49 protein-coding genes and 1 pseudogene (2 of these 50 cut by a window edge) are annotated in these 57,008 nt (G+C 76.1%); 26 read left to right on the forward strand and 24 right to left on the reverse strand.

Annotation, left to right across the window (positions count from 1 at the left end):
- Positions 1 to 1,121: the 3' portion of a hypothetical protein gene (locus ACI781_RS06820; RefSeq protein ID WP_456565321.1), read on the forward strand. It extends 328 nt beyond the left edge of the window; the window shows 1,121 of its 1,449 coding nt (coding positions 329-1,449); the start codon falls outside the window, past its left edge; its stop codon occupies positions 1,119 to 1,121.
- 2 nt (positions 1,122 to 1,123) lie between these two features.
- Here ACI781_RS06820 and ACI781_RS06825 read toward each other — a convergent pair whose 3' ends face one another.
- Complete coding sequence (locus tag ACI781_RS06825) at positions 1,124 to 2,365, reverse strand: glycosyltransferase (RefSeq protein WP_456565322.1); 1,242 nt, start codon at positions 2,363 to 2,365, stop codon at positions 1,124 to 1,126.
- A 17-nt stretch (positions 2,366 to 2,382) separates the two neighbouring features.
- On the opposite strand from ACI781_RS06825, the gene ACI781_RS06830 reads away from it, so the two are divergent.
- Positions 2,383 to 3,489: a glycosyltransferase gene (locus tag ACI781_RS06830; RefSeq protein ID WP_456565323.1), complete on the forward strand. Its 1,107-nt coding sequence runs from the start codon at positions 2,383 to 2,385 to the stop codon at positions 3,487 to 3,489.
- Between the two features lie 15 nt (positions 3,490 to 3,504).
- On the opposite strand, the gene ACI781_RS06835 is transcribed toward ACI781_RS06830, so the two are convergent.
- Positions 3,505 to 4,395: a glycosyltransferase family 2 protein gene (locus ACI781_RS06835; protein ID WP_456565324.1), complete on the reverse strand. Its 891-nt coding sequence runs from the start codon at positions 4,393 to 4,395 to the stop codon at positions 3,505 to 3,507.
- A gap of 158 nt (positions 4,396 to 4,553) precedes the next feature.
- Between ACI781_RS06835 and ACI781_RS06840 the strand changes: the two genes are divergently transcribed.
- Positions 4,554 to 5,324 carry a glycosyltransferase family 2 protein gene (locus tag ACI781_RS06840; protein ID WP_456565325.1) on the forward strand — a complete coding sequence of 257 codons (771 nt, stop codon included), beginning with the start codon at positions 4,554 to 4,556 and terminating at the stop codon, positions 5,322 to 5,324.
- A gap of 24 nt (positions 5,325 to 5,348) precedes the next feature.
- Here the strand turns inward: ACI781_RS06840 and ACI781_RS06845 are convergent, their stop codons facing one another.
- From ACI781_RS06845 to ACI781_RS06855, 3 genes are read right to left on the reverse strand one after another with little or no spacing between them, the layout of a single operon-like run.
- On the reverse strand, positions 5,349 to 5,876 hold the full coding sequence (locus ACI781_RS06845) for a hypothetical protein (RefSeq protein WP_456565326.1): 528 nt from the start codon (positions 5,874 to 5,876) through the stop codon (positions 5,349 to 5,351).
- A gap of 22 nt (positions 5,877 to 5,898) precedes the next feature.
- Positions 5,899 to 7,218: an ABC transporter ATP-binding protein gene (locus tag ACI781_RS06850; protein WP_456565327.1), complete on the reverse strand. Its 1,320-nt coding sequence runs from the start codon at positions 7,216 to 7,218 to the stop codon at positions 5,899 to 5,901.
- Entirely contained in the window at positions 7,208 to 8,092 is an 885-nt protein-coding gene (locus ACI781_RS06855) for an ABC transporter permease (protein ID WP_456565328.1), read from the reverse strand. Before ACI781_RS06855 ends, ACI781_RS06850 begins: the two co-directional genes overlap by 11 nt.
- Positions 8,093 to 8,170: 78 nt before the next feature.
- Here ACI781_RS06855 and ACI781_RS06860 point away from each other — a divergent pair, with 78 nt between their 5' ends.
- The gene (locus ACI781_RS06860; protein WP_456565329.1) at positions 8,171 to 9,265 is read left to right on the forward strand and encodes a glycosyltransferase; all 1,095 of its coding nucleotides are present in this window, start codon (positions 8,171 to 8,173) and stop codon (positions 9,263 to 9,265) included.
- Here ACI781_RS06860 and ACI781_RS06865 read toward each other — a convergent pair.
- Positions 9,238 to 10,296, reverse strand: a complete 1,059-nt coding sequence (locus ACI781_RS06865) for a polysaccharide deacetylase family protein (RefSeq protein ID WP_456565330.1) — start codon at positions 10,294 to 10,296, stop codon at positions 9,238 to 9,240. The genes ACI781_RS06860 and ACI781_RS06865 overlap by 28 nt on opposite strands.
- A gap of 50 nt (positions 10,297 to 10,346) precedes the next feature.
- Between ACI781_RS06865 and ACI781_RS06870 the strand changes: the two genes are divergently transcribed.
- The gene (locus ACI781_RS06870; RefSeq protein ID WP_456565331.1) at positions 10,347 to 11,102 is read left to right on the forward strand and encodes a class I SAM-dependent methyltransferase; all 756 of its coding nucleotides are present in this window, start codon (positions 10,347 to 10,349) and stop codon (positions 11,100 to 11,102) included.
- Between the two features lie 16 nt (positions 11,103 to 11,118).
- On the opposite strand, the gene ACI781_RS06875 is transcribed toward ACI781_RS06870, so the two are convergent.
- Positions 11,119 to 12,123: a glycosyltransferase family 2 protein gene (locus tag ACI781_RS06875; RefSeq protein WP_456565332.1), complete on the reverse strand. Its 1,005-nt coding sequence runs from the start codon at positions 12,121 to 12,123 to the stop codon at positions 11,119 to 11,121.
- A gap of 111 nt (positions 12,124 to 12,234) precedes the next feature.
- Between ACI781_RS06875 and ACI781_RS06880 the strand changes: the two genes are divergently transcribed.
- On the forward strand, positions 12,235 to 14,019 hold the full coding sequence (locus ACI781_RS06880; RefSeq protein WP_456565333.1) for a glycosyltransferase: 1,785 nt from the start codon (positions 12,235 to 12,237) through the stop codon (positions 14,017 to 14,019).
- Between the two features lie 88 nt (positions 14,020 to 14,107).
- On the forward strand, positions 14,108 to 15,226 hold the full coding sequence (locus ACI781_RS06885; protein ID WP_456565334.1) for an acyltransferase family protein: 1,119 nt from the start codon (positions 14,108 to 14,110) through the stop codon (positions 15,224 to 15,226).
- On the opposite strand, the gene ACI781_RS06890 is transcribed toward ACI781_RS06885, so the two are convergent.
- Entirely contained in the window at positions 15,210 to 16,583 is a 1,374-nt protein-coding gene (locus ACI781_RS06890; protein ID WP_456565335.1) for a polysaccharide biosynthesis tyrosine autokinase, read from the reverse strand. The two genes, ACI781_RS06885 and ACI781_RS06890, sit on opposite strands and share 17 nt — an antisense overlap.
- A gap of 143 nt (positions 16,584 to 16,726) precedes the next feature.
- Positions 16,727 to 18,280, reverse strand: a complete 1,554-nt coding sequence (locus ACI781_RS06895; RefSeq protein ID WP_456565336.1) for a hypothetical protein — start codon at positions 18,278 to 18,280, stop codon at positions 16,727 to 16,729.
- A gap of 440 nt (positions 18,281 to 18,720) precedes the next feature.
- On the opposite strand from ACI781_RS06895, the gene ACI781_RS06900 reads away from it, so the two are divergent.
- From ACI781_RS06900 to ACI781_RS06925, 6 genes are all read left to right on the forward strand, one after another.
- Complete coding sequence (locus tag ACI781_RS06900; protein WP_456565337.1) at positions 18,721 to 19,791, forward strand: Gfo/Idh/MocA family protein; 1,071 nt, start codon at positions 18,721 to 18,723, stop codon at positions 19,789 to 19,791.
- An 8-nt stretch (positions 19,792 to 19,799) separates the two neighbouring features.
- Complete coding sequence (locus ACI781_RS06905; protein WP_456565338.1) at positions 19,800 to 20,936, forward strand: DegT/DnrJ/EryC1/StrS family aminotransferase; 1,137 nt, start codon at positions 19,800 to 19,802, stop codon at positions 20,934 to 20,936.
- Positions 20,926 to 21,573, forward strand: coding sequence for an acyltransferase (locus tag ACI781_RS06910; protein ID WP_456565339.1), 648 nt, complete (start codon positions 20,926 to 20,928; stop codon positions 21,571 to 21,573). Before ACI781_RS06905 ends, ACI781_RS06910 begins: the two co-directional genes overlap by 11 nt.
- Before the next feature lie 65 nt (positions 21,574 to 21,638).
- Positions 21,639 to 22,283 (forward strand): sugar transferase, encoded by a 645-nt coding sequence (locus tag ACI781_RS06915; RefSeq protein ID WP_456565340.1) that lies wholly within the window; start codon positions 21,639 to 21,641, stop codon positions 22,281 to 22,283.
- A gap of 78 nt (positions 22,284 to 22,361) precedes the next feature.
- Complete coding sequence (locus tag ACI781_RS06920) at positions 22,362 to 22,997, forward strand: sugar transferase (protein ID WP_456565416.1); 636 nt, start codon at positions 22,362 to 22,364, stop codon at positions 22,995 to 22,997.
- Entirely contained in the window at positions 22,994 to 24,052 is a 1,059-nt protein-coding gene (locus ACI781_RS06925; RefSeq protein ID WP_456565341.1) for a lipid II:glycine glycyltransferase FemX, read from the forward strand. Before ACI781_RS06920 ends, ACI781_RS06925 begins: the two co-directional genes overlap by 4 nt.
- Positions 24,053 to 24,380: 328 nt before the next feature.
- Here ACI781_RS06925 and ACI781_RS06930 read toward each other — a convergent pair whose 3' ends face one another.
- Positions 24,381 to 25,181: a metallophosphoesterase family protein gene (locus ACI781_RS06930; protein WP_456565342.1), complete on the reverse strand. Its 801-nt coding sequence runs from the start codon at positions 25,179 to 25,181 to the stop codon at positions 24,381 to 24,383.
- Complete coding sequence (locus ACI781_RS06935) at positions 25,181 to 26,305, reverse strand: carboxylate--amine ligase (protein WP_456565343.1); 1,125 nt, start codon at positions 26,303 to 26,305, stop codon at positions 25,181 to 25,183. Before ACI781_RS06935 ends, ACI781_RS06930 begins: the two co-directional genes overlap by 1 nt.
- A gap of 1,009 nt (positions 26,306 to 27,314) precedes the next feature.
- Between ACI781_RS06935 and ACI781_RS06940 the strand changes: the two genes are divergently transcribed.
- Positions 27,315 to 28,589 (forward strand): glycosyltransferase family 4 protein, encoded by a 1,275-nt coding sequence (locus ACI781_RS06940; protein ID WP_456565344.1) that lies wholly within the window; start codon positions 27,315 to 27,317, stop codon positions 28,587 to 28,589.
- A 19-nt stretch (positions 28,590 to 28,608) separates the two neighbouring features.
- Here the strand turns inward: ACI781_RS06940 and ACI781_RS06945 are convergent, their stop codons facing one another.
- The 4 genes from ACI781_RS06945 to ACI781_RS06960 form a co-directional block, all read right to left on the reverse strand.
- Positions 28,609 to 29,523 (reverse strand): sulfotransferase, encoded by a 915-nt coding sequence (locus ACI781_RS06945; protein ID WP_456565345.1) that lies wholly within the window; start codon positions 29,521 to 29,523, stop codon positions 28,609 to 28,611.
- Positions 29,520 to 30,413: a sulfotransferase family protein gene (locus tag ACI781_RS06950; protein ID WP_456565346.1), complete on the reverse strand. Its 894-nt coding sequence runs from the start codon at positions 30,411 to 30,413 to the stop codon at positions 29,520 to 29,522. Before ACI781_RS06950 ends, ACI781_RS06945 begins: the two co-directional genes overlap by 4 nt.
- Positions 30,414 to 30,529: 116 nt before the next feature.
- Positions 30,530 to 31,654: a glycosyltransferase family 4 protein gene (locus tag ACI781_RS06955; protein ID WP_456565347.1), complete on the reverse strand. Its 1,125-nt coding sequence runs from the start codon at positions 31,652 to 31,654 to the stop codon at positions 30,530 to 30,532.
- A gap of 43 nt (positions 31,655 to 31,697) precedes the next feature.
- Entirely contained in the window at positions 31,698 to 32,951 is a 1,254-nt protein-coding gene (locus ACI781_RS06960) for a lipopolysaccharide biosynthesis protein (RefSeq protein WP_456565348.1), read from the reverse strand.
- 258 nt (positions 32,952 to 33,209) lie between these two features.
- Here ACI781_RS06960 and ACI781_RS06965 point away from each other — a divergent pair, with 258 nt between their 5' ends.
- The 4 genes from ACI781_RS06965 to ACI781_RS06980 all read left to right on the forward strand — a co-directional run bounded on the left by ACI781_RS06965 (position 33,210) and on the right by ACI781_RS06980 (position 38,483).
- Entirely contained in the window at positions 33,210 to 34,046 is an 837-nt protein-coding gene (locus ACI781_RS06965) for a sulfotransferase family protein (protein WP_456565349.1), read from the forward strand.
- 506 nt (positions 34,047 to 34,552) lie between these two features.
- The gene (locus ACI781_RS06970) at positions 34,553 to 35,302 is read left to right on the forward strand and encodes a heparin lyase I family protein (RefSeq protein WP_456565350.1); all 750 of its coding nucleotides are present in this window, start codon (positions 34,553 to 34,555) and stop codon (positions 35,300 to 35,302) included.
- A 199-nt stretch (positions 35,303 to 35,501) separates the two neighbouring features.
- Positions 35,502 to 36,818: a CDP-glycerol glycerophosphotransferase family protein gene (locus ACI781_RS06975; protein ID WP_456565351.1), complete on the forward strand. Its 1,317-nt coding sequence runs from the start codon at positions 35,502 to 35,504 to the stop codon at positions 36,816 to 36,818.
- Positions 36,819 to 37,244: 426 nt separating this feature from the next.
- Entirely contained in the window at positions 37,245 to 38,483 is a 1,239-nt protein-coding gene (locus tag ACI781_RS06980; protein WP_456565352.1) for a glycoside hydrolase family 3 N-terminal domain-containing protein, read from the forward strand.
- 28 nt (positions 38,484 to 38,511) lie between these two features.
- Here the strand turns inward: ACI781_RS06980 and ACI781_RS06985 are convergent, their stop codons facing one another.
- A complete protein-coding gene (locus tag ACI781_RS06985) occupies positions 38,512 to 39,126 on the reverse strand; it encodes a hypothetical protein (protein ID WP_456565353.1) in 615 nt (204 codons plus the stop codon).
- Positions 39,127 to 39,287: 161 nt separating this feature from the next.
- On the opposite strand from ACI781_RS06985, the gene ACI781_RS06990 reads away from it, so the two are divergent.
- A complete protein-coding gene (locus ACI781_RS06990; RefSeq protein ID WP_456565354.1) occupies positions 39,288 to 39,758 on the forward strand; it encodes a hypothetical protein in 471 nt (156 codons plus the stop codon).
- Positions 39,759 to 39,818: 60 nt separating this feature from the next.
- Here ACI781_RS06990 and ACI781_RS06995 read toward each other — a convergent pair whose 3' ends face one another.
- The 6 genes and pseudogenes from ACI781_RS06995 to ACI781_RS07020 all read right to left on the reverse strand — a co-directional run bounded on the left by ACI781_RS06995 (position 39,819) and on the right by ACI781_RS07020 (position 48,796).
- Entirely contained in the window at positions 39,819 to 40,013 is a 195-nt protein-coding gene (locus tag ACI781_RS06995) for a hypothetical protein (protein WP_456565355.1), read from the reverse strand.
- A gap of 73 nt (positions 40,014 to 40,086) precedes the next feature.
- Positions 40,087 to 42,246, reverse strand: a complete 2,160-nt coding sequence (locus tag ACI781_RS07000; RefSeq protein WP_456565356.1) for an acyltransferase family protein — start codon at positions 42,244 to 42,246, stop codon at positions 40,087 to 40,089.
- Positions 42,247 to 42,373: 127 nt separating this feature from the next.
- Positions 42,374 to 43,294: an NrfD/PsrC family molybdoenzyme membrane anchor subunit gene (nrfD, locus tag ACI781_RS07005; protein WP_456565357.1), complete on the reverse strand. Its 921-nt coding sequence runs from the start codon at positions 43,292 to 43,294 to the stop codon at positions 42,374 to 42,376.
- A gap of 160 nt (positions 43,295 to 43,454) precedes the next feature.
- A complete protein-coding gene (locus tag ACI781_RS07010; RefSeq protein ID WP_456565358.1) occupies positions 43,455 to 44,522 on the reverse strand; it encodes a 4Fe-4S dicluster domain-containing protein in 1,068 nt (355 codons plus the stop codon).
- A gap of 13 nt (positions 44,523 to 44,535) precedes the next feature.
- A pseudogene (gene fdh / locus ACI781_RS07015) lies at positions 44,536 to 47,829 on the reverse strand (formate dehydrogenase).
- An 85-nt stretch (positions 47,830 to 47,914) separates the two neighbouring features.
- Positions 47,915 to 48,796 carry a hypothetical protein gene (locus ACI781_RS07020; protein WP_456565359.1) on the reverse strand — a complete coding sequence of 294 codons (882 nt, stop codon included), beginning with the start codon at positions 48,794 to 48,796 and terminating at the stop codon, positions 47,915 to 47,917.
- 269 nt (positions 48,797 to 49,065) lie between these two features.
- On the opposite strand from ACI781_RS07020, the gene ACI781_RS07025 reads away from it, so the two are divergent.
- Genes ACI781_RS07025 through ACI781_RS07045 form a run of 5 tightly spaced genes read left to right on the forward strand, consistent with a single transcriptional unit; the run spans position 49,066 to position 54,250 of the window.
- A complete protein-coding gene (locus tag ACI781_RS07025) occupies positions 49,066 to 49,500 on the forward strand; it encodes a VanZ family protein (RefSeq protein WP_456565360.1) in 435 nt (144 codons plus the stop codon).
- Between the two features lie 52 nt (positions 49,501 to 49,552).
- Positions 49,553 to 50,359, forward strand: a complete 807-nt coding sequence (locus ACI781_RS07030; protein WP_456565361.1) for an MBL fold metallo-hydrolase — start codon at positions 49,553 to 49,555, stop codon at positions 50,357 to 50,359.
- Positions 50,356 to 51,072 (forward strand): DedA family protein, encoded by a 717-nt coding sequence (locus ACI781_RS07035; protein WP_456565362.1) that lies wholly within the window; start codon positions 50,356 to 50,358, stop codon positions 51,070 to 51,072. The genes ACI781_RS07030 and ACI781_RS07035 overlap by 4 nt, the downstream gene beginning before the upstream one ends.
- Entirely contained in the window at positions 51,069 to 53,225 is a 2,157-nt protein-coding gene (locus ACI781_RS07040) for a phage holin family protein (protein WP_456565363.1), read from the forward strand. The genes ACI781_RS07035 and ACI781_RS07040 overlap by 4 nt, the downstream gene beginning before the upstream one ends.
- A gap of 53 nt (positions 53,226 to 53,278) precedes the next feature.
- Entirely contained in the window at positions 53,279 to 54,250 is a 972-nt protein-coding gene (locus ACI781_RS07045) for a glucosyl-3-phosphoglycerate synthase (RefSeq protein ID WP_456565364.1), read from the forward strand.
- Between the two features lie 4 nt (positions 54,251 to 54,254).
- Here the strand turns inward: ACI781_RS07045 and ACI781_RS07050 are convergent, their stop codons facing one another.
- Both ACI781_RS07050 and ACI781_RS07055 read right to left on the reverse strand, forming a co-directional pair.
- Positions 54,255 to 54,920 (reverse strand): HAD family hydrolase, encoded by a 666-nt coding sequence (locus ACI781_RS07050; protein WP_456565365.1) that lies wholly within the window; start codon positions 54,918 to 54,920, stop codon positions 54,255 to 54,257.
- A 135-nt stretch (positions 54,921 to 55,055) separates the two neighbouring features.
- The gene (locus ACI781_RS07055; RefSeq protein ID WP_456565366.1) at positions 55,056 to 56,171 is read right to left on the reverse strand and encodes an NDMA-dependent alcohol dehydrogenase; all 1,116 of its coding nucleotides are present in this window, start codon (positions 56,169 to 56,171) and stop codon (positions 55,056 to 55,058) included.
- Positions 56,172 to 56,342: 171 nt separating this feature from the next.
- On the opposite strand from ACI781_RS07055, the gene ACI781_RS07060 reads away from it, so the two are divergent.
- A complete protein-coding gene (locus ACI781_RS07060) occupies positions 56,343 to 56,810 on the forward strand; it encodes a DUF5946 family protein (RefSeq protein WP_456565367.1) in 468 nt (155 codons plus the stop codon).
- Between the two features lie 38 nt (positions 56,811 to 56,848).
- Positions 56,849 to 57,008: the 5' portion of a TetR/AcrR family transcriptional regulator gene (locus ACI781_RS07065; protein WP_456565368.1), read on the forward strand. Its footprint extends 503 nt past the window's final position; 160 of the gene's 663 nt are visible here — the first part of the coding sequence; the start codon lies at positions 56,849 to 56,851; the stop codon falls past the right edge of the window.

Here is a 57,008-nt window from a genome sequence, read left to right on the forward strand (position 1 = left end):
GCCCCGCCGGCCCCCTCGACTACCACCTCCGGACCATGGCCACCCCCGCGAGCCGGCTGACCCGCGCCCGCCTCCGGGGCGGGGCGGCGCTGGTCGGGCACCTCCCCCGGCCGTGGCCACTGATCCCGTCCGGTGCCCTCGTGACCGTGGTGTCGGACGGCGCCCCGGCCGACAGCGCACCCGCCGTCCTGCAGGCCGTCGCCCACCTCGGCGTCGCGACCGACGGCCGCTGGCTGCTCGCCCTGGGGACCGGCGACGAGCTGCAGCGGGCCGTCTTCCTCGTCCTCGACGGGCCCGACCCCGCGTGGGCGGTCAAGTTCAGCCGGGTCCCGGGGCACCGCGCCTCCTTCCTGCGGGACGAGGCCGGGCTGGCCCTGGCCCGCGCCGCCGGCGGCCCGGTGGCCGCGCACGCGCCGGCGCACCTGGGCCGGGTCGAGGTCGGGGGGCTCACCGCCTCCGTGGAGACGGCGGCCGTGGGGCGGCAGCTCGTCCACCTCCTGCCCCGGCAGCCGCTGCGCCTCCTCGACGCCGTCGCCGACTGGACCGTGCAGCTGGGCCGGAGCACCGCCCGGCCACCGGCCGCGCTCGAGCCGGAGCGCGCCCGGCTCTCCCGCCTGCTCGCGGACTCCGACCTGGACCCGGGCCTGCTCGACCGCCTCCCCCCGCTGCCGGCGGTGCTCCAGCACAACGACCTGGGCAGCTGGAACATCGTGTCCGACGGGGAGCGGTTCACGGTCCTGGACTGGGAGTCGGCCCGGGAGGCCGGCCTGCCGCTGTGGGACCTCCTCTACTTCGCGGCCGACGTCCTCGCCCGGCTGGACGGGCCGGCCGACGCCCCCACCCTGCTGCGCCGCGCCCTCGCCGTCCTCGCCGGCGAGTCGCCGCACTCTCCCCGGCTGTTCCGGTGGCTGCACGCCGCCGCCGAGGCCGCCGGCGTGCCGGACGCGGCGCTCGGGCCGCTGGCCACGCTGTGCTGGGCCCACCACGGCACCTCCGCGGCACGGCGCCAGGCGGACCTCCGCGGCGCGGCCCCGGCGCCCCTCGGTCACCTCGCCCTGCTGGCCCCGGCGTGGCTGGCGCACCCGGCGCTGGGGGTCGACTGGCCCGCCTCGCGGCGGTGACGTCAGCCGGCCCCCTCCCGGGCGGCCCCGACGATCTCCCCGACCGCGGGAGCGATCGCCGTCCACCGGTACCGGTCGGCCCACAGCGCGTGCGCCCGCGCGCTCAGCTCCGCCCGCCGGTCGTCCCGTTCCAGCAGCTCGAGGCAGGCGGCCGCCAGCGCCGGCGCGCCGTCGGCCACCCGCAGGTGGACGCCGTCGACGACGTCCAGGCCCTCGCAGCCGACCGTGGTGCTGACGACGGGCACCCCGTGCGCGAACGCCTCGAGGACCTTGATCCGGGTCCCGCCGCCGAACCTGATCGGGACCACGGACAGGTCCGCCGCCGCGAGCTCCGCGGCCATGTCGGCGGCCTCCCCGACCAGCTCCACCCCGGCCAGCCCGCGCAGTGCCTGGACCGCACCGGGGCCGTGGCGCCCGACCACGCGGAGGCGGGCGGCCGGGCGCTGCGCGCGGACCAGGGGCAGGACCTCCCGCGCGAAGAACGCCACCGCGTCCCGGTTGGGCGCGTACGTCAGCAGCCCCACGAACAGCAGGACGGGCTCCGCCGACGCCGGCGCGGCGCCGGTCGCCCGCACCCGGGGCCGCGCGGCGGCCGGCTGCGGCTCGTAGCCGTTGGGCAGCACCCTGACCCGGGGCCCGGGCAGCCGCCCGCGGTCGAGCTCGCTGCACACCACGGTGACCGCCGCGGTCCCGGCGATCCGCGCCTCCAGCCGCCGCCAGCGGCGCTCGTCGACCGCGTCGGCGCCCCGGCGGACCCGCGCCCGCGGTCCTCGACCGCCGTGCACCTCCCCCGCGTCCCGGTGCATCCTGCGGTGGCGCAGCAGCGAGGACTCGAGGTTGTCGAGGTCGACCACGTGGGGGGCGGGCAGCACACCGGAGAGCGCGAGGTAGAGCGGACTGTGCGAGAACCAGACGACGTCGTGGCCGTCGCGCGCCCACGTCGCGGCCAGGGCGCGCGCGGCCGACCAGTCCCGGCCCGTCAGCGACCGCGGCCGGGTGCCGGCCAGCCAGCGCAGCGTGCGCGGCAGCCGCGGCTGCGCCACCTGCCCCGCGGTCACGACCTCGAGACGGCGCAGCGGCACCTCCGGCGGGGGCGGCGCCGGGTCCAGCGGCGGGCGGGCCCGGGCCACCAGCAGGTCGACCTCGCCCTGCCCGGTCAGGCCGCGCAGGACCCAGTGCAGCCGCTGCCGGTAGCCCGAGCGCGCCGGCCAGGGGTACTCGTCGGCGACGACCAGGACCCGCATCAGACCGCGAGGCCCCGGTGACGCCGCGGCCCGCGCGGCTGCTGGTCTTCTGCGGGGCGACCGGGTGGGGCGGGGCGGAGGTCGTGCTGGGCCACCTGCTGGCGGCCCTGCCCGAGCGGTTCGACGTCCGGCTCCTCGGCGTCGACGCCACGGTGCTCACCCGGCTGGCACACCGGCGCCCCGGGGTCGTGCCGACGGTCCTGCCGCGCATCCGCGGCGGGCGGGACCTGCCCGCCATCGCGGCGCACCGGCGGGCGATGCGGGCCGTGCGCGCCGACCTCGTGCACGTGAACCTCCCCGTGCCCTTCTCGGACCCGTACACGGTCCTCGCGGCCACGACACTGTGGCACACACCGGTGATCGGCGTCGCCCACCTGCCGATGGCGCCGCCCCGGGCCCGCACCGACCGCCTGGTGCGCCGGACCGCCCCGCGGCTGCAGGCCGTCGTCGGGGTCAGCGCCCGCGCCGCGCGGCAGGTCGAGCAGCTCACCGGCCTGCCGGCCGGCCGCGTCCGCGTCGTCCCCAACGGGGTCCCGGAGCCCGCGCCCGCGGCGGCCCCGCTCCCCCGGCACCGGGACGGGTTCGTGGTCGGCGCCGTCGGCCGGCTGGTCGGGCACAAGGGGTTCGACGTGCTGCTGCGGGCCGCGGCCCGCGTCCCGGCGCTGCACGTCGTCCTCGTGGGCGAGGGACCGGAGCGGCCGGCGCTGGAGCGGCTCGCGGCCGAGCTCGGGATCGGCGGGCGGGTGCGCATGCCGGGCTGGTCGGAACCGGCCACCGGGCACCTGCGCTCGTTCGACGCCCTCGCCGTCCCGAGCCGCCAGGAGGGCCTGCCCCTCGTGCTGCTCGAGGCCATGCTGGCCGGGACGCCCGTCGTGGCCAGCGCGGTGGGCGGGATCCCCGACGCGGTCGCCGACGGCCACTCCGCGCTGCTCGTCCCGCCCGAGGCCCCGGACGCGCTGGCCGACGCGCTCCGGCGGCTGGTCGCCGATCCCGGCCTACGGGACCGGCTGGTGGCCGGAGCCGGCGCCCGGGCGCGCCGCGACTTCACGGTGTCGGCGATGGCCCGGCGCTACGAGGAGCTGTACGACGACGTCCTGCGGCCGCGCGGCCGGACCGACCGCTGAGGGGGTACCCCCGGGTCACAGCGCCCAGGTGCGGTGCCGCAGGCTCGCCTCCAGCCGCCCGACCCGCCAGCCCAGCCGCCGCATCCAGCGCAGCAGCCGGGGCCGGCTCGTCAGGGCGGGCAGGAGCCGGGCGGGCAGCAGCCCCCAGCTGAGCAGGCCCCGGACCGGCGAGGGGCGGGCCAGGCCGAGGTGGCGGTAGGCGAGCCACAGCTGCACGTGCCCCCGGGAGTAGCTGCGCGACTGCTGCATCACCGCCACCGGGCTCTCCCGGTAGCGGTACTGCACGACCGCCCCGGGCGCGACGCCGAGCGAGTACCCGCGCAGCTGCGCGCGGAAGCAGTAGTCGCAGTCCTCCGCCGCGTCCCGGAACGCCGGGTCGAAGCCCCCCAGGGCCTCGTGCACCGCCCGGCGCACGCCGAGCGCGCAGCTCATCGTGTACGGCAGGAACGGCGGCCGGCCCATCAGCAGCCCCGTCCCCCCGGGCCAGCGCCGCAGGTCCGGCCACCGGTTGAGGGCCTCGACGTCCAGCCGGGCGGCCACCAGGTCGTGCTGGTCCAACCCCTCCGCCATGGCCGCGAGCCAGCCGCCGTCCACGCGGTCGTCGGCGTCGCAGAAGAGGATGCGGTCGCCGGCGGCCGCCCGGACGCCGGCGTTGCGCGCGGCACCCGGCCCCGGCGTGGCCGCCGAGTCGACGACGACCAGGCGCGGGAACCGCCCGCGGAAGGTCTCGACGACCGCCACCGTCCCGTCGGTGGACCCGTTGTCGGAGACCACCAGCTCCCACGGACCCCACCGGCCGGGCCGCTGCCGGCTGAGCGCCTCGAGCTGCCCGGCCACGTGCCCGGCGGCGTTCCTGCAGGCCAGGACCACGCTCACGCGCACCGCCGGGTCCGCGCCCTGGTCCATCCGTGCACTGTAGGACCGGTCCGGCGCGGAGCCGGGGCCCGTCGCCGTCCCCAGTGCAGTACAAACCGTCCGTGGACGCACGCGCGCCCCGGCGCCCGCGGGGCCCCGTCGCCGGTGCAGCGGGCCTCCTGCGGGGGGCCCTGCAGCACCCGCGGGTCGTGCGCACGGCACGCGCCCTGGGATGGCGGGTCGTCGTCCCCCTGCTGCGCCGGCGGGCCCTGCGCCGCCTCGGCGACCTCGAGCCCGGTGCCGTCACGCTCGTCACGGTCAACTGGAACAGCTGGCCGTTCCTCGCCGACGTCCTCGACGTCGTCCGGCGGCGGAGCCCCCCGGACCTCCGCGTCCTCGTCGTCGACAACGGGTCCGTCGACGGGTCCCGGCGGCACCTCGCCGCGCGGCGCGACGTCCGGACCCTGCTGCTCCCGGTCAACCTGGGCCACGACCTCGCGCTCGACCTCGCCGTCCTGTCCTGCCGGACGGAGTTCGTCGTGACCCTGGACGTGGACGCCTTCCCTCTGCACGACCGGTGGCTGCCCGAGCTGCTCGCGCCCCTGGACCGGGGCGCGGAGATCTCCGGGGCCCGGCTGTGGCGCCCCTTCGTCCACCCCTGCTTCCTCGGCATGCGCACCGCGCGGTTCGTCCGCCGCGGCCACTCCTTCCGGGCGCGCTACCGGCCGCACGCGGCGGACCGGGTCGCCACCGGCGACGTCGGGGAGGAGATGTCCGCACGGGAGGCGCCGCGGCTGCACTTCTTCGACATCACCAGCCAGCGCGGCCCCGGGGACATCGGGACCGTCTTCGGCGACGTCGCCTACCACAACTTCTACGGCACCCGGTTCGGGACCGGGCAGCAGACCCTGGACGGGGGCATCACCCCGACCGACCCGCGCGCCGCCTGGGCCGAGGCGCTGCAGCGCTACGCGCGCTGACCGGTCCGTCGGCCCGCGCCCCGCTCAGGTGAGCGTGCCCCGGCCGCCGCCGGGCACGGTCCCGTCCAGCCAGCGGCGGGTCGCCCGGCGCGAGCGCAGGCGGACCACCGGCACGCCCGCCTCCCGGACCGCGGCCAGCTCGCGCGGCAGGGCGGACCGCAGCCGCCGCGCGTGCCGGAAGGACTTGCGCAGCTTGCGGCCCTGGTAGCGGCAGTAGCCCCACCGGCCGGCGGGGCCACCGGAGACCAGGGCCGGCAGGCAGTCCCCGAGGACCCGCCAGGCCACGGCCGGGCGCCGGTGGTCCAGCCAGACGAGGAGGTCGACGCCGCGCCACACCGCGACCACCGGCGGGCCGGTCTCCGCGCCCTCGACCACCCACCGCTGGTCGGGGCGGGTCTCGCGGGCCACCGCCGCGGCGAACTCGGCGTCCGACGCCGGCCCCGGCGCCCGGAAGCGGAGCCGGTCCAGCTCGACGTGCCGCAGGCCGAGCCGCTCCTCCAGCAGGCGCGCCAGGAGGGTCTTGCCCACCGCCGGGGCGCCGACGACGGCCACCCGGTCCCAGGCCCGGCCCGCCTCAGACCCGCGACCGGGCGTCGTCCTCACCCACCTCGCCGGCGGCGAGCACCGGCACCGTCCACCGGTGCCCGACGGCGACCACGCCGGCGGCCGTCATCGACACCGGCCGGCCGGCCAGGATCCCGGACTCCACGTCGAAGTACAGCGCCGACGTGACCCGGTCCTGCGTGTGGTGGGTGCCGCGGACCTCGACGTCGAGCCGGTAGCGCCCGGGGAGCAGGGGGAGCTCCGGCACGTCGCAGACGAAGACGGCAGGGTCGGCGGCGGCCCCCACCGGGTGGGCGACGTCGCCGCCGCCGACGTTCCCGCTCTCCAGCCGGCACACCGGCTGCCCGAGGTTGTCGACGATCGTCAGCGCGCACGTCGTCCGCCGCTGCAGGCCGGTCAGGGTGACGGCGAAGCGGGCCGGGCCCCCGGTGGCGACGGCCGCCCCCTCGGGCCCACTGACCTGCAGCGCGGCCACCATGATGTCGTGCCAGCCATCGCGGTCGGTCCGGTGCAGCAGGTCCACCTCGCCGGCCTGCTCCAGCCCGCGCAGGTAGTGCCCGACCGCGTCCGCCACCGGCCCGTCCATGACCACGCGGCCGGCCTCGAGGACCACGCCGCGCGTGCACAGCGCCTGGAGGACCGCCATGTTGTGGCTGACGAAGAGCACGGTGCGGCCCTCCTGCGCGACGGCGCCCATCCGCCCCAGGCTCTTGCGCTGGAAGGCCGCGTCCCCCACGGCGAGCACCTCGTCGACGATGAGCACCTCGGTCTGGAGGTGGGCGGCGACGGCGAAGGCCAGCCGCACGTACATGCCGCTGGAGTAGCGCTTGACCGGGGTGTCGAGGAACCGCTCGATCTCGGCGAAGGCGACGATCTCGTCGAACTGGCGGCGGATCTCCGCCCGGCGCATGCCCAGGATCGCGCCGTTGAGGTAGATGTTCTCCCGGCCGGTCAGCTCCGGGTGGAAGCCGGTCCCCACCTCCAGCAGCGACCCCACCCGCCCGTGGATCCGCCCCCAGCCCGACGTCGGCTCGGTGATCCTCGACAGCACCTTCAGCAGCGTGCTCTTGCCCGCGCCGTTGCTGCCGACGAAGCCGACGACCTCGCCCTGCCCGATCGTCAGCGAGACGTCGCACAGGGCGTCCAGGACGTCCGGCCCGTCGCGCGTCGGGCGACGCCCCAGCAGCCGGCCCGCCGGCACCGTGGCCAGCCGCGTCAGCTGCTCGCGGAGGGTCATCGACGCGTTCCCGCGCTCCCCCACCAGGTAGCGCTTGCTCAGCCGCTCGGTGCGCACGGCCTCGCCGGGCGCCCGCCGCGCGTCAGAGGACATCGGCCAGCGACCTCTCCATGCGCCGGAAGCAGAACGCGCCGGTGACCACCAGGACGCCGACCGAGACGGCGGACCCGAGCGCCAGCCCCCCGATGGGGACGTCGCTGCCGAGCAGGGACCACCGGAAGCCCTGCACGACACCGGCCATGGGGTTGAGCGAGTAGAGGGCCTGCCAGCCGTCCGGGACCAGGTCCGCCGAGTAGGCCACCGGGGTCACGAACAGCCACAGCTGCAGGAGGAACGGCACGACGTGCCGCACGTCCCGGTACCGGGCGGCGACGGCCGACAGCCACAGCCCCACCCCGAGGGCGGCTCCCACGGCCAGGAGCGCGAAGGGGACGACGAGCAGCGCCCGCCAGCTCGGGGCGACGTCGTAGACCACCATCGCGCCCACGAGCACGCCGCTGGCCACGAGCAGGTCGACGAAGGCCGCCAGGACGGTGGCCACCGGGACGCACAGCCGCGGGAACCAGACCTTGCTGATCAGGTTCGAGTTCCCGACCAGGCTCACGGCCGTGGTGGCCACGGCGGTGGCGAAGAACGTCCACGGCACCAGGCCGGTGAGCGCGAACAGCGGGTAGGGCACGCCCTCCGAGGGCAGCCGCGCCAGCCGTCCGAAGACCACGGTGAAGACCAGGGCGGTGGCCAGCGGCTGGAGGATGGCCCAGCCGGCGCCGAGCACCGTCTGCTTGTACCGGACCTTGATGTCGCGCAACGCCAGGAACCCGAGCAGCTCGCGGTACTCCCAGACGTCCCGCAGCCCCAGGGCCACCCATCCGCGGGTGGGCCGCAGCTCGGTCACCTTGCCCGCGGCCGCCTCCGTGCCCGGGGCGCCGGGCAGCTCGGGAGGGTCGACCGTGGGCTCACGGGACATTGGCGCAGAGTACAGTCCCCGGGCTCTCACACCATGGGAAAGTGCAGGTGGACCCGCTCGGAGGGCAGGGGGCTCAGCATGCTCGGTGCCGGCGACCTGGAGCCCTCCGCCGTCCCGCCCGGGGGGCCCTGGCCGGTCGTCGTCCCGGCGCCCGCGGCGCCGCTGCCGCCGGCGCCCGCGGAGCCCACGTTCTCCGTGGTCGTCGCCGCCCACCAGGCGGCGGCGACCGTCGGTGAGGCTCTCCGCTCGGCCCTGGCCCAGACGCGCCCGCCCCTGGAGGTCGTCGTCTGCGACGACGGGTCGACCGACGGGACGGCGGAGGTGCTGTCCTCCTTCGGCTCCGCCGTCCGGGTCGTCCGGCGCCCGAACGGCGGCGAGTCCGCGGCGAAGAACACCGCCGTCGCCGCCGCCTCCGGCGACTACGTCGTCGTGCTCGACGCCGACGACGTGTTCCACCCCCGGCGGCTCGAGGCCCTCGCCTGGCTGGCCCGCGAGCGGCCGGACCTGGACGTCCTCACCACCGACGCCGTCCTCGAGGCCGACGGGACACCCGTGCGGCGGGCCTACCACCCCGGCTGGGTCTTCCCGGCCGAGGACCAGCGCGGGGCCGTCCTCGACCGGAACTTCGTCTTCGGGCTGTGCGCCGTCCGCCGCCGGCGGTGGCTGGCGGCCGGCGGGTTCGACGAGGGCCTGCGCCTGACCGCGGACTGGGAGTTCTGGCAGCGGCTGGTGCTCGGCGGGTCGCGGATCGGGCTCGTCGCCGAGCCCCTCGCCCGCTACCGGCTCACCGCCGGGACCCTCAGCTCCGACCGCATCCCCCTCGTCCGCGCCCGCCTGCAGGTGCTGTCCCGGGCGGCCGCCCGCCCCGACCTCACCCCGCGCGAACGGGCGATCGTCCGCCGCGCCCGGCAGCGGGAGCTGCGGCAGCTGCGGCTGCGCTCGGCCGACGCGGCGCTGGCCGCCGGCGACCGGTCCGCGCGGCTGCGCGCCGCCGTGGTGGCGCTCGGGCCCGGCTTCGGGCTGCGCACCCGCCTGGGGGCGGCCCGGACGGTGGTCTCCCCGGCCGCCGCCCGGCGCCGCCGGGCGGCGCGCTCGGACGGGACCATCGAGATCGGCGCCGGCCTGCGCGTCCCCCGCCCGCCGGGTCAGGTCGAGGACGCGCCCCCGGGCTGAGCGGCCGTCGCCCGCCGGCGCTCCCAGCGCCGCACGAGCCGGCGCTCCCACCCGCGCGGCGGGGACTGGCCGACCAGCACCTTCCAGGCGAAGGAGGCGGTCGTGTCCCACGCCTTGGGCTCGATCCGGCGCAGCGTCCACCGGTCGGTGCCGGCACCGTTGCGGCCCTGCGCCGTGCCGTACGCCACGCCGTAGCCGGCGGCCCGGGCGGCGGCCCGCACCCGCTCGTCGTGCCGGCCGTGCGGATAGGCGAGCACCGGCAGCGGGACGTCCAACCGGCCGCGCAGGTCGCGCAGGGACCCGGCCAGCTCGTCCGCGACCTCGTCCGCCGGGAGCGTGTCCAGGGGCAGGTGCCGCCGCGCGTGGCTGCCCACCACCGCGCCGGCGCGCTGCAACCGCTCGAGCGCCGGCCAGTCGGCGAGCCGCGCACCCCCCAGCCACTCCCCCCGGCCGCCGACGGAACCGGTCACCACGAAGACCTGCGGCCGCGCGCCCGCGTGCCGAGTCATCGCCGCCACCGCGTCGACGTAGCCGTCGTCGGCGGTGACGACGAACCGGCGGCGGGGGAGGGTGGCGGTGGGGTCGGTGTGGAACCGGACCAGCTCCGCCGGGGCCAGCGGCCGCCACCCGCACCGGCGCAGCAGGCCGAGCTGCCGGTCGACGGCGGACGGGGCGACGTCCATCCGCTCCTGCCCGGGCAACGCCAGCCCGGCGGTGCGGTGGTAGCAGAGGACGACGTACGAGCTGCGCGTGAGCCGGTGCCACTCCGCCGCCGTCGCCGCCGCCCGGACCCCGGCCCAGAAGGCGACCTCCGCCCGGGTCCGCCCCGGCAGCAGGCGCGCGAGGCCGGGCACCGCGAGCGCCGCCCGGCGCACCGACCGCCGCCGCCACCCGACGTCCCACCACCGCCCCGCGGCCAGCTCGGGCAGCGCGCCGGGATCCCGCCGGGCGTCGAGCAGGGCCCGCACCCCCCGCTCCCGGGAGGCGGCCGCCGCGCGCCGTCGGACGCGCTGGGCGGCTGGAGGACCCACGGCCGCGAGGCTAGAGCGGCCGGGCCCGCCGCGCTGCCATACTCCGCGCCGTGGTCCGACCGGTGGCCGCCCTGCGGCGCGTGCTGCGCACCCGGCTCCGCCGGCAGCTGCGCGACGTGGCCCCGGGCCGGCGGCTCCGGCTGGCCCGGGCGCGGGCCGTGATCGAGCGGTACGGGGCCGGCCGGCCCCCGCTGCGCGTGCTCGACGCCGGCAGCGAGGAGGGGCTGCTGTCGCTCGGGCTCGCCCGCCGGCACCCCGGCTGGCTGCTGGTGGCCGTCGACCTCGCCGAGGAACCGCTCCGCCGCGGGCGCCGGTGGGCCCGGGAGGAGGGGCTGGCCGTCCACCACGTCCGCGGCGACCTCACCCGCTCCCTGGGGGTCGAGGTCTACGACGTGGTCGCGGCGATGGAGTCGCTGGTGGAGATCCCCGACGACCGCGCCGCGCTGCGCTCCCTGGTGGCGTCGCTGCGCCCCGGCGGGCTGTTCCTCGCGCAGGTGCCCACCGCGACCTGGACCCCCGTCCTCAGCGGCGCCGACCGCACGTGGCGGCGCGAGGTCCGGCACGGCTACGACGCCGCCGAGCTCGGCCGGCTGCTGGCCGGGCTGGGGCTGGACGTCCACGAGCTCGCGCCGACCTTCCGGCGGCTGACCGCGCTGGCGCAGGACGTGCGCGACCGCCTCAAGGACCGCGGACTGGTCGTCCAGCTGCTCCTGCTGCCCCTGATGGCCGCGGCCGTCCGGCTGGAGCGGGCGGGCATCGGCTGGGGGCCGGCGCGGGCCTGGTTCGTCGTCGCGACGAGACGCTGAGGTCCCCGCCGGACGTTCAGCTCCCGGCGCGCGGGTGCGCGCGGTCGGTGTGCGCCCGCCCGACCGCCGCGGCGTCGCGCCGCAGCCGGGCGCCGGCCAGCCCGGGGAGCGCCGCCGCGGCCGCGGCCAGCGCCCGCTGCCGGGCGGGCACCCCCGGGAGCCGCACGAGGTCCAGGCAGGCGCGGCGGCGATCGGGCTCCCCGTCCAGCAGCGCCCGCTCGGCCCGCGCGAGGGCCGCCCGCCGCCGGTGGCCCGCCCGGGCCGCCGACAGCACCCGGTGCTGCTCGGGGGTCAGGCCTCCGGCGGCCTCCGCCCGGTCCAGGACGTGCACCCGCGCCGCCAGGGACCGCCACCGGTCGGCCGAGACGCTGCCGCCGTGGATCCGGTATCCGGCCAGCGGCTCCAGCACGCACCCGGCCCGGCAGCCGCCCACCAGCAGGCGCAGCCAGAAGTCCCAGTCCTCGGCCCACGGCACGTCGGCGCTCATGCCGCCGAAGCGGTGCCAGGTCTCCCGGGCCACCGCGACGTGGGCGAAGAAGAAGTTCGCGCGGAGGATCTCGGTGTCCTGCGCCACCGTCGGGAAGGGGTTGACGTCGTAGAAGCGACCGCGGCGCTCGCCGTCCCGCACGAACCAGGCGTCCGTTGTCACCAGCTCCAGGTCCGGGCGGGCCGCGACCAGGTCCCCGAGCCGCTGCAGGCGCTGCGGTTCCCACCAGTCGTCGGCGTCCAGGATGGCGACGTAGTCCCCGGTCGCCGCCGCGACGCTGACGTTGCGGGCGGTCGCCAGGCCGCTGTGCTCGATGCGGATCGACCGGACGGCGTCGCGGAAGGGCTCGAGCGCGGCGGCCAGGTCGTCGGTCGAGCCGTCGTCGACGACGACCACCTCGTGCGGCGGCTCGGTCTGGGCGAGGACGGAGCGCAGGGCCGTCCCGATCAGCGGCGCCGCCTGCCAGGCCGAGACGACGACCGAGAACGTCGGCCGCGGGCCGGGGAGGACCGGCCCGGCCGCGGCGGGGGCCATGAACGATCCTCCGTCCGTCCCGGCGGTCACGGGCGCATCGTGGCACCCCGGGAACCGCCGCGGGGGCGATCCCGGTGCCGCGGGAGGCCTCCCGCCCCTACTGTGCGGCGGGTGACCACGCCGGACACGCCTCCGCTGCGTCACTCCGTCGTGATCCCGACCCACCAGCGCCGGGACCTGGTGGTCGGCGCGGTCCGGGCCCTGCTCGCCCAGGAGGAGCCCCCGCTGGAGGTGGTCGTCGTCGTCGACGGGTCCACCGACGGGACGGCGGAGGCCCTGCGGGCGCTGACCTCGCCGACCCCGGTGCTGGTCGTGGAGCAGGACAACCAGGGGCAGGCGCGGGCGCGCAACCGCGGCGCGGAACTGGCCCGCGGGGAGCTGCTGCTCTTCCTGGACGACGACATGCTGGCCGCGCCGGACCTCCTGCGCCGGCTGCGGGAGGCGCACGAGCGCGGCGCCGACGCCGTGACCGGGCACATCCCCACGGTCCCCGGCACGGAGATGTTCCGGCTCCCCGGGGTGCTCGACTGGGCCGAGCAGCGCCGGCAGCGCCTGTCGGCCACGCCCGGGCCGCCCCCGGTCGGCGACGTCCTCGGCGGCCAGCTGTCCGTGCGCCGCGAGGTGTTCGAGGCCCTGGGCGGCTTCGACGACCGCCGCTTCACGATCGGCGGCGCCTACGGCGGGGAGGACGGCGACCTGGCCCACCGCCTCCTGGCCGGCGGCCACCGGGTGGTCTTCGCCCCGGACGCGGTCAGCTCCCAGGTCAACGTCGTCCCCCCGCGGACCTATCTCCGGAACTGGCACCAGGCGGGCGCCTCGGACGCCGTGTACCTGCGCAAGCACCCCTCCCAGCGCGCCGAGATCGCGCGCAGCAAGAGGCCGCTGGAGCGCTGGAACCGCCGGGTGATCCGCCCGCTGGCCCGGGTGCCCGGCCTGCGCTCCGCCGTCGCCGCGGTGGCCAGTCCCCTCGCCGCCGCCGTGGCCCGGCGGCGTCCCGAGGACCGGTGGGCCGCCGCCCTCTTCTTCAAGGTCCGCAACCTCGAGTACTGGCGGGGCCTGGAGATGGCCGGCGGCCTGCCGGAGGTCCGCGCCTTCCGCGTCCTCTGCTACCACGCGGTCGCGGACCTGGCGGGGACGAGGCTGGCGGAGTACGGGGTCCCGCCCGAGGACCTGCGCCGTCACCTGCGGCTGCTCCGGCGCGTGGGCTACCGCTTCGTCTCCCTCGAGGAGGCGCTGCGCGCCGTCCGCGGCGAGCCCGGGGTGCCGCGGCGAGCCGTGCTGGTCACCTTCGACGACTGCTACCGCGACCTGGTGGACGCCGGGCTGCCCGTGCTCGAGGCCGAACGCGTGCCCGCCGCGGCGTACGCGGTCGCGGGCCTGGTCGGGCGGACCAACCGGTGGGACGCCGCGACCGGCGCGCCCGAGCTCCCCCTCCTCGACGCCGGCGGGCTGCGGGCCCTGCAGGCGGCCGGGATGGAGGTGGGGGTGCACGGGGCCTCGCACACGCCGCTGCCCCGGCTGGCGGGGCACCCCCGGGACCTGGCCGCCGAGACGCGGGGAGCCGTCGACACCCTCGCGGAGCTCGGCCTGGCCCCGCTGCGGACGTTCGCCTACCCGCACGGGGAGCACGACGCCGCCTCGCGCGGGGCCGTGGCGGCCGCCGGTCTGGAGGCGGCCTTCACCGTCACCCCGGGCGTCGTCCGTCCCGGCGCCGACCCCCACCGGCTGCCGCGGATCGAGATCCTGCGCGGCGACGGCTCGGGCCTGCGCTTCCTGCTGGTGGTGTGGTCCGCCGGCCGGCTCCGCGGGCTCGGGACGGCGCGCCGCCTCGGCCGCCGGCTCCGGCGCCGCCTCCGCGCGGTCCGCGCAGGCGCAGCCGCCCGCTACGGATCGTGACCGCCACGCTCGGCGCCGGACCGGCCGCGGCCGGACCGGGCGGAGGACGCAGCGCCCGCCGCCGACGCCGTCGCTAGGGTCCCGCGCCATGCCGCCCCTCGTCCCGGCGCCCCGGCCCGAGGCGGGCGGGCCACGCGGCGGCACGGCACGCCGACCGGGGCTGCTCCCGCGGCTGACCGGGCTGCGGGCCTTCGCGGCGCTGGCCGTCTTCGTGGTGCACCTCGACGCGCACGACGTGGCCGCGCTGCCCTGGGGGGTGTCCGAGGTCGGCGGCACCGGCGTCGGGTTCTTCTTCGTCCTCTCCGGGTTCGTGCTGGCGTGGGGGACCGAGCCCCGCCTGCCGGCCCGCACGTTCTACCGGCGCCGCCTGGCGCGGGTGTACCCCAGCGACCTCGCCACGCTGGCCGTCGCGGCGGCCGTGCCCGTGGTCGCCGCGGACCGCTCGGTCGAGGGGGCCGTCGCCAACGCGTTCATGGTCCAGGCCTGGTTCCGGGACGACGACGTCGTGTACGCGATGAACGGCGTCTCCTGGTCGCTCAGCTGCGAGGCCTTCTTCTACGCGGTCTTCCCGCTCGCCGTGCTCGCGGTGCGGCGCTGCCCCCGCTGGACGAGCTGGTCGCTGGCCGGCCTCGGCCTCGGGCTCGCCGCGGCCGCCGCCCTGGTGGCCCCGAGCCTGGCCGACCACCTGCCGCCGGTCCGGCTCAGCGAGTTCCTGCTGGGCCTCGTGGCCGGCGTCGCCTTCCGCGACGGCTGGCGGCCACGGGTGCCCGGGCTGCTCGCCGGGACGGTCCTCGTCGTCGCCCTCGGGGTGAGCGCGGCGGTGCGGGCCCCGGTGATCAACGCGATCATGGCGGTGCCGTTCCTGCTGGTCGTCCTGAGCGCGGCCGGCCGGGACCTGACCGGGAGCGGAGGGTGGCTCGCGAGCCGGGCGCTGGTCCTCGCCGGAGAGGCGTCGTTCGCCTTCTACCTCGTCCACGAGCTCGTCATCGTCAACCTGACCCGGGTGCTCCCCGAGGACAGCGCCGTGCAGGTGCCCGTCATCGCGACGGCGGCCGTTCTCGCCGCGGTCGCGCTCCACCTGCTGGTGGAGCGTCCCGGCAACCGGCTCCTGCGGGACCGCGCACCGAGCCTCGCGCTCGGGGTGCCCGCGCCGGAGAGCGCCCGGGAGGGCAGCGCCCCGACGGCGGGGCTCAGCCCGCCGTCGTGACCCGCCGGCGGCCCCTGGCCACCCGGCCCCGCTCGCGCCGCCTCGCGGACCGCGCGGGGACACCGGTGAGGACGACGCCGAGCACGTGGGCGCCCACGCCCTCGAGCGCGGCGGTGGCCTCGACCAGCGGGTCCCTGCCGGTCCGGCCCGAGCGGACGGTGAGCAGGACCCCGTCGACGCGGGAGGCGAGGCCGGAGGCATCGGCGTACTCCAGCAGCGCGGGGGTGTCCACCAGGACGAAGTCGCTCTTCTCCCGGAGCTGGTCGACCAGGACGGCGACGTCGTCGGCGGAGAACAGCTCGCCGGGGTCGGCCGGGGGCCGGCCCGCGGTGATGACCGAGACCTTCCCGCTCCCCCAGGGCCTCAGCACGTCCGCGAGGTCGGCCTCACCGCGCAGGACCTGGGTCAGCCCGACGTCCCCGGGCACCTGCAGCCGCTGGGCGAGGCTCGGGTGGCGCAGGTCGGCCTCGACGAGCACCACCCGCCGGCCCGCCTCCGCGACGGCGAGAGCGAGGTTGACGGCGACCGTCGACCTGCCCTCCCCCCTGCCCGCGCTGGCGACCACGACCGCCCCGGGCTGCTCCTCGGGGTCACCGTGCAGCAGCCGGTTGCGCAACTGCCGGAAGGACTCCGCCACGGCCCGGTCCCGGGCGGCCCCGGCCGGTCGCCCCGCCGCCAGCGCCGGGGACCGGGCGACGCTCGCGACCGGAGGCGGGCAGCCGAGTTCCGCCAGGTCCTCCGGGGACCGCACCGAGCGGTCCAGCAGGCCGCGGACGACCGGGAGGGCGAGCCCGACCAGGGCCCCGAGGACCACCCCGACCACCACGTTGCGGACCGGGTCCGGGGAGATCGGGGACCCGGGCAGCTCGGGCTCCTCGACGACCGTGACCCGCACCGGTGAGGGCTGTGCCTGCCCGGGCGTCGTCTCCAGTTCCGCGACCATCGGCGGGAACTGGGACGCGACCGATCGGGCGATCCGCTGGGCCTCCTCGGGCGTGGACGCGGTGACGGTCACGGTGAGCAGGACCGTGTCGGGCACGGTCACGACGCTGATCTGGCCGGCCAGCCGACCGGGCGGGGTGTCGATGCCGGTGTCCTCGACGACCCGGCGGGCCAGGGCCCTGCTGTTCGCGAGCCGGGCGTAGGACGCGAGCCGCTGCTCGGAGAACTGGCTGCCCTGGATGGCGGCGGCCGCCGTGGAGGTCTCGCTGCTGGCGACGAACATCTGGACGTGCGAGGCGTAGGTCGGGGTCTGGATGTCGGTCAGGTAGTACGCCGCGCCGCCGCCGACGACCATCCCGACGATGGCCAGCCACCAGGCGGCCCGCAGTGCGACGAGGACGTTGCGAACGCTCACTCGTTCTCCATCCGTCGTCGACGGGGCTCGTCCGCGGACCTCGATCCGGGAACAGACCGGGACCATAGGGGAGAAGCCGCCGGAGCACGAGGGGGTCGACCGCGCCGCCACCAGGCCGGCCGCGGGCCGACGACCCCGCCGGATCAGTCCGGTGCGGGCGTCGGCCCGGCCGGTCGGCCGGACGCGAGCACGGTGGCCCCGGACGCCGTCCCGGCCGCCGGACCTCCCTCGCCCAGGCTCATCGACACCAGCGTCGCGAGCGTGAGACAGGCGAACCCGGCGAAGAACTGGGGGCTGGTGACCGAGTCGGCGATGAAGGCCATGCCGAAGAGGAAGCCGGCACGGGCGCAGTCCCCGCGGCGTCCCGCGCCCCGGGTCACGGCGCGCCGCAGGAGGAGGGCGAGCAGGGCACCGAGGGCGACCGCCGCCCCGGCCGCCCCCAGCCACCCGCCCTCACCGAGGACGGTGGCCCAGGAGGCGTCGTGCAGGAACTGCGGCCGCGCCTCGCTGAAGCCGAACGCGTCCGCCATCCCGTACTCGGCGTAGACCGGGCTGTAGTAGGTGATCGACGCCTCGCTGCCGAAGGACCCGAAGCCCCCGCCGAACGGGAGGTGGCGCCCGGCGAGCGAGCCGGCCGTCTGGTACAGGATCTGGCGCGCCGACCGCTCGTCCCCGAACAGGACCGGGGCCCGGGCACGGAAGAGCGGTCCCCCCAGGTACGTGACGGCAGCGCCGCCGACGACCAGGGCGACCGGCGTGGCCCACCGCAGCCGCGAGGGCGACACCGCCAGCCGCCCGACGAGCACGAGGACCAGGTCCACCAGGGTCTTGAGCCGGAGGGAGAGGACCGCCCCGACGCCGGTCACCGCCGCCGCCAGCAGGCGTCTCCTGCTCAGGGGGTGGGCGGCGACGAGCCCGCTCATCGCGAAGATCATGAAGACCGAGTACTGGGAGGGCTCCCGGAAGATGCTCGTGACGACGTCCTGCCCCAGCCGGACCCGTCGCTGCGCCCCGAGGACCCGGTAGACCAGCCCCGGCTCGACCAGCTGCACGAGGGCGACCACGACCACGAGCCCGATGAGCACGGCCGCCACCCGCTGGGCGCGGCGGATGTCGTCCTCCGACCAGCGGAACTGCGTGGTGACGAAGAGGCAGACCAGCAGCTTGCACCCCAGCCAGGTGCCGAGCAGGACCGCGGGAGCGACCACGCCCGCGAGGACCGCACCCAGCACCCCGGCCACCCCGAACACGAACAGGCCGCAGAAGGCGACGACCAGCGACCGCGGCAGTCCGGTGCAGCGCACGCCGGTGAGGACGACGACGACGAGCGCCACACCGAGGGCGATGTCGTCCAGCGAGCTCATGACCGAGCCCACCGGCCCGTCGCCGGCCAGCAGGGCGAACGTCCGGTTCAGCGCGAAGACGAGCCACAGCACGACGAGCGCCCGGGTGTCCCGCCGGGCCAGGAGCCTGACCCAGATGGCGATGGCGGCGCACGCCACGGCCCCGGCGACCACCGCCACGGGGGCCCACCACGCGACGAGCAGCGAGGTGGACAGCGCCAGCGTCGCCGCGGCCACCAGGACGACGTCGGCGAGCGCCCGCAGCCATGCCACGGCCGCCGGTCGGCCGGTCGGACGCGACCGGTGGGCGCCGTGCCGCTGGGCGCCGTGCCGGTGGTCCCCGTGCGCGCTCATCCTGGGCTCCCGATGGCCTCGATGGCGCGGCAACGTAGCAGCCTCGTCACCTGCCGGTCACCCCGGAGACGCGAGCGGCCACGGCGGCCGGCGGGGCTGCCCGCGCCCCGCTCCGGGCCGCTCGCACCGCTGTCAGTCGATCACGTCGCGTCACGAACCTGAGCTTTGAAGGGTCCGGCGCGAGGGGGACGGGCCGGAATCCCCCTAACCGTTCCCCCGCCACTGGACAGCGGCCGTCACGGAAGGCAATGTGACCCGGGCCATAACGAGCCAGGCCGCCAGGCCGCGGCCGCTCCGACGGGCCCCTGTTGGTGGGATGACGCTGACGCTGGGTGACACCCGATGTGCACCGGCACTGTCCCGATGCGGTGACCCTCCGTGCTCGCGATGGCTCGGAACGTCGGATGCACCAGCCTCGAGCGAGACGCATGGGGGTCGGCATGGAGACGGAAGCAGCGCCGCGGGTGGGGGTCGCCGGGATCGGCTACTGGGGTTCGAAACACGTCCGGGTGCTGCAGGGTCTGGACCGCGTCGCCTCGGTCGTCGCCATCGACCCCCGTCGCGACCGTCTCGAGGCGATCCGCAGGACCTTCCCCTCCGTCCTGCCGTTCACCAGCCTCCGCGACGCCCTCCCCGCGATCGACGCGCTGGTCGTCGCGACCCCACCGACGACGCACCTCCCCCTGGCGCTGCAGGCGATCCGGGCGGGCAAGCACGTCCTGGTCGAGAAGCCCCTCGCCACGTCGTACCTGGCGGCCAAGGCGCTCGTCGACGCCGCGAACGACCACGGCGTCCGCCTCATGGTCGGCCACACCTTCGAGTACAACAGCGCCGTCTGGAAGCTCGTCGACCTGGTGCGCGGCGGGGAACTGGGCGATCTGTACTACATCGACAGCGCACGCCTGAACCTCGGCCTCTACCAGCCCGACGTCAACGTCATCACCGACCTCGCCCCGCACGACGTGTCGATCGTGAACCTGCTGATGGGTCGCCTGCCCACCACGATCCAGGCGTGGGGTTCCCGCCATGCCCACCACCGCTTCGAGGACGTGGCCTACATCCGGATGTCCTACGACGACATCGGGGTCTCGGCGAACATCCACATCAGCTGGCTGGACCCCTGCAAGGTCCGCCGGGTAACCGTCGTGGGCAGCAGGAAGATGGCCGTCTACAACGACCTGGCGGCCGAGGAGAGGGTGCGGATCCACGACAAGGGCGTGTCCTGCCCGGGCGAGGAGCCGGACCTGAGCCAGCCTCCGACGTCCTACCGCTACGGCGACATCGTGGCTCCCTTCGTCCCGGCGCAGGAACCGCTCGCCGCCGAGGACGACCACTTCGTGGAGTGCATGACCGCCGACGTCCCCTGCCGCACCGACGGGGTCAACGGTCTCGCGGTCGTCGAGGTCCTCGAGGCCGCCCAGGCCTCGCTGGAACAGGGCCGGCCGGTCCGGCTGGACAGGCTGGCCGAGGCGCGCGTCCGCTCCAACGGCTCGCTGGTCCCCATCGGCTGACCGGCCAGATGCGAGACAGCGGGGACGCCCCCATCCCCTTCGCCGACCTCGGCAGGCTGACGCGCGAGATCCGGCAGGACGTCGACGCCGCCCTCGCCCGGGTCATCGACTCCCACCGCTTCATCGGCGGGGAGGTGGTGGAGCGGTTCGAGGAGGAGTGGGGCCGGTACTGCGGGTCGGCGGAGGCGGTCGCCGTGGCGAACGGCACCGACGCGCTGCACCTGGCCCTCCGCGCGCTGGGCGTGGGCCCCGGGGACGAGGTCGTCCTCCCCGCGAACACCTTCGTCGCGACGGCGGAGGGCGTCGTCCTCGCCGGTGCCACCCCCCGGTTCGCCGACGTCGACCCGGACACCCTGCTGCTCACCGCGGAGACCCTGGGAGCAGCCCTCACCCCCCGCACCCGAGCCGTGATCGTCGTGCACCTGTACGGACAGGTCGCCGACATGGACGCCATCGGGCGCGTGGCCGAGGCCGCCGGGATCACGGTCGTCGAGGACGCGGCGCAGGCCCACGGCGCCAGCCGGGCCGGTCGCCGGGCCGGCACCACCGGCACCGCGGGGTGCTTCAGCTTCTATCCGGGCAAGAACCTCGGCGCCTTCGGGGACGCGGGCGCGATCGTCACTGACGACCCGGAGCTCGCCCGGCGGCTCCGGTCGATGCGGGACCACGGCCGGGCCGCCGGTTCCCACCACGACCACGACCTCCTCGGGACCAACAGCCGCATGGACGCCCTGCAGGCGGCCGTCCTCCTCGCGAAGCTGCCCCGGCTCGACGGCTGGACCGCCGCCCGGCGGGCCGCGGCGGACCGCTACCGGGCCCTGCTCGCACACCACCGGCTGGTCGCCGACACCTCCGGCGGTGGCCACGCCTACCACCTGCTGGTCGCGCGCGTGCCGGGCCGCGACGAGGTCCGCCGCCGGCTGGCCGACGCGGGCGTCGAGACCGGCCTGCACTACCCCGTCCCGTGCCACCTGCTCAGGCCCTACCGGGACTTCGCCGCCGGGCCGCTGCCCACGGTGGAACGCGCGGCCGCGGCGATCCTGTCGCTGCCGATGCACCCGTACCTGAGCGCCGAGGAGATCGCCCGCGTCTGCGACCTGCTCGAGAACGCCGTCCGCACGGAGGAGGACTCGGATGTCGCCTGAGGCGGACCTCGGACCCGGGCTGCACGCCGATCCCGACGTGATCATCGGCTACCCCGCGGCGCGGCCGGTCTGCGAGCGCCTGGCGATCGGACCGGACGCGCGGCTGCGGAGCGGCACGGTCGTCTACCAGAGCTCGACGATCGGCGCCCGGTTCGAGACGGGCCACCACGTCGTCATCCGGGAGCAGTGCTCGATCGGCGACGACGTGACCGTGTGGAGCGGTTCGGTCGTCGACTACGGCTGCCGGATCGGCAGCGGAGTGAAGATCCACGCCAACTGCTACATCGCGCAGTTCACCGAGATCCAGGACGGAGCCTTCCTCGCCCCGGGCGTCACGATCGCGAACGACCTGTACCCGGGCAGTGCCGCCTCGCAGGAGGTGATGTCCGGCCCGTCCATCGGGGCGGGCGCCCAGATCGGCGTGAACGCCACCATCCTCCCGTTCGTCCGGATCGGCGCAGGCGCCCTCGTCGGAGCGGGGTCGACCGTCACCCGTGACCTCCCCGAGGGCGCCGTCGCGTTCGGGAACCCCGCCGTGGTGCGCGGATGGGTGCGCGACCTGGAGCGCATCGAGCGCCGGGTGGAACGGGACCCGGGCTCGGCCGCGCCCTTCCGGTTCGCGCGGAGGCACTCGTGACCCACCGGATGCGGACCAGGCCCCCGCTCATCCCGACGGCGGCGCCCGCCCGTCCCACCGGGGAGGTGCGCGACCCCGCAGGCGGCCCCCGCCCCGGCCTGCCGAGAGTCCTCGACGTCGCGATAGGCGGCGCGGCGCTGCTCCTGCTGGCGCCGCTGATGGCCGGCCTCGCCGTCCTCATCCGCTGGACGTCCCCGGGGCCGGCCCTCTTCCGGCAGGTCCGGCTGGGGAGGGACCAGGAACCGTTCGTGATGCTGAAGTACCGCACGATGCACGTGGCGTGCGACGACCGCCTGCACCGGGAGTACGTCCGCTCGTTGCTGAGCGAGACCACCGAGGCCCGCCCCGACGGCGAGCTGTTCAAGCTGGGGCAGGACCCCCGGGTCACGCCCCTGGGCCGGGTGCTGCGGCGGACGAGCCTCGACGAGCTCCCCCAGCTGGTCAACGTCCTGCGCGGGGAGATGGCCCTCGTCGGCCCCCGGCCCGCGCTGCCGTGGGAGGCGGCCATGTTCTCCCCGCGCCACCTCCGGCGCTTCGACGTCCGTCCGGGGCTCACCGGGCTGTGGCAGACGAGTGGCCGCAGCAGGCTCACGATGACCCAGGCCCTGGACCTCGACGTCGAGTACGTCGAGCGGCGCTCCCTGCGGCTGGACGCCGAGATCCTGGTCCGGACGGTCGGCGTCGTGCTGAGCCGGGAAGGTGCGCGGTGACCGCGGCAGGTGCGCTGAGCCGGGCGGTACCGCCCGTCCCGTCCACGGTCGCCGGCTGACCCCATGACCGGCCCTCCGATGCCCGCGGGAGAACCGGCGTGGGAACGGTGCCTGCGGCGGGGGCTGGACCTGGTCGTGGCAGGGGCCGGACTGCTGCTGACCGCTCCGCTGTGGGCGGTCGTGGTCCTGGTGATCCGGTGGGACAGCCCGGGTCCGGCGATCCTGCGCCAGCGGCGGATCGGGCTGGGCGGTGCCCCCTTCACGCTCTACAAGTTCCGGACCATGCGGACCGGGGGCAGCGACGGCGCGCACCGCCGGCTGATCGAGGCCGAGCTGCGCGGTGAGGACACCGTGCGCGGAGGGAGCACCAAGCTCGACGAGGACCCGCGCGTCACCCGGCCGGGACGCCTCCTCCGCCGCAGCAGCCTGGACGAGCTCCCGCAGCTGGTGAACGTCCTGCGCGGGGACATGGCACTGGTCGGTCCGCGCCCCTGCCTGCCCTGGGAGGCGGAGATGTTCCCGCCCCGGTACGCCTGCCGCCTGGCCGTGCGACCGGGGCTGACCGGTCTGTGGCAGGTCCGGGCGCGGAGCAGCGTGGGCACCCTCGAGATGCTCGAGATGGACGTGGAGTACGTACGCACCCGGTCCCTGGCGGGTGACGTGCGCCTCCTGCTCGCGACGCTGCCGGCCCTGTGGTCGGGCGGTGCCCGGTGACCGCGACCCGCCCGGTGCCGACCGTCCGCCGGGTCGATCCTCGCTGCGACCCTGCCTGGCGCGAGCTGGCGTCGGGACCGTGCGGGAGCCTGTTCACCGCCCCGCCCTGGATCGCCGCGGTCAGCGAGAGCTTCGACCTCGTCCCCGAGGCGTCCGTCGCGATCGACGCGAGCGGGCGGCCGCGCGCCGGCGTCGCGTGGGTGGACATCCGCGACCTGCGCGGGGGTCGCCGGGTGGCCCTGCCGTTCAGCGACCGGGCCGATCCGCTGCTCGACGACGACCGGCTCTGGCCGCTGGTGGCGGCGGCACCGCTGGCCGGGGACCTCCCCTTCTCGCTCCGCTGCCTGCAGACCTCCGCCGCCGCCACCGACCCGGCGCTCAGCACGGTCGGTGCGGCGGCGTGGCACCTGACACCGCTCGACCGCGACCTCGAGGTCCTCCGCCGGGCCCTGCGCCCGGCGACCCGTCGCAACATCGCCAGCGCGGCGCGTGCCGGGGTGCAGGTGGTCCTGCGCGCCGACCGCGGTGCCATCGACGAGTACCACCGGCTGCACCTCGAGCTCCGCCGGAACAAGTACCGGCTGCTCGCCCAGCCCCGGGAGTTCTTCCGGGGGATCTGGAGCCGGTTCGCGCCGCTGGACGGCATCCGGACCGGCCTGGCGCTGGTCGACGGTCAGCCCGTGGCCGGCGCGGTCTACCTGATCTGGCGGGACACCGTCTACTACAAGTTCGGCGCGTCCCGAGCGGAGTACCTCCCGGTCCGCCCCAACGACGCGCTGCACTGGGCCGTCATCGAGTGGGCGCACGCGCGGGGGCTGTCGGCGCTGGACTGGGGCCGCTCCGACCTCGACCAGCCGGGCCTGATCGCCTACAAGCGCGGCTGGGCGTCGACGGAGGGCAGGATCGTCCACCGCGCCACCGGCGGGCACCCCGTCGAGCGCACCGCGCAGGTCGACGCCCTCCTCGCGACTGTCACCGACCTGCTCACCGACCCGGCCGTCCCCGACTCCGTCCTCGAGCGGGCCGGGCAGGCCCTCTACCGGTTCTTCGGCTGAGGCCCCCGTGGAACGCCCCTGCCCGACCGGATGTCAACCGCCTCCGCGGAGGGGAGGTGCCTCGTGACTCACACACTGCCCTTCCCGGATCGCATCGGGAACGGCATTCCCCCCAGCCAGGCATCAACGCTGTCAGCCCGCAGGTCGTCCGGGTGCTCGTCGACTCCAGTCGCTACGCCGCCTGCGGGTCGACGGGACGGCCACGCTGCCCGGTGACGACCCGCTGCTCGACGGCCAGGCCGGAGTGCAGCTCATCGGTCACCCACCGCTCTCCAGGATCGGACCGCGCGGCGCTGCGCAGCCCGGCCGCCGGCCCACCGTCCTCCGCTCATCCCGGACCGCCGCCCAGCGCCCGTCGGGCGGCGAGCATCCTCGCCGCCCGACGGGCGACCCGCCCGGACAGCGACGGCGGCGCGTGCAGGCAACGATCTGGCAGCTGCCACCGGCGCAGCACCTCCCTGCTGGCCTCGACGTCGTAGTCGACCGACAGGAACTCGACCACCGCCCGTGAGCTGTCGTAGAGGGCGAACCGACTGCGGGGCCGACGCTCTCGCTGTCGGGACTGCCCGACGCTGCCCGGGTTCAGCAGCCGCGGGCGGTCCTGGGGTAGCCGCACGACGCCACGCGCCGGGCGCCCTCCCTCCGCCGCCACCACACACCACTGTCGATGGGTGTGCCCGAGGACGAGGGTGTCGATGCCAGGGGCCTCCTCCGGCAACCGGGACAGGAGTTCCTGGGCGCGGCGCTCCCCTCTGACGTACTCCTCGGGACTGTCCAGGGACCCGTGCGTGACCAGCAGGCTGCCCGTCTCGAGCCGGACCGGCAGCGCCGCGAGGAAGGCACGGCCGTCGGGCGACAGCAGCGAGCGGGTCACCTCGGCGGCGCGCCGGGCCAGCTCGGGGAAGCGAGTGGCGGGCAGGCGGTCGAGCACGAACAGGTCGTGGTTGCCGAGCACGCACCGCGCCCCCGCGGCTCTCAGGGCGGCCAGGCACTCGTCCGGCTGACCGCCGTAGCCGACGAGATCCCCGGCTACCAGCAGTTCGTCGACCCCCCGGCGCTCGAGCGACCGGAGGGCTGCCTGCAGCGCCGGGAAGTTGGCGTGCACGTCTGACAGGAGCCCGACCCGCATCAGTCGGCCCGGGCGGGCTCGCGCCCGGGTCCTCGCCGGCGGGTGCGCGGGGCGGCCCTGGACAGCCACCGCATCGGGTCACCGATCGCCCACGTGTCGCACCCGGCCACCCACCGCAGCCAGGCCCCCAGGCCGATGCCCTCTTCACGTGCCGCCAGCAGGTCACGGTCGACCCTGCACCAGGTCACGCCTGGTCGGGCCGCCGTCACAGGCGGGCGCGGCAGCCCCATCAGATCGGCCCAGACGACCGCAGGGATGTTCACCCCCGCCACCGCGCCCACGTGGTGCCAGAGGTTGAAGCGCGGGTTCACCTCGAGCAGCCAGAGCCGCCCCTCGGGGTCACGCTTGAAGTCGAACTTCGCGACGCCGCGCAGACCGAGGGTCCGGGTGAGGGCACGACCGAGGTCCGCGACATCAGAGGCAGCCGTCGTGGTCAGTGCGGAGGAGTGGCCCAGCGACCGGGGATGGGTGCGCAGCTTTCTCCCGGTGAACTCGGCGGCGACCTCGCCGGCGGGGTCGACGTACACGTGATAGCTCTCGACGTTGGACTCCGGACCGGGCAGGTGCTGCTGGACAAGCACGCGGGCATGGTGCGGGGCCAGTCGCGCCACGAGGTCTCGAAGCTCACCACGCCCGTGCACGAGCAGCGCCTTGCCCGAGGTCACGGTCCGCCACTCGCTCTCCCGTCGCACCGGCTTCACGATCACAGGGAAGTCCATGTCCAACGACTCCGGCAGGGCTCCGGACAGGTCCAGGACCGCCGTCGGCGGGACGGGGAGGTCCAGCCGGCCAGCCAGCTCCTGGAAGGCCGCCTTGTCGGCCAGCTTCTCGACGAGGTCCGCGTCCGGGACGACGAACCGGAGTCCTCCCGCGAGCTCCACCCGGTGCCGCGATACGAAGAGCAGGTCCTCGTCCTCCTCGTAGAACAGGGCAACGGGGCCCGGCGCGCGCCCGGCGTGCCGCAGCAACAGCGACACGAGGGCGGCCTCGTCGCCACCGGGCCGGTCCAGCCAGCCCGACGTCGCCGGGGAGAACCGGACCAGTGAGAAGCGCCCCGACACGGCCGTGACCGGCGCCCCGGTCGCGCGCAGCGGTGCGGCCAGGTCCGGGTCCCCCAGGAGCACCGCAGAGCCCCGTGTCCTGTCCAGCACGCTCCTCACCGCACTCGACGCCGCTCGTCGCCATGGTGGACGGGGACACCCACCGGGGCCGACAGCTGAGCAACCGTGCTTCTCGGGTCGAGGTCGACACCGACCCGGAGAGCGACGTACCGCTCACGCCAGCGCGTCACCACCTCCCCCGGGTCGCGAGGCAGCGGGTGGGCACCTGCCCTGGAACGCCGGCTCGATCCCAGCAACGCCCCGTCCTCGGCGCACAGCATGAGGCGCACCGATCCCCCGGAACTGCGGCAGACGACCCGCCCCGTCAGCCGACACCTCCTGGGGAGCCGACGTGTGGCTGACGGCGACCTGCCGGCCGGCTGGGCCGACGGGCCGCCCGGCCTCGACCAGCGAGAGTCCCGCGAGCAACTCCCGAGTGACCTCCCGCTGGACTGCGACGAACGAGGACCACCAACAGGCGGCGGAGGAGGAGCTCGCCAGCAAGGAGGGCTGGTGGAAGGAGGTCGCATCCGGGGCGCCGACCACGAAGCCGCCCACTGCGGATCGTCGAGGCCGCGACGTCGAGAACTGGGGCGTCCTCCGCCGGGCATGCGTCAGCTCACCACAGGCTGGCGGACCCTCGCAAGGACCCCCGGACCGCCCCCGGCGCCGCCCCGTTCCGCCGCTCACAGCGAGCAGGTCGTGACACCGTCACGGCCAGCCGGGTCCTGCCCCGTCCTGGAGCAGTCCCGGTGCCGCACCGACACCCGGCCAGCTCGGCGGCCTGCCCGCCACCAGCCCTGCAGGATCGGGACGCAGCGCCGCCCGAGATGACCGCCGCCGCGGTGAGCAGGGACCGGCACGGCCGCCGACCCCTCGCCGAGCCAGCCCGGCGACCGCCCGCCCGGAGCGACCATCAGCGCGGTGCCCACGGGGACCCGCCGGTCAGGGCATCGCGGATGGAGACGTGCACCCCGGGGCCGATGATCGGATGGCACTCGACACGCCCTCCGACCTCCGCCACCGTGGTGCCGTGGCACCCTCCCTGACCTACCTGCAGCGACTGACCGCCTTGCGACGGAACCGCACGGGGGCGGGGTCGCCGTCCACCGGGCGGGCGCGTCCACACGTCCTCGTCATCCTCGAGAACCTCCCCCTCGGGAACGACATCCGGGTGCGCAAGGAGGTCGACGACCTGCTCGCGGCCGGATACCGCGTCTCCGTCATCTGCCAGTCCGGGTGGAAGAACGACGAACTGCGCACCCTGCCGGGGTTGACCCTGTGGGAGTACCCGGCCCCCGTTGAACCACGGGGCCTCGTGGGATACGTGAGGGAGTACGCCGTGTCCCTGGCGTGGGCGGCGGTGCTGTCCGCGCGCGTGCGCCGGCGCGGCACCGTCGACGTCCTGCAGCTGATCCAGCCGCCGGACACGTACCCGCTGCTGGCCTGGGCGCACAAGCGCCTGGGCGCCGCGGTCCTCGTCGACCAGCACGACCTCATGCCCGAGCTGTTCGACCTCCGCGGGGATCGCGGCGGGCGGCCGGTGCGGGCCCTGCTCGGCCGGCTCGAGCGCTGGACCCAGCGGGTCGCCGACGAGACCGTCTGCACCAACGAGTACCAGCGCGCCCGCCTGCTGGCCGCCGGCGGGACCCCCGACCGCGTCACGGTCGTCCGCAACGGTCCGGTCCTGGACCGGGTCCGGGTCGCGGAGCCGGACGAGGCGCTGCGGGCCGGCCACCGGCAGCTGTGCTGCTGGATCGGCAAGATGGGCCGGCAGGACCGGGTCGACCTCGCCGTGCGGGCCGTCCACCACGCCGTCGAACTCGGCGCGGGAGACGTGCAGTTCGTCTTCCTCGGTGACGGGGAGTGCCTCGACGAGGCGCGGGAGCTGGCCGCGCAGCTCGGGCTCGACCACTGCGTCTCCTTCCCCGGGTGGGTCCCCGAGGCCACCGTGTTCGCGCATCTCGCGACGGCCGATCTCGGCCTGGACGCCTCCCTGCAGGCGGACGTCTCGCCGATCAAGGTCTACGAGTACATGGCCTTCGGGGTCCCGTTCGTCTCGTTCGACCTCGGGGAGACCCGGGCGGTCGGCGGGGAGGCGGGCAGCTACGTCCCGCCGGGCGACGCGGAGGCCCTCGGGCGCGAGCTGGCGGCAGTGCTGGCGGACCCCGACCGCCGCCGCTGCATGGGCCGGGTCGGACGCGACCGGGTGCGGGACGAGCTGGCATGGGAGCACCAGGGGCGCAGGTACCTCGAGGTCGTGGCCCGGCTGTGCGCCCGGCCGCCGGGCCGGCTCCGCGGGGCCTGAGGGCCCGGCGACCCTGGGATCAGCCGGCGGGCACCTGCCAGCCGGTCGTGTCCAGCCCGGTGAGCCGCGCCACCGCGGGCGCCACGTCCGCGAGCTGCTCGCGGAGGCTGCCGCGGACGTCGGGAGGCAGCTCGCCGGTCCGGTCCAGGGAGGCCGCCCGCGCCCGCCGGACCAGCTGGCGGACGGCGGGCGGTGCGACGCGGGACAGCGGTGCCCGGAGGCGCTGCGGGGCCCACAGCACCCGGGTGAGCAGGTCCAGCCGCGGGACGCCGGAGGCGTTGACCTCCCCGGCCAGGACCGACGGCGAGAAGCCGGCACCGTCCAGTCCGAGGAAGGCGTACACGCCGGACATCGCGCCGGCGGCGTCCGCGCGCAGCGCCTCGGTCGTCAGCACGTGCAGCTGCTCGGCGGGGAAGGTCTCGAGGTACTCCTGCAGCCCGTGCTGGTAGCGGCCCGCACCGACGTACCACCACATCGGCCCGTAGCCCTCCCGCCGCCGCCGCTCCTCGGCCGCGAGGCCGTCCCGGACGTCGTGCAGGGGTTCGCGCCCCTTGCTGCGCTGGTACTGCCAGGCCGAGTAGGCGCGCTCGACCGGGTCCCGCAGGATCAGCACGACCCGCACGTCGGGGCGTCGCCGGTGGATCGCGCTCGCGACGCCGGGCAGGGTCAGGTACATCGCCGAGGCCTCACCCCGCGCCCGCGTCCCCGCGGCCGCGAAGAGGTCCTGGTACGCCGCCCAGTCCGCCACGTTCTCGCGCGCGAACCCCTGGTCACCCGGACCCCGGAAGTCCAGGGCGCCTCGCTGGACGGCGAAGTAGTTGGGTTCCTTCGGGCTGCACATGAACACCGCGGGGTGCTCCGCCAGGGCAGCGGCCAGCGCGGTCGTGCCGGCGCGCATCGCCCCGGCCACGATGAAGTCCGGCGCCACCGTCACGCCTCCTCCAGCCACGAGGGGAGCCGCCGCTCGCCGTCGCCGTCCAGCATGCCGCGCAGCGCAGCCAGGTCCTCCTGGAAGTACCGCGCCAGCCAGGCCCGGTCCGCCGGCTCGAGCCGGTCCTGCTGCCTGCGGGCGTTGATCCCGTAGTACGCCCGGCGCAGGGCGCTCTTGAGCCGCGGAGCCGTCCGCCACATCTGCTCGCCGGCCCGGTTCACCTCGAGCGCGACCCGCTGCAGCGCCCTGTTCGAGACGTCGGTGGTGACGTTGTCCTGCCGCTGCGGGGTCGAGGTCAAGGGCGGTATCCCGAGGTGTCGGCAGACCCTGGCCAGCACGGCGTCCGGGTCCCGGCGGAGGTCGTCGTGGAAGAGGACCAGCAGGCGGTCGTCGAAGTGCGCCCGCCAGTGCGGCAGGTAGTGGGAGTACAGGCCCCCGCTGAGGCCCCGCCACCCGACCATGTCGCGGGAGGACTCCGGCGACGTCCCCAGACGCTCGCACCGCCGCAGGTACTCGGGGAAGGGGATGTCCGGGTCCAGGGTCAGGCCGGCGCGGCAGAACCGCCACCACGAGAAGGCCCGTTCACCGGGCTCCCTGAGCACCACCACGACCCGGGCGTCGGGCAGCGAGGTGCCCACGACCCGCGCCATGGCCTCCCCGCCGTAGAAGTACCCGGGGGTCGCCTCGAGGAGCACCGGGCGGTGCCGCGGGTCGGGGAAGTACCTCGCGTAGTCCTGGAGGGGAGGCAGGGGTTCCCCGTACTTCACGGGGTCGAAGAAGTGGGTCTCCTTCACCGTGGAGCAGGCGACGTCGGGATGGCTCGCGAGGGCGTGGAAGAGCGAGGTCGTGCCCGCCTTGTTCACCCCGGCGATGACGGCGTTGGGCAGGTGCACCGGTCCACCTCGTCGACGGGACCGCCTCACGGCCGGGTCCCGGGCAGCCGGGGAGGGTGTGCCGGTACGCGGCGCGGGGACCGTCGGGCGACCATCTGTCCGAGCATGTGCTCCCCTCACCTCAGCAACCGTCGGTACAACTCGGCCCAGCGCGCGGTCACGACGGGTTCGGCGTAGGTGCTCCGCACGCGTGCCAGCGCTGCCCCGGCGAGCCGCTCCCGCAACTCCGGCGACGTCATGACCTCGGTGAGGGCCGTCACGAGCGCGGGGCGACTGCCCGCCTCGACGAGGACGCCGGCCGAGTCCCCGAGGACGGAGGCGACCGCACCGACGTCGCTCGCGACGACGGCGGTGCCGGCGGCCATGGCCTCCAGCACGAACATCGGCAGCGCCTCGGCCCGGGACGGCAGCACCGCGACGGCCGAGGACAGGAGCGTCTCGCGGACCACGGCTCCCGGTGTGACCCCGTGGACCTCGACCGAGTCGTCCACCTGGTCGACCGCCTCGCGCATCGGGGCCGTCACCCGCCCGAAGACGTGCAGGGTCCAGCCGGCGGCCACCTGCCGGTCCAGGTCACGCCACGCGGCCAGCAGGACGTCGGCCCCCTTCCGGGAACCCACCTCCCCCGCGAAGACCACCGCCGGTCGGCGCGCGTCCATGGACGGGACGGTCGCCGGGGCCGGCACGTCGTTGGGGATGACCACGAGACGTCCCGCGCGGACGGGGGCGACGGCGGCGTGCGCGTCGGACAGGACGTGGACGACGTGCGCCGGGGCGAACGCCGCCCACAGCGCGAGCCGGCCGGCGGCCGTCCGCCGGGCGAGGGCCGAGCTGGAGTGCCACGTGGCGCAGACCCGCCAGCCGAGCAGCCGGCCGAGCAGGGCCAGCCCGCCCTCGCGCACCGGGGACAAGCCGTTGGACACGTGGACGTGGAGCACGGCCGGCCGCCGGCGGACCCACCCCGTGCGGATCAGCCGGACGAGCGCGACCACCGCCGGCGCCTGGCGTCCGACCTGCGTCGAGGCACGGGGGTCGTAGCTCGGGAGGCCGACCAACCGGAGGGCGCCCAGGTCCCGCGACAGGTGGGTGCGGACCACCCGGGAGATGCCGCCGAGATCGCTCTCGGGTGAGTCGCCCAGGTGGACCACGACGGGTCCCGGTCCCGTCGGCACCCGGGCCGGCGCGGCGCGGACCATCGAGGGGGCGACCGCGACCGCTCCCGGGGCTCGGGTGCTGCACACGTCCGTTCCCCCTTCCGGAGGTCGACCGCACGAGGCGGTCACCCTACTGGGCCTCGGCCGCCCGAGGGGCGGCCGGCGACCGCGCCACCGGTGCGACGGCGCCCTCCTCGGCCATCCCGTCCAGCCGCCGGGAGGAGACGAGGAAGATCCAGGCACTCGTCACGGCCATCACCCCGGACGACCCCACCGCCATCCCCGCGCTCCCGGCCAGGGAGCCGCCGACCACCAGCGCCACGACGGTGAGCGCCGCGGTCACGGTGCTGGTGAGCGAGAACGCGGTCGACCACCCACGCATGAGCAGCAGGGTCGGGGCCAGCCCCGTGGCGGCGTTGACCGAGAAGCCGAGGGACAGCAGCACCACCAGGCCCTTCACCGGCCCGAGGTCCGCGCTGACGTGCTCCAGCCAGCTCGCCGGGAACAGCAGCACCCCGAGGAGCACGGGGGCGTAGAACGCGACGCAGGCGAACTGCGAGCGGCGACGGAGCTCCCGGAGCTCCCCGGCGGTCCGCGCGCGTGCGAAGGCGGGGCCGAAGTACGCCGACAGCGACACCAGGATCGTGGTGGCGAACCCGGCCACCCTCAGCGCGAGGCCGAGCTGGCCCGTCTCCTCGGCGCTCAGGAACAGCGGCGCCAGGGCGAGCGGCGCGTTCGACGTCACCACGTTCGCGACGGCCCCCAGGGACACCGCCAGGATCTCCGCGTACATCGACCACGGCGTCCGCCAGGGAGCCGACCAGGCGGTCCCGATGGAGTTCCGGCCGCGTGCGGTCCCGACGACGGCGAGGACGGTGGCGCCCCAGATCGCCGCGATGTAGGACAGCCGCAGGGCCTCGAGCGTCACGAGGCCCGTCGCCGCGTGCAGCACCAGGGCGGTCACGAGGACCACGAACGGATGGCTGGCCGTGTCCAGGAGGACCCCGAGGTCGGGCCGGCCGCCCGCCTTCAGGACCGCGCTCGAGATCCGCTGGGCGAGCAGCCCCGCGACAGCCACCGCGACGTCCCGCAGCAGGAGGTCGCCCCCGGACCCGAACGCCACGGCCGCGAGCAGGCACACCAGCGCGAGCTCGAAACCGTGCCGCCAGAGCCAGCCCACCTGCGGCGGGCTGCCGGCGCCGCCACCGCTCGCGTGCCGCAGCATCAGGTTCGGCACCCCGGCCCCGATGGCCGCACACAGGTTCACGATCGCGACGAAGACCAGGAACCGGCCGAGGACGGCGGTGCCCGCCAGGTGTGCCAGGACGATGCTCAGCACCAGCTGGAGGACGGAGCCGACGAGGCGGACCAGAGCGACCTGCATCGGTCTCACGAGTCGTCGAACGAGAGACCGCACCCCGCCCCCAGGACGTCCGCGTGCACCGGTGGGCTGGGAGCATAGAGCCGCCCGGCGGGGCTCCGTGGCCGGCGACCCGTCGTCCGTGAGCGGCGACGACGGGAACCCGACCGGCGACACCGGGTCCTGCGTATGGTCCGCGCCATGCCTGCAGGCGCTCCGGGAGGCCCCGCGCCGCCGGGCCGCGCCCTCCGCCTCCCGTGGCGGATCGAACGTCCCGTGTTCGTGATCGCCCCGCCCCGCTCGGGGTCGACGCTGCTCTTCGAGTGCCTCGCCCGGTTCGGCGAGCTGACCGCGTTCACCCATCGCGAGGGCACCTTCATCTGGCGCCGGGTGCTGCCCTACGACCAGCGGGCGACCGTGTCCGACCGGATCGACCCCGCCGAGTTCTCCGGCCGGCGGCGTCTCGAGGTCAAGGCGCTGCTCTACGCGTACAGCGCGCTCACCTCCCCGGTGGCTGCTCGCCGGGACCGGCTGGTGCGGCTGCTCCGCCGGCCCCGGATGCGCTACCTCGACAAGACGGTGTCCAACGCCTTCCGCCTCGACCTGCTGGCGGAGATGTTCCCGGACGCCTCGTTCGTCTTCCTCGTCCGGGATCCGCGCACCAACCTCGCGAGCATGATCACCAGCTGGCCGGAGGAACGCTTCGCCAAGCCCCCGCTGACGCGCTACGTGCGGGCGTCCGGGTCCGCGCTGCCGCACTGGACGTACGCCGCGCCGCCCGGCTGGCGCTCGACCCTCGGCTGGAGCCTGCCGGAGATCTGCGCGTGGAGCTGGCAGCAGCACGCCGAGGCGATCCTCGCGTTCCGCCGGTCCGGGGCCGGCGGCCCACTGGTCCGGTACGAGGAGCTGGTGCGGGACCCCGTGTCGGTCGTGGGTGGCCTGGCCCGGCACCTGGGTCTGGAGATGACGCCGGACATCGCCGAGCACCTCGCCCGGCCACCGCGGAGCCGCACGACGTCCACGATCCCGAGCGACGGCGCTCGACGAGCGCTGGTGGCGGCACAGGTCGAGTCGGTCCTGCCCCGCGTGGCGGAGACCGCCCGCGCGTTCGGTTACTGACCGCCGGCGCTCCGGATCACCGGCGCCCCCGCGAGCGGGCCCGGCGCGGGCACGGTCCCCGCTGTCTCATCAGTCACAGACTTTCGTCATCCCGAAGACCCCCGGGTACGGTGACTGGGACGTCAGCGAGTCACCAAGTGAATACCGCAGGTGATCATCAGCTCGGTCGAGTTCATGACACCGCTGCGATGAGCGACAGCGACGCGGGCACAGCCAGGCCCGCGGATCGCTGCGGTGCATCGCGGACGTCGGCTGCTCGCTGACGCCCGCCGGCGCTCGTCGACGGATCGCATGACCGTTCCGGCGTGCTGATCCGTGCGCCGGTTCCACGCCACGGGGGGCGTGGAGGTCCGACCGGCCGCCCTTGACTCGACGGGGCGGCGCACCAATCCTGAGAACTCGGAGAACAATCGTTGCCGAACGACCTCGCCCCCGACAGGAGCACCTTCCGGGAAGGGCGTCCGCGTGAGCGGCATATTACCAGGTCACTGGCCCGCCGCAGTGCCATGACCATCGTCCTCGCGATGATCATCGCTGCGATCAACCTGCTGAGCGGCACGGGAGTCGCCGTCGCCGGGGAGAGCTACCGCCTGCGGTGTGCCGACGACCCGTACTCCTACCGCCAGACGACGGCTCCCAACGGCGCGACCGTCCGTCGTCACGAGCTGCGCGCGGGCGACATCGCCGCACTCGACGCCAAGTACTCGGACGGCCGCCAGCGCTGCGAGCAGATCGGGCAGACCGACTACCCGTTCGACACCAACATCTGGTTCTCGTACTCCTTCCGGCAGACGGGCCAGATGCCCAAGAGCTGGGTCACCATGAGCCAGTTCCACGCGGCGCCGGAGAGCGGCGAGCGCTCGGGCAAGCCGCCGGCGTTCCTCATGCAGCAGTCCAACGGTCGGCTGCAGCTGCTGACCCGGTCGGACACGCGCGTCAACACGACCACCCAGGTCGCGCCGGTCGTCCGCTTCTCGATGCCGTGGTTCCCCGCCAACACGTGGGAGGACGTCGTCGTGCGACTCGTCTTCGACCCCTTCGGCAACGGCCGGGTGACGTTCTGGCTCAACGGGACGCAGAAGTACGACAGCGGTCGCATCCCCATGGGTTACAACGACACCGTCGGGCCCCACTTCGCGCAGGGGCAGTACCGCGGCGCCTCCAGCCTGACCACGACCTTCGAGTTCGCGAACATCGAGGTCGGCCGGACGAGCCTGCTCGACCGGGTCAGCAACCCCAAGCCGCTGCCGAACTGACCCGCACGGCGGCACGTCGTCGGCGCGGCGCGCGTCGCCACCGCTGACGCGCGGTCCCGGCGAGCGCCCCCGGTCCCCGGACCGGGGGCGCTCGTCGCGCCGGTGGTCGGTCCACCCGGGGGCGGCCGTGCGTCCCACCCTTGCGCCCGTGCCCAGAACGGGCATGATCAGCCGAACGACGGCCGACGGGGGGCCACGGATGGACGTCCGGCTCCGCGGGCACGCGGTGTCCAGCGCTGGTCCCGGGAGCAGCCTGCGCCCGACGCGCACCGGCCGGCGTCCCCTGACCCTCGGCTCCGCCCGGAAGGCGCTCGTGCACCGCCTGGTCAAGGCCGCGCACCACGTCCTCAGCCTGCCCCCCACCTCGCCCGACCGGGTCTGCGTGTGGGGGACGCCGGACTTCGAGGAGAACAGCCTCGTCGCCGCAGCGGCGTTGGCGGGGACCGGGTCCTTCCGGGTCACCCTCCTCGCCCGGCGCCCGGAGCGGGCCCGGCGGTACCTCGCCCTGGCGGCCGACCGGGACCTGCCCATCGACATCGTGCGCAAGCGGTCGCTCCTGGGCCTGCTCCGAGCCAGCCGGGCGCGCGTGCTGCTGTTCACCCACGGTCTCTACGGGGCTCCGGACCTGACGAGGCACAAGACCGTGGTGAACCTGTGGCACGGTTTCGGGCCGAAGGCCACGAGCAACTCCTCCTTCGCGCTGCGGATCCGCTCCACCGTCATGACCTGCAACACGCCGGTGTGGGCGGGGGCCGCGGCGCGGGCGCTGGGCGCGCCGGACGCCCGGCTGCTCCGGACCGGCAACCCCCGGCAGGTCAACATGCGGCGGCCATCGCACGCCCAGGCGTGGGAGCGGCTCGGCCTGCGGCAGGGGTCCTACGTGCTGTGGATGCCGACCTACCGGTCGTCCAACGGGAGCTCCGGACAGGCGTGGCGGGACGCCCCGGACCTGTCCGAGCAGCGCGCGGGCGGCCACGGGCTCGACCCGGTCAGCGGCCTCGCCCGCCTCGCCGCGTCGGTCGGGGTCGAGATCGTCGTGAAGCCCCATCCACTGGACGCCGACCGGTTCGAGCGCGACGGCCTCCGCGTCGTGACGACCGAGCAGGTGTTCGACAGCGGGATGACCCTGTACCAGTTCATCGGGTCCGCCGCGGGCATGATCAGCGACTACTCCAGCGTGTGGGTGGAGTACCTCGACGTGGACCGCCCCCTCCTGCTGTTCTGCCCCGACCTCGCCGACTACCGGGAGGGCCGAGGACTCAGCAGACCCCTCATGACCGAGGTGGCGAAGGACCTCACCGTGGAGCGGGTCCACGACGTCCGCCCCTTCCTCCAGGCGGTGGCGCGGGGGGACGACTGGCGCCCGCAGGCGCGCACCGCGGTCCGCAGCGCCCTCGGGCTCGAGGACCCCGCGGTGCGGCCGGAGTCCTTCGCCACCGCGCTGCTGAGCGATCCGGCGCTGCAGCGACCGGGGACGACGCGTCGCCTCCCCCGGCGTCCTCCGCGCAGGCCCTGACGTCCGTCGGCGTCCGCGCCGTCAGCTCCGGGAGCGGCCGCCCGGGTGTCGCTCAGCCGTCCAGCGCGGACCGGGCCACCGGCTCGTGCCGGGGAGCCGGGAGTCCGCGGGCGCCTGCGGTCAGGTGCGCAGCAGGCCGTCGGGGTCGAGCCCGACCACGGCCGCGGCGGCCGCCGCGACCAGCCACAGACCGACGGCGAGGCAGCGCCGCGCCGTCGTCGTCCCCCGCCTCACCGCGTTCGTCACCGTCAGCCCCCAATCCGCGACACGGCGGAACCTAGTGAGCGCCCGGCCGTCGGGCCAGGGGTCCGTGACCGGTGGGACGAACCGCAACCGGGCCGCCGCCGGGCGACCGGTCCCCGCGCCGGGTCGACGGTCGGCGCGGCGCCTCCGGCGGCCTCGGCTCCCTCGTGCACAGTGGTCTCCGTGCTCACCCGCGGAGGCCCACGCCGCCGGTCGGCGTCGCTGCGTCGGCTCGCGGTCGCGCTGAGCCTGGCCCTGGTGCTGGTCCTCGCCGCCTGCGGCGGCTCCGGCGGCGCGACCGGCGGCACCGGCGGCAGCTCCCCGGCCGACGAGTCGTCGGCCGTCGCGTCGCCCTCCCCCACCACGCCGCCCGACCCGCAGGCCGCGGCGCGGGCTCGGGTCGAGGAGGTGCTGGCCGGGCTGGACCGGCGGCAGCAGGTGGCCCAGCTGTTCGTCGTCGGCGTTCCGCTGGCCGACCTCTCCCCCGCCGCGGAGCTGATCGCCGACACCCGCGTCGGCGGCGTCTTCCTCGCCGGCCGCAGCACGCTCGCCGCGCCCGACCTGGCCGCCACCACCGCGGGGTGGGCCACGCTGACCACCGGCCCGAGGCCCTGGGTCGCCGTCGACCAGGAGGGCGGCGCGGTGCAGACGCTGCGCGGGCCCGGCTTCGACCGGCTGCCACCCGCCGTCGAGCAGGGCGCGCTGCCGCCGGACCAGCTCGCCGCGCTCGCCGGCGGGCTCGGCGCCGCACTGGGCTCGGCGGGCATCACGCTCGACCTCGCCCCCGTCGCCGACGTGGTCCCCGCCGGCACCGAGGACGGCAACGAGCCGATCGGCGCGTTCGGCCGGCAGTACGGGAGCACCGCCGCGGCCGTCGTCCCCGCCGCCGGCGCCGTCCTCGACGGGCTGGCCGCGCACGGCGTGACCGGCACCGTGAAGCACTTCCCGGGGCTGGGGCGCGTGCTCGGCAACACCGACGACAGCACCGGGGTCACCGACCGCGTCACCACCGCCGGCGACGAGCAGGTCGCCGCCTTCGGCACCCTCGCCGCCTCCTCGGCCGAGCCGTTCGTGATGACCAGCTCGGCCACCTACGCGCTGATCGACCCGACGGCGCCCGCGGCGTTCTCGCCCGTCGTCGTCACCGACCTGCTGCGCGGGCAGCTGGGGTTCGACGGCGTGGTGATCTCCGACGACCTGGGCGCCGCCGCGGCCGTGCAGGACGTGCCGCCCGGCGACCGCGCCGTCCGCTTCCTGGCCGCCGGGGGCACGCTCGTGCTCACCGTGGACCCCGCGGTGCTGCCGGCGATGATCGACGCGGTCGTCGACCGCGCCGGGACCGACCCGGCGTTCTCCGCGCAGGTCGACGCCGCCGTGCGGACGGCGCTGCTGGCCAAGGCCGGCCGCGGGCTGCTGGGCTGAGCAGGCGGCCGGACCCGAGCGGGCGGGCTCAGTAGTAGGGGCCGCGGCCCGCGTCGGTCCACACGACGAGGAAGAGCACGAACAGGAGCGCGCCGACGATGCCGAGCACGAGACCGGTGATCGCCAGGCCCGTGTTGCCGCCGACCCGCTCGAGCTGGCTCATCCCGACCGCCCCGAAGGCGATCCCGCAGGTGGCGCAGACGATGCCCACCAGCGGCACCCAGCACAGCAGGAAGCCCAGCAGCCCGGTGACGAAGCCGGCGATGCCCATGCCGGTGCCCGGCGCCTGCGCCGGCGGCGCGTAGGGCCCGCCGTAGGGGTGCGGGCCGGGATACGGCGCGCCGTAGCCCGGCGGCCCGTACGGCGGCACCGGGGAGGACCAGGCGTTCAGCGGCCGGCCGGTGTAGGGGTCGACGGCCGGCTGCGCCCCGTACCCCGGCGCCCCGTACCCCAGCGCCGCGTAGCCGGGGGCCCCGTAGCCGGGGGTCGCCTGGCCCGGGGCCGTCGCCTCGTACCCGTACGCGGCGGACCCGTACGCCGCGGAGCCGTACGTCGCGGAGCCGGGCCCCTCGGAGCCGGGACCCGCCGGGTCCTGGCCCGGGGTCCCACCCTGCTCCGGCCGGCCGTCGCGCTGCTCGTCCATGGTCCCCGCTCCGTCGCCCGGCCGGGCGGTCCTCCGCCCTCGGCCGAGGGTGCCACCCGGACCGCGCCCGCCCCGGGAGCCCGACCGCGCGCCCACCCCCTTGGGGGGACGGCACGTTTCAGCGGCTCCCGCGCCGGCCAGGGCGCGCCGATCCCCTCCCCATGACCATTGCGCACGACCCGGTCGACGTCGCTCCGGACGCCGGCCTGCCCGCCCTCCTCCCGGGCCCCGCCGACGTCCTCGCCGAGCTCGCCGCCCGCGCGGGCACCCCCGCCGATCTGCTCCTCGTCGGCCTCCTCCGCCGCGACGACAGCTGGCCGCTGCCGGCCGCCACCCTCACCGCCGTCACCGCGGCGGTCGCCGGCACCATCCGCGGCGAGGACTGGCTGGGCCGCGCGAGCTCCGCGGAGTTCGCCGTCCTCGTCGGCGCGGGCGCCGCCGAGCGCACCGCCGGCCGCCTCGTCACCGCCGTCGCCGCGGCCGGGGGCCCGGCCCTGTCCGCCGCCGCCGGCGTCGCCGCGCTCGATCCCGGCGTCGCCCCGGCGGAACTGCTGCGCCGCGCCACCCTGAGCCTGCGCACCGCTCGCTCCCTGGGCGCCCTCACCACCATCCGCTACGCCGGCACCCGCTGACGCGCCGCCGTCCGCAACGGCGCGGACGCCGGGCGTCGCCCCCGCGCGCGGGGGCGCCCCTCACCGCGGCCGCCGGCGCCGCCGCCACCGCAGCGCGGCGACCACCACGGCGACCAGCAGCACCAGCCCCGTCCCCCAGCCGACCCCCTCCGCGGCGGGCGGCGCGGCACCCAGCCAGCCGGCGACCGCGTACCCGACGGCGTAGCCGAGGACGACGACCAGCAGCGCCGGCACCGCCAGCACGAGGACCCCCATCCCGCCCCCCTCCGCCGGTCACGAACTCCCCCCGGTCTTCGCGGGCGCGGCCCCCGGCGGATGCGCCGGGCCGCTAGCCGAGGACCGCGCGGGCGAGCAGCGGGGCCAGCCGTCGCGTGTAGGCCCCCGCGGGGTGGCCGCCGTCGGCGAACACCGGCGTCGTCCCGACGAATGACGGGCAGCGCCCGGCCGGGTCGCAGAACCACGGCGACACGTCCACGTAGCCGGCCGTCAGCCGCTCCCCGGAGAAGCCCTCCACGGCCTCGCGCTCGGCGCGGACCAGGTCGTCGTAGCCCGGCTGCGGGGAGCTGACGCAGTCGCGCGGGGTGTTGAACCGGGTCGCGCACTCCTGCAGGTCCGCGCCCTCCGGTGGCGGCCCGAGGACGACGACCCGGTCGGTCGCCGCGTCCAGGCCGGTCAGCATGTCCGCGTACCCGGCCCGCCACTCGGCCAGCGCCGCGTCCCCGGTGGCGCCGGACTCCAGCCGGCGCGCGGAGTTGCCGGCGGCGCTGACGACCACCAGGTCCGGCTGCAGCCGCTGGACCTGCTCCATCGCCCACTGCTGGTGCTCGGCGCAGGAGTCGGCGAACCCGGGGATGCCGGTCGCCGCGCGCACCCGCACCGGGACCTGCGGGCACTGCCCCGACGTCAGGCTCTGCACGGCCCAGCCGGCGTCCTCCAGCGCGCCGCGGATGCCCGGCATCCAGCTGATCGCGATCGAGTCGCCCAGGACGACGGCGGTGCGCCGTGCCTCCGGGTCGCCGTAGCGGCAGCGGGCGACGTCGGCGTCGTCGAGGACGTTGAGGCAGTCGTCCTCGATCCACTCCGGAGCCCACGCCCGGTCGCCCAGCTCGTCGAGACTCGGCTGCAGCTGCGGCCACGCGTCGGCGGCGAGGGCCTCGGTGATCTCGGAGTCCAGGTCGGGGCCGGCCGGGGCCGGGGCCGCGGCCGGCGTCCCGGCGTCGGCGGTGCGCTCCCACGGCCAGCCGGCCCCGGTGGCCTGGCCGGCCACCAGCACCGCGGCCAGCGCGGAGGCGGCCGCCACCGCCACCCACCGGTTGGCCCGCCGGCGGCGCGGGGACGGCGGCGCGCCCGGCCGCAGCCAGTCCGAGCGGCGGACGGGCTGCTCCACGAGGTGGTAGGAGGCGACCGAGGCCGCGGCGGTGAGGGCGAGGGAGACCAGCACGTAGGGCACCCCGGACGGCATCAGCGCGCCGAGGACCACGACCACCGGGAAGTGCCACAGGTACAGCGAGTACGACAGCGCCCCCAGGTACCGCGCGGACGTGCCGCACAGCGGGCGCAGGCGGGAGTCCCCGCCGGTGCCGGCGGCGATCACGGCGGCGGTGGCCAGCACCGGCAGCAGCGCGCCGGGCGCCGGGAACGTCGCCCCCCGGTCCAGCAGCAGGGCCGCGGCCGCGATCCCGGCCACGCCGGCCCAGCCGAGGGCCGGCCGCAGCGCGGCGGGGATGCGCCCGGCCAGCGGCGCGGCGATCGCCAGCAGCGCCCCCAGGCCCAGCTCCCAGGCGCGGGAGGACGTGGAGAAGTAGGCCCAGGTCGGCGCGGTGACCGTCTCGTGCAGCGCCCAGGCCAGGCCCGCGGCCACCAGCACGGCCATCACGGCGAACGGGCCGCGGCGCCGCTTCCGCCGGTGCCGCCGCTGCCAGCCGGCCAGGGCCAGGACGACGGCCAGCAACGCCGGCCACACGAGGTAGAACTGCTCCTCCACCCCCAGCGACCAGAAGTGCTGCAGCGGGGAGACCGGCCCGTCGGCGTGCAGGTAGTCGGTGCCGTTGACGGCGAAGCGCCAGTTGCCGGCGAACAGCAGCGACCACAGGGCGTCGTCCTGGGTCTCGCGCGCGCGGCTGCCGAAGAACACGACGTTCGCGGCGATCGTGGTGACCGCGAGGACCAGCACCGACGCCGGCAGGATGCGCCGCACCCGCCGGCGGTAGAAGTCCGCGAAGGAGATCCGGCGGTGCCGCTGGTGCTCGCGCAGCAGCAGCCCGGTGATCAGGAAACCGGAGATCACGAAGAAGACGTCGACCCCGACGAACCCGCCGTGCGGCCAGCCGAGCAGGTGGTCGCCGATGACCAGCAGCACGGCGATCGCGCGCAGCCCTTCGATGTCGCCGCGCACGTGCGAGGACCCGTCCGGCGGCAGGTCCGGCAGGTCCGCGGTCCGTGGCTGCGGACCGCCGGCCGGAGGGGACGCGGCGGTGCGTGTCGCCATCGGCGCGGGGACCCCCGTGGTGTCGTGTGTCGCCGGAACGCGGTCGCCCTCGCACGATACGCACGGAGAGCGACCGGCACCGTCGCCCCGGAGGGTGACCGGGCGGCCTCGGGCCCGGCCCGCGACCTCAGCGGGTGACGGTGGAGGCGTGCTCCTGCTGCCGCGCGGCCAACCGCTCCCGCTGGGGGACGACGGTGTACTTCGGGTCCCGCGCGCTGGCCATGCCGGCCTCGTAGACGCCGAACCGGGTGAGCGCCGACCCGGCGGCCAGCAGCGCGCCCGCGACGACCGCCGCGGCCCGCCGCCGCCCGGCGAGCACCGTGACCGCGGCGCCGGCGGCCGTGCACGCCCTGGCCGCGCGGAGCAGCCGGCCGGCCCGGCCCTCGTGGTAGGGCTCGCTGACGATGCCGTGGTCGGACTCGACCCGGTGCATCACCGCCAGCTCGACCGCCGCCCCGGCCACCGCCAGCCGGCGCGCGGGCGCGGCCTCGGCCACCGGCGACAGCGCCATCGTGATGCCGCCGCCGGCCGCCATCCCCGACGCCCCGAACACGTAGGGCAGCTGGGTGCCGGCCGCGTGCCAGGAGGGGACGGCGGTGTTGGCCAGCAGGACGCCGGTGTAGGTGGCCAGCGGCCCGGCGAACACGGCCGACCCGACGGCGGCCAGGCGGCGCAGCCCCGGCCACCGGCCGAGCAGGTGCAGCCCCGCGGTCGCGACGGCCAGCCCGCTGAACGGCGACAGGATGTACGTGCCCACCGACAGCGGCGACGTCGGCTTGAACACCCGCAGCATGTGCAGGAAGCGCGCGGGGCGGCCCAGGTCGACGACGAGCAGGCCCACGGACGCCAGCGCCCCGCCGCCGGCGAACAGGTGCGCCGACCGGGTCAGCACCGGGCGGCCGGTGAACTCCCCCAGCGCGCCCAGCACCGCCGCGGAGCCCGCCGCGCCGCCGGCGAAGAGGTACAGCGGCACCTCGGGGCTCTTCCACACGGGCGGCTTGATGATCGGCCGGCCGTAGTAGGAGGTGAACTCGACGTCGTCCACCATCGGCTGCTCGCCGCGGCCGCCCCGCCGTCCCCCCGTGCGACGGCGCCTCGTGCCCCGGTCCGCCGCCGGCGGGCCGTCGCCCCGGCGCCAGCCCCCGCCCGGGGTCGCGATCCCCTCGGTCACCGGACCCCCTCCGCCGGCACCGCGCGCGCGGGGGCCCTCACCGGGGCCGCCGCGAGCTCAGCACGGCACCGACCGCCGTCCCGACGATCATCAGCGCCGCCTTCCCCGCGGCCCGCCACATCGCCGGCAGGTCCCGGGTGGTGACCACCGGGTCCGGCGGCAGGCCGTAGACCTCCGGCTCGTCGAGCAGCAGGAAGAACGCGCCGTTGCCGCCGACGCCGTCGCCCTCGTCGCGGCCGTACAGCCGGGCGGTCTCCACGCCCTGGGCCTGCAGCGTGGCCAGCCGGGCGTCGGCGCGCGCCTGCAGCTCGTCGAGGTCGCCGAACTGGATCGACTGGGTGGGGCACGCGGTGGCGCAGGCCGGCATCAGCCCGTCGGTGAGCCGGTCGTAGCACATCGTGCACTTGAAGACCCGGCCGTCGTCCTCCCGCCGGTCGATCACCCCGTACGGGCAGGCGGGCACGCAGTAGCCGCAGCCGTTGCAGATGTCGCCCTGGACGACGACGGTGCCGAACTCGGTGCGGAACAGCGCCCCGGTCGGGCAGACGTCCAGGCAGCCGGCGTGCGTGCAGTGCTTGCAGACGTCGGAGCTCATCAGCCACCGCACCTGCATGTCGCCGCCGCTCTGCCCGGTCTGCGGGTCGAACTCGCTGAGCGCCTCGGCGTTGAGCACGCTGGCCTGGGCGTGCGCCTGCGCGTCGGGGTGGTCGAGCGCCGCCGGCGCGGGTCCGGTGCCGCGCCGGTCGTCGCCGGGCCGCCCGACGGTGGGCATCGGCAGGTCGACGGTGCGCACCTGCTCGACGAACGCCACGTGCCGCCAGCTGTTGGCGCCCAGCTGTCCGGTGTTGTCGTACGACATCCCGGACAGGCCCATGGCGTCGCGGGTGCCGTGCGCGTCGTCCATCGGGAGCGTGTTCCACTCCTTGCAGGCGACCTCGCAGGCCTTGCAGCCGATGCAGACCGAGGTGTCGGTGAAGAACCCGACGCGGGCCGGGTGCCCCTCGTCGTAGCCAGCCTCGGCGGCGACGTCGGGCAGCGGCCCGAACAGCCGGTTGTGCGGGTCACGGCCGGTGAACGCCGGGCTCGCCGAGCTGATCGAGGTCATGCCCGCTCCTCCGTCATGAGCCGGTCTCCCCGGCACCGGTCGAGGACTCCACCGGGGCGCGGCCGTTGACGCCGACCCGCCCGGACCCCACCCCGGCCCTGCGCCGGTAGGCCTCCACGAACTCGATCAGCTCGAACCCGCGCGGGCGCCGGCCCGGGACGATGTCGGCGGTGCTGACCTTGTCCTCCTGGATGTGGGTGTTCGCGTCCAGCGCGATGCCCAGCAGGTCGTTGGCCGAGTCGCCGGTGGACAGGCCGCTGTAGGCCCAGTGGTAGGGCATGCCGATCTGGTGCACGACCTGCCCGCCGCGCAGCCGGATCGGCCGGATCCGCTCGGTGACCAGCACCTTCGCCTCGATCGCCGTCCGGGTGCTGACCAGCGTGGCGTAGTCGCCGTGGGTGAGCCCGCGCAGCGCCGCGAGCTCCGGGGACACCTCGACGAAGAACTCCGGCTGCAGCTCGGCCAGGTAGGGCAGCGTGCGGCTCATCCCGCCGGCGGTGTGGTGCTCGGTGAGCCGGTAGGTGGTCACCTGGAACGGGAAGACCTCGCTCATCGAGGGGTTCTCCCGGTTCCACGGGCCCTCGATCCGCTCCACCGTCGGGCTGGCCTGCTGCTCGTAGAAGGCGTTCTCGACGACGGACTCCACCGGCTCGTAGTGCGTCGGCAGCGGCCCGTCGACCAGCCCGGCCGGCGCGAACAGCCACGCCTTGCCGTCGCCCTGCATCACGAACGGGTCGTTGCCGGCCAGCGCGTCCTGCGCCTTGGCCCCCTCCGGCGGCACGTGGTCCGGACGCTTGGTCTTCTCGAAGTCCGGGACGTCCGCGCCGGTCCACTCCCCGGCCGCCTCGTCCCAGTACACGTACTTCTTCCGCTCGCTCCACGGCCTGCCGTCGGGGTCGGCCGAGGCGCGGTTGTACAGCAGCCGGCGGTTGAGCGGCCACGCCCAGCCCCACTCCGACGCCACCGCGCCCTGCTCGGTGCGGGGCTTGCGCCGGGCCGCCTGGTTCACGCCGTCGGCGTAGACGCCGGTGTAGATCCAGCAGCCGCCGGTGGTCGACCCGTCGTCGGCCATGTCCAGGTAGGTCGACAGCGGTGCGCCGTCGGGCCCGGTGCCGTTGATCTCGCGCAGCACCGCCTCGGCGTCGGGGTCCTGGATCTCCCCGTGCAGTGGGTAGTCCCAGGTCATGTGCAGCAGCGCCTGGTCCCGCGGGTCGGGAGAGCCCGCCAGCCGCTCCCGCAGGATCCGGCCCAGGTGGTAGTAGAACCACAGGTCGCTGCGGGCGTCGCCCGGCGGCTCGACCGCCTTCTCCCGCCACTGCAGCATCCGCTGGGTCTGGGTGAAGGTGCCCTCCTTCTCCACGTGCGAGGCGGCGGGCAGGAAGAAGACCTCGGTGCCGATCGTCTCCGGCGCGAGCTCCCCGGTCTCGACCTCCGGCGCCTCCTGCCAGAACGTCGCCGACTCGATCAGCTGCAGGTCGCGGACGACCAGCCAGTCGAGGTTGGCCAGGCCGAAGCGGTTCATCCGCCCGTTGGGGTGCCCGACCGTGGGGTTCTCCCCGACGAGGAAGTAGCCGGAGACCTTCCCCTCGATCATGTCGGCGATCGTCCGGTAGGAGCTGTGGTCGCCGTTGATCTTCGGGATCCAGTCGAACCGGAAGTCGTTCTCCGGCTGCGCGGCGTCGCCGAACCACGCCTTGAGCAGGCTGACGGTGTAGACGCGCTTGTTGCCCCAGAACCCGGCCTTGCCGGCCGCGTCGGCGCAGTAGTCGTCCAGCGTCTGGTGCTGCACCGCGTGCGGCATCGGCAGGTAGCCGGGCAGCAGGTTGAACAGCGTGGGGACGTCCGTGGAGCCCTGGATGCTCGCGTGCCCGCGCAACGCCATGATCCCGCCGCCGGGCCGGCCGATGTTGCCCAGCAGGGTCTGCAGGATCGACGCGGTGCGGATGTACTGCGCGCCGACGCTGTGCTGCGTCCAGCCCACCGAGTAGACCCACGCCGTCGTCCGGTCGCGGTTGCTGTTGTCGGTCACCCAGCGCGCGACCTGCTCGAACACCGCCGGCTCGATGCCGCACACCTCGGCGACCATCTCCGGGGTGTAGCGGGCGAAGTGCCGCCGCAGGACCTGGAACACCGTGCGCGGGTGCTGCAGGGTCTCGTCGCGCCGCGGCTTGGCCGGGATCGGCGGCCCGCCGCTGCCGGCCGCCTGCGCGCGGTCGGCCTTGCGGACGTCGGGGTGCTCGTCGGAGGCGTCCTGCGCGGCGGCGCCGGCCGGGTCGTCGGAGCCCGAGTGCGGCGGCTCCTCCGGCTCGTACTGCCAGCTGGTCTCGTCGTAGTGGCCGGTCTCCGGGTCGAAGCCGGAGAACAGCCCGCCGAGGTCCTCGGTGTCGACGAAGTCCTCGCTCACCAGCGCCGCGGCGTTGGTGTAGGCGACGACGTACTCGCGGAACCAGAGGTCGTTCTCCAGCACGTACCGGATCAGCCCGCCCAGGAAGGCGATGTCGGTGCCCACCCGCAGCGGCACGTGCAGGTCGGCGACGGCGCTGGTCCGGGTGAACCGCGGGTCGATGTGCACGATCTTCGCGCCCCGGGCCTTGGCCTCCATCACCCACTGGAAACCCACCGGGTGGCACTCGGCCATGTTCGAACCCTCGATGACGATGCAGTCGGAGTTCGCCAGGTCCTCCAGGGAGTTCGTGGCACCGCCACGACCGAACGAGGCACCCAGACCGGGCACCGTGGAGGAGTGCTATATGCGCGCCTGGTTCTCGATCTGGATCGCGCCCAGGGCGCTGTAGAGCTTCTTCATGAGGTAGTTCTCCTCGTTGTCGAGGGTCGCTCCTCCGAGGCTCGCCAGTCCCATGGTCCGGTTGACGCGCTTGCCTCCGTCGGTGTCCTGCCAGCCCTTGCGCCGGGCGTCCAGCACGCGGTCGGCGATCATCTCCATCGCCGTGTCGAGGTCGAGGTCCTCCCACTCCGTCCCGTACGGACGGCGGTAGCGGACCTCCGTCACCCGCGTCGGGCTGGTCACCAGCTGCTTGCTGGCGCTGCCCTTGGGGCACAGCCGCCCGCGGTTCACCGGCGAGTCCGGGTCGCCCTCGATCTGCGTGATCGCCCCGTCCTGCACGTACACCTTCTGCGCGCAGCCGACCGCGCAGTACGGGCAGACGCTCCGGGCGACCCTGTTGGCGGTCGCGGTACGGCTGACCACCGCCTCCGTGGCCCTGCTGCGCGCGGCCGTCCCCCGGCCCAGGGGGTCGGAGCCGGTGAGCTGCCGGAACACCGGCCAGGCGTCGAGCCAGGTCTTCACCCGCCCGATGCTGCCACCGCCGGGGCGATCCGGCTGGTCGAGCGCCACGCCGCGCCGTCCCGTGCCGGACCGCGGTCTGCCCGGTTCACTCGACGCGGATCGTGTAGCGGCCCTGCGGCGGGGTGGGGGCGTCCGGGTCGTGCCGGACCAGCAGGAGCGCGGTGCTGCCGTCGGGCTCGTCCCCGTACTCGTCGACGAACTCCGCGTCGCCCCGGCCGTGGCTCGTCAGGTGCCCGTACCCGCCGCCCGTGCTGTAGGTGCGGAACTCGATGTCGGTGGCGTCGTCCGGCGTCACGGACACCGAGGCGACGTAGCCCGCCGGCACGAACACGCGGTGCACGGCCACCTGACCCGGGGCCAGGGTGCCGGTGACGCTCGGCTGCCCGTCGACGGACGGGCGGGGCGTCGGCGTCTCCCCCGGCTCGAGGTGCTCCTCGGTGCGCAGCTCGTAGGTCGCCGTCGCGTCGGAGGTGTTGCACACCCGGTAGCTGAACCCGTCCGTGCCCTTCGTCGAGACCACCTCGTGCCCGTCGGCGTCGGTGCGCTGCGGCAGCCCGGGGTCGTCGTCGTACAGGTAGCCCTGCCCGTGGGTGAGCCGCTCGAGGTCCCCACCGAGGACGACGGCCAGCTCGTCCACGCCGCCGGTGTACAGCCAGTGGTTGGCGCAGTCGCCGACGACGAGCTCCTCGGAGGTCGCGCCGCCGAGCGGCACGTCCTCGCCGCCGAGCAGCTGCAGCGACACCAGCACCTCGGCGCCGGGCTCCCCGTGGACGACGATCCGCGCCTCGTCGTCGGGCAGGCTGTAGGCCCCCTCCTCCACGCCGGCCTCGAGGTCACCGTGCTCGCCGAGGGTGGCCGTGGCGCCCACGGCGTACGCCAGGTAGGCCGTGTTCTCCTCGGCCTCGAAGGTCAGGACCCCCAGCCCCAGCCCGTCCAGCTGCACCTCGGTGAGCGACTCGACCGCCACGTGCGGCGGCTCCTCCGGCAGGGACGGCGCTCCCGATCCGCACCCGGCGAGTCCCGCCGCCGCGAGCACCCCCGCGCACACCGCCGCCGTCCGCCAGCCCGCCACGCCGTCCCCCTCGCCCTCGCCGTCCGCTGCCCCGGTCCCACCGTCCTCGCGAGGCGGAGGGCGCACCCTCGGTCATCGGGGCGCCGGGGGGCAAGGGGTCCCGGCGCGGTGGACCGCGCACCCGGAGGTACCGGCACGGGCACGTCCGCGGCTACGGTGCGTACGTGGCAGTGGTGCGGACGGCGCGGATCGCGCTCGCCCTGTACCTCGTCGGTGTAGCCGTCGTCACTCTGGGCGAGCGGCCCGCGGGTCTGTTCCGCGCCGGTCTGCGCGGGGTGCGCTCACTCACCGGCGGTCTGCTGTCGGTCGGGGACATCGAGGCGGTCGCGAACGTGGCGATGTTCGTGCCGCTCGCCTTCCTGCTCTGCCGGTCGCTGCCCGGGGTGCGGCGGGTCGCGGTCTGGGCGCTGTGCGTCGGCCTCTCCACCGCCGTGGAGCTGTACCAGTGGATCGGCCCGAGCCGCGACGCGACGCCGCGGGACGTCCTCACCAACGCCCTGGGCGCGGCGATCGGCGTGGGGCTGGACGTCGTCCTGTCGCGGCTGCTGGCCCGCCGCGCCCGCGCCGCGGCGCCGGGCGGGCGTCCGGCCGGTCGCTGAACCAGGGGAAACCCCGATGGTCCTGTCGGGGGCGCGGAGGACACTGGGCCGCGTGGACGACCCGGCGCTGCACTTCCTGGGCCACTCGACGGTGCGCGTCGAGCTGGCCGGCCGGGTGGTCCTCACCGACCCGGTGCTCACCCGCCGGGTCGGCCTGCTGCGTCGCCTGGCGCCGCTGCCCGACCCGGCCACCTGGTCCGGCGTCGACCTCGTGCTGCTCAGCCACCAGCACGGCGACCACCTGCACCTGCGCTCCCTGCGGCTGCTCGGCCCCCGGGTGCGCATCGTCGTGCCGCGCGGCGCCGGGGCGTGGCTGCGCTCCCGCGGGTTCGCCCGGGTCGACGAGCTGGCGCCCGGTGAGTCGCTGACCGACGGCGAGCTGCGCGTCACCGCCGTCGAGGCCGAGCACAGCGCGCACCGCTGGGGCCCGCGCCTGACCCACGGGCCCGACGCCCCCGCCGTCGGGCACCTGCTGGAGGGCGCCGGCCGCACCGTCTACGCCAGCGGCGACACCGACCTGTTCCCCGGCATGCACGCCCTCGGCGAGCGCGGGGTGGACGTCGCCCTGCTGCCGGTGTGGGGCTGGGGCCCGACGCTCGGCCCCGGGCACCTGGACCCGCTGCGGGCGGCCGAGGCGGTGGCCCGGGTGCGGCCGCGGGTCGCCGTCCCGGTGCACTGGGGCACGCTCGCCCTCCCCGGCAGCACCGTCGTCCCCCCGGTGCGCGGCCGGATGCGGCGGCTGCTCGCCGAGCCGCCGCACGCGTTCGCGGCGGCGGTCGCCGCCCGCGGGCTGGACGCGCGCGTGGCCGTCACCGCGCCGGCGTCACCGGTGCTGCTGCCCGCGGCGGACGCGGCATGAGTGCGCTCGCGGCGGGCTGGACCGACGGCTCGTCGCTGGGGTACCCCGTCGTGTTCGGCGGCGTGCTGCTCGGCTCGGTCGTGCCCGTGGTGCCCACCGGTGCCGTGGTCGGGGCGGCCGCCGCGTTCGCGACGACCGCCGAGGGCCTCGACCTCGCCCTCGTGCTCGTGGTGGCCACCCTCGGCGCCTGGACCGGCGACGTGATCACCTTCGCCGTCTGCCGGTCCGGCGGTCCCGCCGCGGTGCGCTGGGTGGCGCGCGGCCAGCACGCCGACCGGATCGAGGAGGTCCGCGAGCAGTTCCGGCGGCACGGCTGGCAGATCATCGTGATCGGGCGGCTGCTGCCGGCCGGGCGCATCCCCGTGCTGCTGGCCGCCGGCGCGCTCGCCTACCCGTGGCGGCGGCTGCTGCCCGCCGCGCTGCTGGCCTCGGCGCTGTGGGCGGTGGCGTACGCACTGCTCGGCGTGGTCAGCGGCGGCGTCTTCGACTCCCCCCTGCTGGCCACGCTGCTGGCCACGCTGCTCGTCCTGCTCGTGGGCGCGGTGCTCAACCTGGCCGGCGCGGCCCGGCGCCGCGCCGCGCGCCGCGCACCCGCGCGGCCCGGGCCGGTCGGCGCGCCGAGCGTCGCCGGGCCCGGGGCGCCGGGGGTCGCGGGGCCCGCCGCGCCGGCCGCGCCGTGCGGGCCCGCCCCCGACCGCACCGGGCCGGCATGACCCGGTCCGCCGAGCACGGCCGGGTCCTGCAGCGGGGCCGCACCCCCGCCCGCGTGCTGGTCACCTGGCTGCTGGCCACCGTCGCCCTGCGGGTGCTCGACGGCTGGCTGGCCGGCCTCGACCTGGGCTCCTGGTGGCAGCCGCCGCTGATGGCGCTGCTGCTGGGCCTGCTCACCGCGGTGGTCTGGCCGCTGGTCATGCGGGTGGCGCTGCCGCTGGCCTTCCTGACGCTGGGGCTGGGCAGCTTCCTGCTGCTGGGGCTTGCGGTGCTCGGGCTGTCCTTCCTCGTCCCCGGGGTCGTGGTCGCGGACGTGCGCACCGGCGTGGTCGTCGCGGTGACCATGGCCGCCGTCTCCGGGCTGGTCAGCGGCCTGCTCGCACTCGACGAGGACGAGCTGTTCTTCCGCCGCGCCCGCCGGCGCGCGCGCCGGGCCGGAGCCGCCGCCGACCAGCCGCCGGGCGTGGTGTTCCTGCAGATCGACGCCCTGGCGCACGAGACCGCCCGCCGCGCGGTCCGCGACGGGTCGATGCCCAACGTCGCGGCCCTGCTGCGCCGGGGCAGCCACGCGATGACCTCCTGGCACACCGACTGGAGCTCGCAGACCGGGGCCGAGGTCAGCGGCATCCTGTTCGGCAGCAACCACGACGTGTTCGGCTTCCGCTGGTACGAGAAGGACCGCGGCCGGCTGGTCCGCGTCGCCCATCCCGAGGACGCCGCGATGGTGGAGGCCCGGCTCTCCGACGGGCGCGGGCTGCTCGCCGGCGACGGCGCCGGCCGCGGCAACCTGTTCACCGGCGACGCCCCGCACGTCAGCCTCACCATGAGCTCGCTGGCGCACGTGGTGCCCCCCGGCAGCCGCCGCGCCCGGCAGCGGGAGCGGGTCGGCTCCGGCTACTACGCCTACTTCGCCGACCCGGTGAACGCGCTGCGCACGCTGGCGGTGTCGGCCGTCGACATCGGCCGCGAGCTGGTCGCCGCCGCCCGCGAGCGCCGCGACGACGTCCGGCCGCGGGTCTCCCGGGGCGGGCTGTGGCCGCTCATCCGGCCGGGGACGACGGTGATCAGCCGCGACGTCGTCGTCTTCGCGCTGCTGGAGGACATGCTGGCCGGCCGCCCCGTCGCCTACGCCGACTTCCTGGGCTACGACGAGGCCGGGCACCACGCCGGGCTGGAGCGCGCCGACACGCTGGCCGTGCTGCGCACCGTCGACCAGCAGATCGGCCGGCTGCACCGCGCCGCCGCGCTCGCCCCCCGGCGCTACCACCTGGTGTGCCTGTCCGACCACGGGCTCACCCAGGGCGAGGCGTTCGAGAGCCGCTTCGGCGAGACCGTCGAGGCGCTGGTCGGGCGGCTGTGCGGCGCCGACCCCGACCCGCGGACGGTGTGCAGCGGCCCGCGCAGCAGCCGGGGCGCCGCCGACGGCGGGTGGCAGCTCGGCGCGGTGCTCGGCGAGGGCACCGGCCCGGTCGCCCGCCGGCTGCACGCCCGGGTGCAGGACGGCGCGGACGCGCACCACCGCCGGGTGCGGTCGGAGCGGCAGGCCGCCGTGCCGCGCGTGGCCCCCGGGGTGGTCGTCACCGTCTCCGGGCACACCGCGTCGATCTCCCTCGCCGACCTGCCCGGACGGGTGCCGCGGGAGGAGGTCGAGCGGCGCTGGCCGGCGCTGCTGCCCGGGCTGGCCGACCACCCGGGCATCGGGTTCGTGCTGGTGCACTCGGCCGAGCACGGGCCCGTGGTGCTGGGCCGCGGGGGGTCGCACCGGCTGGCCACCGGCGAGGTCACCGGCGCCGACCCGCTCGCCCCCTACGGCGAGCACGCACCCGCGCTCGTCGCCCGCGTCTCGGGGTTCCCGCACTGCCCCGACGTCGTCGTCAACAGCGCCTGGGACCCGGTCACCGACGAGGCCTCGCCCTTCGAGCCGCACGTCGGCTCCCACGGCGGGCTGGGCGGCCCGCAGCAGCGCGGCTTCCTGGTGTACCCGCGGGAGTTCGCCGACCCCGGCGAGGTGGTGGGCGCCGAGCACCTGCACCGGGTGTTCCGCGGCTGGCTGACCGACCTCGGCCACCCGGAGCCGACCGGCGAGGGCGCCGCCGTCGGCCCGGACAGCCGCACCGCGCGGGCGCGGGGCGCGACCCCGGTGACCACTCCGTGAACAACCGCCGAGCACCCTGGCGGCCCGGCTCCGGGGACGCCGACAGTGGGCGCATGAGACCCGACGCGCGCGCCTGGTTCGAGCAGCGGACGACGTCGGCCGCCTCCCTGGCCGAGATCGACGCCGCGGCGCTGCTGCGGGCCAAGCGCCGCGGCGGGCACCGGGTCAGCGTCGTCCTCCCCGCCCGCGACGAGGAGGCCACCGTGGGCCGGCTCGTCGCCGACATCGCCGAGCACTGGATGCGCCGGGTGCCGCTGGTCGACGAGCTGCTCGTCGTCGACTCCGACTCCACCGACGGCACCGCCGCGGCCGCCCGCGCCGCCGGCGCCGACGTCGTCGCCACCGCCGACGTCCTGCCCGGGCACGGCACGCGCCCCGGCAAGGGCGAGGCGCTGTGGAAGTCGCTGGCCGCCACCACCGGTGACCTGGTCGTCTTCCACGACTCCGACCTGCTCGGCGACGTCACCCACTACGTGCCCGCGCTGCTCGGGCCGCTGCTCACCGACCCCGCCGTCGGCTTCGTCAAGGGGTGCTACACCCGCCCGCTGAGCGTCGACGGCGTGACCAGCCCGGCGGGCGGCGGCCGGGTGACCGAGCTGACCGCGCGGCCGCTGCTCAACGCCTGGTGGCCCGAGCTCGCCGGCGTCGTCCAGCCGCTGGCCGGCGAGTACGCCGGCCGCCGGGAGGTGCTCGAGCGGGTGCCGTTCTCCGCCGGCTACGGCGTGGAGGTCGGGCTGCTGCTGGACGTCCTCGCGCTGGTCGGGCTCGGCGGCCTCGCGCAGGTCGACCTCGGCGAGCGGCGGCACACCTCGCAGCCGCAGGACGCGCTGAGCCGGATGGCCGGGCAGGTCGTCTCCGCCGTGCTGGCCCGGGCCGGCACCACGCGCGGCGCCAGCGGCCTGCTCACCCGGTTCGCCCGCGACGCGCAGGGCTTCGTGCCCGTCACCAGTGACGTCAGCGTCGACGCCCGGCCGCCGATGGCGACGCTCGCCGAGTACCGCGCCCGGCAGGCCGCCTCGGGGTAGCGGCTCACGCCAGCGGGGTCTCCTGCAGGTTGGCCGCGAGGTCGCCGGGGGTGTCGAAGATCGCCACGGCGCCGGCGTCGTTCAGCTCGTCGTCCCCGAAGCCGCCCGAGCGCACCACCAGCGCGGGCATGCCGGCGTGGTCGGCGGCCTTGACGTCCCACACCGAGTCGCCGACCAGCACGCTGGGGGCGTCCTCGGGCGCGCCGAGCGTACGCAGCGCGACCTGCAGCAGCTCCGGGGCGGGCTTGGTCCGCTCGACGTCGTCGCTGGTCGTCCACGCGTCGGCGACGTCGCGCGCACCGAGCAGGTCCAGCGCGAGGTCCACGTGGTGCGGCTTGCCGGAGCTGGCCAGCACCACCCGGTGTCCGCGCTCCTTCAGCGCCAGGAGCAGGTCGCGCGCGCCGGGGAGGACGGCGACCTCCGCCATCAGCGGGTCGGCCTCCTCGACCCAGCGCTCCCGGGCCTTCTCCCCGATCCGCTCCTCCAGCTCGTCCCCGCCGATCGCCGCGACCAGCTGGTCCCCGCCCATGCCGATCAGCCGGTGGATCCGCCAGATGGGGAAGGTCTCACCGAGCGAGCGGAACGCCCGGTACCAGGCCAGCGCGTGCTGGTAGTTGGTGTCGACCAGGGTGCCGTCGACGTCGAGGACGGCGATCGCGGACGAGGACATGGGCCCAGCACTGCCCACGTCCCCACCCCCGCAACCGCCGAGGCATGGGAAGCGATCCCCACGTCATGGCGCCGGCGACGTGGGGATGGCTTCCCATGCCTCGACACGGGCGAGCGGACGACGAGCGGCGGGGCCTCAGCCGTGGACGAGCAGGCCGCGCACCGTCTCGCCGGCCGCCTGGTCGCGGTAGCCCTGGGTGAGCTCGTCCAGCCCGTAGCGGCGGGTGACCAGCCGGTCGAGCTCCAGCCGGCCCTCCTCGTGCAGGCGCAGCAGCCGCGGGATGTCGACGAAGGGGTTGCAGTTGCCGAACAGCGTCCCCTGCACCCGCTGCTGGAACGCCGTCGTCACCTGGCCGTTGAGCGTCACCATGCCGTCGGCGGGACGGTCGGCGAGCGCGGTGAGCACGAGCGTGCCGCCCTTGCCGACGCACCGGGCCGCGCCCGCGTGGATCTCGGCGGACATCTTCCCGACGGTGACGACGACGACGTCGGCGCCCGTGCCGCGGGACAGCTCGCGGGCCAGCGACGCGGCCTCCCCGGCGTCGGCGACGGTGTGCGTGGCGCCGACGGTCTCGGCGAAGGAGCGCTTCATCTCGACCGGGTCGACGCCGATGACGTGCAGTGCGCCGGCGTGCGCGGCGCCCTGCACGGCGTTCACGCCGACCCCGCCGAGGCCGACGACGACGACGGTGTCGCCGGGACGCACGCCGCCGGCGTACACCGACGAGCCCCAGCCGGTCGGCACGCTGCAGGCCAGCAGCGCCGCGGTGTCCAGCGGCACGTGCGGGTCGATGCGCACGCAGGAGAACTCGTGCAGCACGGTGTGCCGGGCGAAGGCCCCGATCATGCAGAAGCCGCCCAGCTCGCTGCCGTCGTCGAGCCGGAACGGGAAGGTGCCGGTGGGCAGCTGACCGGTGGCGATCGTGGCGCCGGCGTCGCAGATGCTCGACCGCCCGGTGGCGCAGAAGCGGCAGTGCCCGCAGGCGGGCAGGAAGCTGGTGACGACGTGGTCGCCGGGGGCCACCTTGGTGACGCCGGGGCCGACCGCGCGGACGACGCCGGCGCCCTCGTGGCCGCCGACGATCGGGTACCGGCCGCCGGGGTTGGCGTGCCGCATGTGCTCGTCGGAGTGGCACAGGCCGGCGTAGGCCATCTCGACGAGGACCTCGCCCGGCCCCGGGTCGACGACCTCCAGGTCGACGACCTGGTACTCGGTCCCGGGCTCGAACAGCACCGCTCCTGTGGTCCTCACCGGGGTACCGGCTCCTCTCGATCCGTGGCGCGGCACCGGATGCCACACCGGCGACCAGCTTCCCCGAGGCCCGGCGCCGGGCGGTCACCGGGTCCGCCGGGAGCCGCCCACCCGGCGGGGACGGCCGCGCGCACCGGGCGGGACCCACCGCGCGGGAGGACGATCGGGGTCGTGTCCGCACCCGAGCGCAGCACGCCCCCGGCCCCTCCCGCCGTCGACCACGAGCCGGCCGCCTGCCCCGGCTGCGGCGCGGTGCTCGCCCCCGTCCCGGGCGGGTCCGGGCCGGCGGGGGCGGCCGCGGCCTGCCGCCGGCTGTTCGAGCAGGCCACGCACGAGGTGCGGCAGCGCGCGGCCACCGACCCGCGCGCCGCCGACACCGCCCGGCTGGCCGACACCGTCTACGCCGCCCAGCACCCCGACCCGGACGACCCGGGCGGCGTGCACGCGGCGCTCGACACGCTCGTGCGGCGCCTGGGTGACGACCCCAACCCCGATCCGGCACCGCAGCGGCCGCGGGCGTGGCAGATGACCGCCGCCGACCTCGACACCGCCGGCCTGGACGTCGCCGGCGTGGAGGCGCTCGTGGACGCCTGGGGGCGGACCGTGGCCGAGGACTGGAGCCGCGCCACCCGCGGGTGAACCCGATCCGGTGACACACCGTTGATACCGTGGCGGCGATGAGTGAGGGAACCGACCGGCGAGCGCGCAAGAAGGCCGCCACCCGGGCACTCGTGCTCTCGACCGCCCAGCGGCTGTTCGACGAGCGCGGCTTCGACGCGGTGACGGTCGCCGACGTCGCGGCCACCGCCGACGTCGCCGTCCAGACGGTGTTCAACC

It is taken from the genome of Blastococcus sp. SYSU D00695 (assembly GCF_054050555.1).

Bases quoted from the DNA above. Each gene is read 5' to 3' on its own strand.
- ACI781_RS06920 (WP_456565416.1), top strand. From the start codon at position 22,362: ATGCCCGCGGGAGAACCGGCGTGGGAACGGTGCCTGCGGCGGGGGCTG.
- ACI781_RS06905 (WP_456565338.1), top strand. From the start codon at position 19,800: ATGCGAGACAGCGGGGACGCCCCCATCCCCTTCGCCGACCTCGGCAGG.
- ACI781_RS07050 (WP_456565365.1), bottom strand. From the start codon at position 54,920: ATGTCCTCGTCCGCGATCGCCGTCCTCGACGTCGACGGCACCCTGGTC.
- ACI781_RS06855 (WP_456565328.1), bottom strand. From the start codon at position 8,092: ATGTCCCGTGAGCCCACGGTCGACCCTCCCGAGCTGCCCGGCGCCCCG.
- ACI781_RS07035 (WP_456565362.1), top strand. From the start codon at position 50,356: ATGAGTGCGCTCGCGGCGGGCTGGACCGACGGCTCGTCGCTGGGGTAC.
- ACI781_RS06835 (WP_456565324.1), bottom strand. From the start codon at position 4,395: ATGGACCAGGGCGCGGACCCGGCGGTGCGCGTGAGCGTGGTCCTGGCC.
- ACI781_RS06850 (WP_456565327.1), bottom strand. From the start codon at position 7,218: ATGTCCTCTGACGCGCGGCGGGCGCCCGGCGAGGCCGTGCGCACCGAG.
- ACI781_RS07010 (WP_456565358.1), bottom strand. From the start codon at position 44,522: ATGACCTCGATCAGCTCGGCGAGCCCGGCGTTCACCGGCCGTGACCCG.
- ACI781_RS07000 (WP_456565356.1), bottom strand. From the start codon at position 42,246: ATGGCGACACGCACCGCCGCGTCCCCTCCGGCCGGCGGTCCGCAGCCA.
- ACI781_RS06900 (WP_456565337.1), top strand. From the start codon at position 18,721: ATGGAGACGGAAGCAGCGCCGCGGGTGGGGGTCGCCGGGATCGGCTAC.
- ACI781_RS06995 (WP_456565355.1), bottom strand. From the start codon at position 40,013: ATGGGGGTCCTCGTGCTGGCGGTGCCGGCGCTGCTGGTCGTCGTCCTC.
- ACI781_RS07040 (WP_456565363.1), top strand. From the start codon at position 51,069: ATGACCCGGTCCGCCGAGCACGGCCGGGTCCTGCAGCGGGGCCGCACC.
- ACI781_RS06885 (WP_456565334.1), top strand. From the start codon at position 14,108: ATGCCGCCCCTCGTCCCGGCGCCCCGGCCCGAGGCGGGCGGGCCACGC.
- ACI781_RS06910 (WP_456565339.1), top strand. From the start codon at position 20,926: ATGTCGCCTGAGGCGGACCTCGGACCCGGGCTGCACGCCGATCCCGAC.
- ACI781_RS06825 (WP_456565322.1), bottom strand. From the start codon at position 2,365: ATGCGGGTCCTGGTCGTCGCCGACGAGTACCCCTGGCCGGCGCGCTCG.
- ACI781_RS06930 (WP_456565342.1), bottom strand. From the start codon at position 25,181: ATGCGGGTCGGGCTCCTGTCAGACGTGCACGCCAACTTCCCGGCGCTG.
- ACI781_RS06970 (WP_456565350.1), top strand. From the start codon at position 34,553: ATGACCATCGTCCTCGCGATGATCATCGCTGCGATCAACCTGCTGAGC.
- ACI781_RS06860 (WP_456565329.1), top strand. From the start codon at position 8,171: ATGCTCGGTGCCGGCGACCTGGAGCCCTCCGCCGTCCCGCCCGGGGGG.
- ACI781_RS06875 (WP_456565332.1), bottom strand. From the start codon at position 12,123: ATGGCCCCCGCCGCGGCCGGGCCGGTCCTCCCCGGCCCGCGGCCGACG.
- ACI781_RS07045 (WP_456565364.1), top strand. From the start codon at position 53,279: ATGAGACCCGACGCGCGCGCCTGGTTCGAGCAGCGGACGACGTCGGCC.
- ACI781_RS06975 (WP_456565351.1), top strand. From the start codon at position 35,502: ATGGACGTCCGGCTCCGCGGGCACGCGGTGTCCAGCGCTGGTCCCGGG.
- ACI781_RS06960 (WP_456565348.1), bottom strand. From the start codon at position 32,951: ATGCAGGTCGCTCTGGTCCGCCTCGTCGGCTCCGTCCTCCAGCTGGTG.
- ACI781_RS06895 (WP_456565336.1), bottom strand. From the start codon at position 18,280: ATGAGCGCGCACGGGGACCACCGGCACGGCGCCCAGCGGCACGGCGCC.
- ACI781_RS06985 (WP_456565353.1), bottom strand. From the start codon at position 39,126: ATGGACGAGCAGCGCGACGGCCGGCCGGAGCAGGGTGGGACCCCGGGC.
- nrfD (WP_456565357.1), bottom strand. From the start codon at position 43,294: ATGGTGGACGACGTCGAGTTCACCTCCTACTACGGCCGGCCGATCATC.
- ACI781_RS06990 (WP_456565354.1), top strand. From the start codon at position 39,288: ATGACCATTGCGCACGACCCGGTCGACGTCGCTCCGGACGCCGGCCTG.